The following is a 57671-nucleotide window of genomic DNA, read 5'->3' on the forward strand; positions in this document are numbered from 1 at the left end:
CATGCACCTTGATGTTCACCACTTTCAATCGCTGCCCATGGTAGGGATAAAGTAAATACAACATTAATCAAAATAATCAGCCCCATTGTTATACACAAAAGACGCAATTGCTCTTCCAATGTATAGCGGGCAGCAACGTTAAGACCGAACAAGATTAAACCTAAAAAAACAATTGCTTTTCTTAAGGTGACATCAGGTATTGGAGACCATAAAAACGAGAGAATAGCCAGAGCTACCAACGCCCATAAAAACCTTCTTTTACTAGCAAGATAAGCGATACGCTGAGAACGAATACAGGTAAGCAGAAATGTAATTCCTAAAATTACATACTGCATCAAACTCAATACAGCACTATTCTCATCACCTGAGTCTCTTAGAGCTGGATTATCAGCACTTGATATCCCACCAAAAAAATTCAGCGTTGATGTAAAGTACAATAGGCTAATAACAATAAATGCTTTGTCTAAAGTTTCAAGAATTTTTTGCATACTCAAAAAAATCAATCTTTCGATAAAACTTGCATAATTTTTTCTGCTACTTTTTGACGGTTTAACTGAGTTTTTACCTTCTGCCGGGCTTGCTCAGACATAGCAGTAAGTGTTGGAATATCATTTAGTAGATAGATGATCTTCTCTGCCAGCAACTCTGGTGTCAGCGAATCGACAACAATCCCATTAAGTCCGTTATCAACAATTTCCGGCATCCCATCATTTGTTGAAACAATGCTAGGAATACCATAGTTCATAGCCTCAATAATAAACGATGGAAACGGATCGCATAGTCCGGGAGCAACCACTAGGTCAGTTTGCAGAAACAACTGACGCATTTCTTCTAAAGAACCAATTCGTCCTGGATTGTCCACACCGTCCTGTTGAACAGCCAGCTTTTTACCGATAATGACTAGTCTGGATTCGGGTATAATGTTCTTCACATACTTGAAAGCAGCTAAAACAATTTCACCACCTTTGCGTTCAAACTCTGCACCGTTGAATAAAATTTGCTTAGTGCCAAAGGGTTTCTCACCTTCATACACAGTATGACGATTGGCAAAGGAACCGACAACGGTAATTTTTTCAGGTTGAATACCGTAGTCTACTATTAGCGATGATTTGACAACATCGCTCATGGCGAAAAGGTGGTAAGCGCGCTCATAAGCTAAACGTTCACAGTTTTTCCAGGCTTGAAAATCTTGAGAATTTGCAAATGGGGCCCAAGGCTTCCAATTACGGTGAACCAAGGACATAGTGTAGTCCAGATACATACCGTAGGGGATGTCAAATCGTTCCCAAAACGGACAATACATGCTAAATATATGCAGTACGAAATCTGGCTTGTACTCTAACTGGTAAATACTATGTTCAAGCCGTTTTGATTTTGTGATAAATGTTTGCTTGTTTTTCTGGTGTTTTCCACTTTGAACGGGGGAAATTACATAAATCAGCTTATTCAATAGCCTAGCAACCTTATTCAATAGTGGAAATCTTAAAGGCTCGTCACCAGGTAAATATTCTAACTGCTCACATTCTAATGAAAGTGTTTCAAATAAGGGACGGTAGCGTTGTAAGAATAGGCCGTCTCCCGTAGCAACCATCTTTTGTATGTTCATAAATACTTTTGTTTTTTCTATTCCTACTGTTTTGGATATTTTTGTTAGAGTTTTGACTGCAATCTTTTCATCTAAGTTAGTAGTAGATTGACCAATAATTTCATTTAATGATTAGTTTTAAAATAGTAGTAAAATGCTTTAGCATAAATTAATATCCTTCTTCGCACTGGAGTAAGTATCAAATACTTGTCTATAATGTCTCTTGTACTGTTATCCCTGAAACTGCTACGCCAGTAATTACTTAAACCGTCGGCAAGAAAATTGTCGGTAAATTTAAAAAGAAAAGGAAAGTTGCTCCTCATTGCGTAAGCCGTAGAAGAATGAATTTTTGCAACAACTGCTTGTGCATTTGTGTTGCGGGTAAGATTATTATTTTTATGAACTCGCTGGAAAGAAAGCTTTTTTGCTATCGCAAAACCTTGTGCTAAGGCAAGAGATGTAAATTGTAGATAGCAGTCGTTAATGCTAATTCCTTCTGCTTCTGGCATGGGTATAATTTGTTGTAGTAAAGACCGAGTAAAGCAAAGCCCAGAGGTGGCAGGAATTGAAAATGCAAGTTTTCCTCGGATTCTTCCTCGACACATATCTTCTCTCAAATCATAGTCATACACTAAGCCTAAAGGTTGATTATCGTAGTGGCTATCTACTAGTGTTTTAAGCTCTGCATCAATAAATTGCAGCATATGGAAACACCAATAGCTATTTTGATAGTTCTTCAAAACATTAACGACCTCAGATACTTTTTCAGGTTTGTAAGTGTCATCTGCGTCTAAGAAACAAATAATATCTCCTCGACTGGCAGCAAATCCTGCATTGAAGGCTGAGGCTTGTCCCCCATTCTTTTTGAGCACAGGAATAATTTTGTCGCCGTAACTGGCAATGACCTCTCGTGAGTGATCCGTCGAGCCATCATCGACAACAATGACTTCTATGTGAGCGTAGGTTTGCGCCAGTGTGCTGTTGATCGCATCTGCTAAAAAATGCCCATAGTTATAGTTGTTGATGAGAATATTGACTAGAGGTTGTTTATCCATCACTAAATTCCTCTTAAAATTACAAACCTCTGTATGATTTAAGTTTTGAATTGACCGAAGATCCTTTAAAATATCTCAAATCATGGAACGCTCTGGCATCAATTATGGATGATACATGAAAGCTAACTTGCATTTCTAGCACTCCTGAAGCTTTTCCAGAGGTCAATTAACTTGTGCTGCGTATCTGGTAACAACAAAACAACGACTAAACCCAGCACAACCCACCATCCCAATTGATAAGGGAACAATGCCAGTCCAAAGGCAATAGCCAACAATCCGGCAAAACGGTAATCTGGGCTATTTACATTACGCACTAAATAAGAATGAATTATGCCATAACTTGCAATTGTTGAGAGTTCTGCCCAACCAAAACCGACTAATCCTACCCTTGGAAGCCAGAGCAGGGCTGCCCCAAAAAATAAGACAATATGGATGATGTGAAAAACAGCAACTCCCCAATTACGATGGAGAACAAAGAGCGCTGAAGAATGCAGGGTAAATAGACTATTTGCCAGTAGGCTAGCCGCAATAAAGGGGTAAACTTCCATTACTGGAAGCCATTTGGGGCCAAACATCAATGGCATAAACCAGGGGCCTAACCAAGCAACAATTGTCAACAATGGGCCTAACGCTAGGATTTGTAGCTTCATTCCATCTGTAATGGCTTGAACCAGACGATTGCGATCGTCTTGGAGACGTGCTAGAGCTGCGATCGAGAGACGGAAGGTAGCAGTCTTAACGAACCCTAACATTTCTGCTATGCGGTTTGCTAACGCCACGTAACCCACAGCTTCTGCACCTAGAAAACGCCCTACAATGAGTGGATTTACGAGATAACGCAGCTGCCATACCCATACTGATGCTGAATATCCCAGGCTGTACCCAATCATTTTCTTGACCAGATTTGCTTGCCAACAAAAGCGTGGTTTATATCGAGTACACCAAAAGAAGAGAATTAGCATATGAAGTTGTTGTGCCCACCAACCGACTACAGGTCCCCAAGCACCACCTCCCTTAAAAGCTACTGCTAGTGCAAACACAAAGTAAGCAAGCTGCCCCACTAATTCCATCCAGGCTATTCGCTTGTAATCAAGTTGTTGCTCTAGTCGAGCCAAGGGTACTTGGCTCAGTAGTACCACAGGCAAGCTTAACAATAAAGCCTGAAAAATGAGTCCAAAGCCTTGCAATCGAACCCAATTTTCAATCAGTGGAATAGCCAATTTACCTAGCAATAGCCCACATAGGCTCATGATAAATAGCAGGGTAAATGCTTGATGGTAAACAATCTCGCTATCTTCCTGTTTGTGGCGTACTAAATATATGACAATTCCTAGCTGGCATATATTTTGAAAGTAGCTGAAAAGACCAAATGTGGCAGCATAGAGACCATATTGTTCTGGACCAATGGCGCGGGTAAGAAGGAGGACGCCGACTAAACTAATGACCATGCCTATCCCCTGACGAATAGCCAGATAGACACCTCCATGCAGGACTTGGGATCGTAGGTTCATAATTTTTCAATGAATGCTTGTCGTTCAATCACTCAATCCTGGTGGAGTAGCCGGATTGAGTAATTCAGGCTCATCCTGCTTGTAATAAATAAATCGGTTAAATTCAGTTTCTGAGGCAGCACAATTAACAACTATGCCGAGAATGGTTTGTGCAGATTGCTGTAATAATTCCTTGGCGGTATTGGCACTACCAAAATCAAGCACTCCCGGTCGCACAACTAACAACATTCCATCAGTCATCTTACCTAAAGTCAATGCTTCGGCCTCAACGATCAGAGGCGAGCCATCTAGAATGACGAAATCATATTGTTGAGCGGCAGAGGCAACTAATGCCTTCATCGGCTTGGAATCCAGGATTGCTAAAGGATTGGGAGGAATCACACCCGAAGTCAGCACATCCAAATTTTCCATTACTTTGTTGACAGCGTCGGCAAAGTTAATCTGTTTTACAATTACGTTGCTTAATCCAACCGCATTCGTTAAGTTCCAAATGTGATGTTGTTGGGGATGGTGTAGATCAGTATCAATCAGCAAAACGCGACGACCGAGTTGAGCTATTGTAGCTGCCAGATTTGCCGAAATAGTAGACTTACCCTCTTTTGGCACCGAACTGGTTACCACCAAGGTTTTTAGCTCTTTTTCTACATCCAGGAACTTCAAATTTGCTTGCAATAAACGATAAGCAGAACTAACAGGCGATCGCGGAAAATCTCGTACTGGTAAGGTAGGAGTTGACCAGTCAGGATTTTTACTGTGAGGTAATGTATACTTGCCAAACTGAGGAATCGATCCCAGCCAAGGATGATTAAATAGCTGCCGCGCTTCCTTAACGCTTTTTACCGATCTGTCACTAATTTCCAGCACCATCATAGTGATGAGAGCTGCTAATATTGCTAATAATCCACCTAGTACCTGCGTCAGCATTTTTTTCTTTGCCTCAGGACTCTCTGGAGCTGAAGCCATCTCAACAATGCTTGCATTACCCATATTCTGCTGTTCTACGACTTGCACTTCTTGGAATTTTTTCAGCAGAGTTTCGTAGCTTGATTGCGCTGCGTCCAAGCGTTGCTGTAAGTCTCGCTGCCCCTGTTCTAGTTTGGGCAAAAGTCTGGAACGCCGTTGGTAGAGTTCTCTGGTATTGGAAAGTACTTTGACTTGACTAGTTAAGCCTAGTCGCTCTACTTCGGTATTAACAAATTTTTGAATCAGTTCTTGTTCAATTGTACCGATCTGTAAGTTTCTATTGGATACGTTGGAACGGCCTAAAATTTCACTGGTACGTCCCTGCAAAATTGCTTGAAGCGCAGCTTCTTTTTCTTTAAGATTAACAATTATGGGCGACTGCTCTTGATAAACTGATCGCGCAACTGCTAACTGACTCTGGACTTCTTGAAATTCTTTGAGTGCCTGCTGCACGCCAAGGGATTGACTGAGGGAACTTACAGCGATCGCTGCATCACTACTTAAACCCACTTTATCCTGCAGGGACGCTAACCGAGAATTAGCATCGGCAAGCTGTGTTTGGGCTTTCGTAATTTCATTTTCTAATTCTGCGGCACTTGCTACCAAAGCTTTGGATTCTTCTTCTAGATTGGTAATGCCATTTCGTTCTTTGAAATTACGCAACTCTCTATTTGCTCGCTGCACTGTATTTTCGCTTCTGGGCAGTTGTTCAGCAATAACTCTCCGCGCCGCTGCCGCCTGTTTTCGGCTTGTCAAAATATTGTTGTTAATATAGGCTTGCATTAGTTGATTTACTACTGCTGCGGCAGTTTGAGGATTACTCTCATTAAAAGAAAGCTGTAACACATCAGCCCCGGGAATTTGTTTCACCTCTAATCGATCTTGTAAAGCGGCTGGTTTCAACAGATTGCCGTTTTGCTCCTGTAACTGGAGTTGAGTAATTACTTGTTCCAACAAAGGAGTCGATAGGAGTACTTCTGATTCGGTCTTCATTGGGCTACTTTGCAAAGTCAAAGGTGAAAATTCTCCTAAGTCAGTGCCTACACCCGTGAGCGAAGCAATTCGGTCTACTTTCAGCAGCAACTTCCCCTGTGCTCGATAGACTGGTTTTTGCAAAGAAGCAAATAACATCGACAACATCAGCACGAACGAAAAAACACTTATAGTAGGAAACCAGCGACGCTTTAAAATCAGCCAGTATTGCTGCAAGTCGATTTCCAAAGAGTCTAGTGATACCGCTCGAGCCTTAGTTTTCATGCAAAGCCTAAAGAATGTATTACAAAAAATTTTATCTAAATTCGTAACTTTTCACTGAATGTGGAATAGGTCATTTTGATTGTTTTTTCAAATACTGAATCTTCCGTTAGGTATTTTTATTAATTTGTGATTATTTTAAGAATTTGCCTAGGTAAAAACTACGTGTTTTCGTTATAATCACTATCTTTTAGCTTTCTATAATTGATAGCTCCTCTTCTTTTTGAATTCTAGATTTACTAGCTATGCCACAAATGTCTCCATATAGTTTCAGGTTGTCAGCAGTAATCCGGTTCCAATTGTAATTCATTTGCACATACCTTTGTGCATTCTTAGCCATTACTGCTAGTTGTTGTGGGTGATGAATTGCCCAGTGTAGGGAATTAATACAAGAATCTAAATTTTCAGATTCAAAAAGCATTCCCCGTTCCCCATTAATCAATTGCTGGTGGGGTGGGATATCGCTTGCTAATATCGGTATACCTTCTTGCATAGCCTCTAGCATCGACAGAGGAAGTCCCTCTAAATTAGAAGGAAGGACAAATAATCCTGCTCCTCGGACAATTTCCCAAAGACGAGTGCCTCGGAGTTCATCAGTAAATACTATATCTCGATTATTTGCAACCTTTTCTAATAGGTTTGAGGTAAAGGATTTAGTATCACTAACACCTCCAGTTAGAACAAGTTTCCATCCAGATGGTTTTAGTGCACAGAAGGCGTCGATAAGCAAGTCAGGGCGCTTTTCTGGTACAAGTCTGCCCAAAAATATAATGTAGCGCCCCTGCCAAAGACCTAACTGCGTGCCATAGGTAAAATTGGGGTCTGACTCACCGTAGCTGGCGGGAGCGTTAGGAATATACGCTGTCTCTCGACTGTAAGTTTGCAAAAAGTATGTTTGCAACGCTTCTGATACTACAACTAGTCCGTGGGCAAAACGTACTGCGGCCTTCTCTCCCATTTGAATTAAGCGAGTAGAAAAATTACCCCACTTTGCACGTTGCCAGTCTAATCCGTGACAGGTAACTATTACTTTTGTAGAGTTGTAAACTCTGGGTAAAAAAGTAAATAAAGATGGACCTAGAGCGTGGAAATGAACAATATCATATTTGTTGCCTGTGGCAGCGATCGCTCCCAATGCTGAAGTGGCAAAAGCATCTACCCCTCTAAAATCCACACTGGGTAGAGATATAACTCGAACGCCCTCATAGTTATAATTTTCAAGCCAAGAACCTTGAGTGTAGGAGGAACGAGCGAATAAATCTACAGAATGGCCTTGTGCAACTATCCTGGGATAAAGTTCCGCACAATAATGCTCAATTCCACCCTGCTTTGGAGGTAGACCTTTTGCACCGATTACAGCAATTTTCATAGTCAAAATTTACGCTCAAAAAAGGTGTACAACCTGATACTAAATACATCTTTAATGTTGTTTTATGGGTTTAGCTCAATATCATTAATTTTCTTCAATCAGTCTTTGTATTTGACTTAAGTGCTAATTCCTACAACTAACTAATAGCTAGAAAATTTCGCTTCTCCCAGCGAGTAAACATGTGGCTGTAAACATCCCTCACAACACTACGCGCAGCATACGGCTGTGCTGTACGCACACAGGACACACTTGGGTAGTTTTCTGGATGTAGTATTACTTGGTGCAAAGCATTTGCTAAACACTCTGGCGATCGCACTTCACAAACAACTCCATTGTCAGGCGCTAGTAACTTTGGAGTTTCACCACACTTAGTTGTAACTACTGGTGTTCCACTGGCAAGTGCCTCTAGAATTACTAAAGGTAGACCTTCGTAGGCACTACTAAGGATAAAAGCATTACTAATCCGATGTAACTTCGCTAATTCCTCTATCGGAATTGCTCCTAGCATCGTCACCCGACTAGATAATTCCAACTGGGCGATTTCTGTACGTACTGCTGCTGCTAATTCTCCATCACCCGCGATTAATAAGTGAATATGTGGTTCCTTTAAAGCTGCGATCGCACGTACTAACAAAATCGGATCTTTTTGGGGATGTAACCGACCAGCGAAGAGGATAAAACGTGTTTCCTCGCTCAAACCTAGCCTTTTCGCTAGTTCATGTCTTTGTGCTTCCCGTTCTGCTTGACTTAAGGGGTAGAAAATCTCGTTATCAAATGAATTTTTGATGTATTTAACACGATCTCCCATGCTGGGATAACGCTGTCTATACAATTGTGCCGAATCTGTATTACATGAGAAAACCTGGCTAAACTGGCGAACTAGCAAGCTTTCTAGAGCAAAATATGCTGCGGGAAATCTGCGCCACAAAATCGCATTTTTATCATCTGCTGCCTTAGTCTGTGAGTGAATATCGTTATGAATAAACAGGGTTTTCTCGCCTTGCCAATTCAGAGCAGCTAGGCTTGGTTCCAGCCGATGAAAGTGCATAAAGTCCGATGTGAAGTTACGCCCCAGCAGTGCGGCAGTATACTTTATCGTGGTTGGTACTAGACTTCTAAAATTATCATTTTCTAAGGTAAATAGCGGGAAAAAACTAATTTCTCTACCTGCTAATTCTGCTTCTTGCCACTTCCTGACTTTTTGAGTGCGATCGCTTCCTGTTCCTACTAGTCGCACCTCAAATTCACTAGGAGCGTATTTAATAAATGTATTGATAAGTGTTTGTATTCCTCCAATGGTAGAGTGCCAAGGATTAAACTGGTAAAAAATAGTTAAAACAGGTTTATGCATGACTTATATAATCTCAGTATACCTCGCCAAGGTTCTTGTAGCTTTTCACTACGTAAAAATTTTTGCTAATTAAGCTTGTATTTTTACGTCCAACATACTGAGCGCTTTACCAAGTAGTTAAGTATCTTTACTCCTATAGCATCCTCTGAAAGCTCAAAGAGTAATACTATCTATAGATACCGTCCTAGGCAAATATATAGTTATCCACCAAGTTATCCGCTTGGATATTATACTTGCATATATCAATAATACTTATTTTCTAAAAGTAAATATTTTTACTATAGGAATCATACATATTTGATTTCTGAAAAAACTAAGAAATAATGTTGAGGGATATATCTGTCTAAGAACGAACTCAGTAAAGTTTCCTTCTTAAACAGCAACGAGAAAACGGTCTGATTGTCAATATTGCATCAATGCATACAGTATCCTCTAGAGTGAAATAAAATTATCCACTCAGCTATCCACCTAGTTGCACCTGATTTCTAAATACTTACTTCCTACAGAGTAAATGCTTGCTAATATGCTAAAAATAGCAGATTTACGTGCGATATAGAGATGACAAAAGTAAATCTTAGGATTTATCTTTATTCTATACGCAGATCCTGCTTCAGACTCTTCTAATGAATGAAATTATATTAACTCACAATGAAACTCTTAGGCTCCAAGCCCTGCGCCAATATCAAATTTTAGACACTATTTGTGAAGCTGCCTTCGATGATCTCACCCGTTTAGCAGCACAAATTTGTGGTACTCCCATAGCTTTAATCAGCTTAATTGATGAGTCTCGTCAGTGGTTCAAATCGAAAGTCGGATTAGACACTGAATCAACCTCCCGTGATCTGGCATTCTGTGCTCAGGCAATTTTGCAGCCCTATGAAACTTTGATTATTCCAGATACACTACTCGATCCGCGTTTTGCTACCAACCCATTAGTAACTTCTGACCCCTATATTCGGTTTTATGCTGGTGCGCCGATAATAACACCGGAAGGATATGCTTTAGGAACACTCTGTGTAATAGACCATGTCCCACGACAACTGAACTTAGAACAACTCGAAGCGTTGCAAATGTTGAGTCGTCAAGTCATGGCTCAAATGGAATTAAAGCGTAATTTATACAAGCTACAATGTATAACTAGTGATGAACACAAACAGATTAAATACCTAATTTCTGCACTTTCTCACGATTTACGCACTCCTCTGCTAGCTACTCGTGGTACTCTATATGCTATGTTAGGTGGAGCTTTTGGTTCTGTAAGCGATACTTGGAGAGATGTACTAGAAGATTGCCGCCAAGCTAACGAAGACCTATTGAAGTTTGTCGAAGTTCTATTAAATGTATCTCGCTACAAAACTGAAGTTAATAAAAGATTGAAGTGCGAAATTATTAGCTGGAAAAACATTTTTCTCGAAACTATTATCCGCAGCAATGGTACTCAGAAACAAAAGTCTGCAATTAAATACAAAATTGCTTCTTCGCTGCCGATTGTATATGGTGATTCTCTTGAGATTCAACAAGTTGTGCAGATATTACTTGAAAACGCTCTAAAAGTAAATAGTCTAGACCAGGAAATTACCCTTGAGGTAGCATTTTTTGGAGTTGAGAAAGTAAAAATATCAGTTCGATACAATAGCCTGGGGATTGCTCCTTTAGATAAGGAAAGCCTTTTTAATAGCTTTATTCAAGGACGTGGCCGAAATAACATAGATAAACTAGGTCTCTACTTATGCCTTCAAATTGTGGAGGCTCATAAAGGCACTATCAATGTGGAAAGTACCGCCGATGAGGGTACTACATTTTGGTTTACCCTACCTGTCGCCTTATTAAAAACCTAGATACCTAAAGTGAGAAGAGATGTAGAAAATGAGTTTAAACAGCTTCATAGCATATATTCGCCAATATTTGATTTTGATAATTGTAGTCATCTATTGCAATTATCCGTATTAATCTGTACCTCCTAAAAGTTTAAGCAATAAAGCTACATTGTTTTTCTTGTCTTTTATCGCTAAATACAAGATTTGGCTTAAATACTGAGTGATTCAAATATATCATTTCTTTTTGTGATTTTTTATGTAAAGATGTAAACTTACTTTATATCTTGAGCTTAGTTAATCGGTATGAGCGATCGCGGTAAAACCTGGATTAAGCTGAAAATAGACTTGCCAATGAGCGGCAATGAAACTCAACGTTCGCTAGGAAAGAGGCTAGCCGTTAATCCCTTTAATTCCAATGTTATTTTTTTGGCTCGCGGTTGAATGGAACATGGGTAAACATTGGCTTTTGAGACCAGCCTATCGGTAATGAGCCTAATGTAATGGAGGCTAGCTGGCAGCAATTCGGGCTAGTATTTATTGGCACTAACGGTAGGGGTATATACTATGGGACAACGTAAAAATGTTAGCCTTAGATTTAACTTATAAATAACCTCTAATTTAAATTTCAAAGTTGGTTAATTATGAATTTTGTGTAAAACCGGATTGATTTTCCTGTATCGTGTTATTATTATCCCAAAAAAAATACCATCATAATTATTAGTACGTTATTTAATACAATTGAGTTGTTAATAGTAAAATTAAAAAAAGAAGGATATTTATATGTAATATATGAACAGTTAAGGCTTTTGAATAAAAACATTGGAAGCTTAATACTAGCAAAACTGTTGCAGTTCTTAAGTCTAAGATCTTAATTAGGATGTTAGGTAACTGTTATTAAGGTGGTGGGTAAATTAAATAGTGATAGCTATTAGCTTGATACCTTTCTTAATTCATTCATCTAGGAAAGGTAATTTTTTAACTCCTCTACATACTAGTATTTTAGTACTAGTGTTATTTTTATTTGGACAGCAAGTCTTCAACCTCTGGATAGCACGGCTAACTCATGAAGCATTTAACTGCGTAACCCATACTTTATTGGTAGAGCGAGAAGGAGAACGTCTACTTCATGCTGTAATAGATAATGAAGAAAAAGGTTTTTTAGAAAGTTCCAGTCAGAGGCGAACCAATCTTATAGATTATGGTGAGAAGAAGCCCAACTTCCACAACAGCTTCAACTATCTGTACAATCTCGTACAAGACAACCCTGCTCAAATAAAACAACTCCATAAAATTAGATATATCTATAACCAGTGGCAAAGGGAGTTGCAGGAAAAAGCGCTTTCTAGTTCTGCCAGTAATTATAGTGTGGCAAAAAGCACTTTATTCGATTCTTTGCAGAACGAGATTGAGAAACTGATTCAGCACGAAGAGATGCTTTTGAGCGATCGCCAAATTCGTGTAGAGCGCTTGCATGATATTAACACTGTGATAAACGTCTTTAGCATATTAGTTATTCTTTTAGGAGCGCTTTTAAATCTCCAGTTGTTGCATCGGCGAGTTAAGCTTCCATTAAAGAAATTGACACAAGTTAGCAAACTTTGGCAAGCGGGACAAATGGAAGTGCAACTCTCCCATTCTTCTAAAGACGAAATCGGCGAACTAGCTGGAGTTCTTAACGCGATGGCTGATGAGACTCGTCACCGTCAAGAAAGCATTGAGGTGCGTAACCAACAGCTTGAAGACATGATATCTGCACTGTCTCACGACCTACGTATTCCTTTACTTGCCACTCGTAATACTCTAGACTGTATGGGCAGAGGAGCTTTTGGTCCAGTAAATGACACTTGGAAGGAAGTGTTTGAAGAGTGCCATGAAGCTAATGAGGATCTGCTTAAACTTGTGGAACTCCTCTTAGATATCTCCCGTTATGAAGCACGCAGCGCTTGTTTAATGTGCGATCGCCTGAATTGGGAAAAGATTTTAATTAAAGTAATTGGTCAGGTAAAAGCAACATCTACACGTGAGTTAGCCTTCATTTGTAAAATTTCTCAACTGCTGCCAACAGTCTACGGTGATGAATTAGAAATTCAACGGGTTTTACAAAACTTACTTGATAACGCCGTGCGGGTAAGTAAGCCTAAAGGGGAAATTATTTTAGAGATAACGCCCTATGGAGAAGGCCAAGTGCAGATTTCGGTGCGTGATTATGGTTCAGGAATTGCACCGCAAGTTAAAGAAAGGCTGTTCCAACGCTTTATTCAAGGACGAGGGCATCGTGGAAAAAGTGGGCTTGGTCTGTATTTATGTCGTCAAATTATTGAGGCTCACGGAGGAAACATTGGTGTCGAAAGCTCTCTTGAAGAGGGAAGTACTTTTTGGTTTACTCTCCCAAGTGCCATCAATAACGTTGATTGCAACTATGAATAGAATATAAGCAGATGTAGCAAGAATGATGCCTAAGATTGACGAAGAGAAAACTGTGCGGGTTCTATTAGTTGATGATCACGCTTTAATCCGCCGAGGAATGAAAGGGCAATTTAGCCTTGAACCTGGTTTTAGTATAGTTGGAGAGGCATTGGATGGTCAACAGGCTGTTGAATTAGCTAACCAACTCCAGCCAGATGTAGTCTTAATGGATATTGATCTGCCAGTAATGGATGGGATTACAGCCACCCAGCAGATAAAAAGTAGCTGCTTGACTACTCGCGTTCTAGCCTTAAGTGCCTTTGACGAAGATATCCAGGTCATGGGGATGCTTGCAGCCGGTGCTGATGGTTACTGCCTTAAAACCATTGAATGGGAACAACTTATCGCCGTCATTCAATTGATACTTCAAGGTGGTGCTTATTTAGATCCTTTAATAGCTCAAAAAGTTGCTCGGATGCTTAGGTCAACCCCTGTAGCCCCCGATGTTCCTGTATCTAAAGTAATAGCGGAACCGATTCTCAGTAATCGTGAACGCGAGATTCTTAAACTTATTGCACAAGGTCACTCAAACCAGCAGATTGCAAACCAACTCTACCTCTCACTTGGAACCGTCAAGTCTTATGTACGTATGGTTCTCAACAAACTTAGCGTTGATGATCGTGTCCAAGCAGCAGCTTTAGCCGTACGCCAAGGGTTGATTTAAGCTTAGAGGAATTTATGTAAACAGGTAGATAATTCTGTAAAAGTGGTAGCCAGTGGTGAGATGTCATTAATGAGTTTTTCTGACCACAAAATGTAAGGCTGAAGTAGTTGATGCTGGAATTTTTCAGGTATAGGCAGGCATAGCACTAAAACATGAGGTGCAAACAAAGCTATCTCTTCAAGTGTGGGAATACAGTAATACGGAAAAACTTCTGCATTTTGTTTTAGGCAATGACTGCTGACGCGCTGCACGGTAGTAACATTGCTACCAATAACCATAATTTTATGTCTTTTCATATAATTCATATCTTAGACTGATCCGCAAATGCGAAATGCTTACTAAACAGCCGCTTTAGCGGTTATAAAAGAAGTGCGATTGCCTCATTTCTCTACGTTCTCTGCGGGATGCTACGCAAACGCGTAGCGTGTCGCAGACAGAGGCTGTGCCCGAAGCAGAACAAACATAAGTAACCTGAGTTCGGGATAAGAAGTCTTCAAAAACCTTGACTTATCGTTGTTCGGTTTAAAACTCTGTTTTCATGTATTCTCAATAAGATATATTCTTGAGAATAGTCTCATTTGTGAACCTTATTGACAAAATGATTCCACTTTAATCCCTGCTTTGATCACTTCCAGTTTTATTCAATCCTGACAGAGTAAGGTTTTTAGCTTCTGGCTTAACCCGAACTCAGGTTAAGTAAGTCAGCGTTAAAAAATCAAGCTATGTAACGAAGTATAAAATTAGCGCATAGTTTATAAATTGGTCATTCCATAGCTTTTACAAAATCAAACATACTTGGGTTTTATCCCACCTACTTAATTATTATGAAATTTAGACTATCTGTACGCTACAGCCAAGCGGATAGTTAGCTGGATAATTTTATTCTTCATTAGGATACTGTATAAAAAATAATTTAATTAGTCATCAGATAGTATTTTCTATCAGTATTTGTGTACGAAAGTATACGTAGAATCTACTAAGTCTTTACTCAACCTTACAAATAAAGTCTCAAGTCCTATTAAATGCTTTTATTATACTTACACATTCATTAAAAACAACGATGTTCAATGCTTAACCATGAAGTATTGACCGCTACTGTCACTGCAAATATCTTAAAGAACAAATTGACTGGTTACATATTTACTTACTCAACCTACTAAAAAATTTAATTCCCGCTTTTACAGGTTACTGAAATAAGGAAATGTGCAGACGATTAAGTTCATAAACTTACCTACTGAAAGTGTAATTACCGTGTCTAAAACCTCTAGTTCCGACCATTTTAATATGCCAGTTCTAGATGATACCCATAATGTTCCTAAAGCTGAACTTCCAGTTCACCCTTCTGTACTCAGTAAAGCCAAGCGGATGATTGACATCTTGGGTGCTGTTGTCGGGCTATCGATTACACTAATTGTAGTAATTCCTATTGCGATCGCTATTGAGTTAGATAGCCCAGGCCCTATCTTTTATAGTCAAGTTCGCTGTGCTTTGAATGGGCGTTACTTCCGAATTTGGAAATTTCGCTCGATGTCAGTCGGAGCTGACCAACTTAAGCATTTAGTTAAGAATGAAGCTCAAAGCGATCAGATATTCAAAAATGAAAATGACCCCCGCATTACCTGTATAGGCAGGTTTCTTCGTCGCACTAGCTTAGACGAACTCCCTCAGTTTTGGAACGTGCTGGTGGGAGAAATGAGCCTAGTCGGCACCCGCCCTCCCACTCCCAATGAAGTGATACATTACTCAAGACACCACTGGGAACGGTTAAATGTTAAACCGGGTATGACTGGTGAATGGCAGGCTTATGGTCGCTCCCGTATTAAAAACTTTGAAGATATTGTTCACATGGACTTAGACTACCAACGTAAGTGGTCTATCTTTTATGACATTATTCTAATCTTAAAAACTTTAAAAGTTGTGTTAGATAAGAGTGGTGCTTGCTAACGTACAGCCAATTAATATTAGTGAAAGCTAATCAATTCATTCAACTTCCTCACAGAGAATTAACAGTGTTTCCATCGCCTCTGCTAGAGAAATCAACTCTGTCCAAGAGGAGCCACTAACTAAATTTTGGGCATGAGCTAAGGGAACTCCAAAAAATAAATTATCCAATTTCTGGACTTCACTACGACTTTCCCTCCCCCTGCTCCCTGCCCCCTGCCCCCTGCCTCTACCAGCCGCAGCAAATTCATTTCTAGCAGCGTTACCAAACCAAACAGTAGCATTCGCGCGGGTGCTTTCTGCAAGTCGCCACACGTAACAATACCATTCACTTGATTGCAGTCCAGAACAAACAATCGCTGAGTTTGTTGCAAAATGGGTAGTAACTTTATCAGTGGGGTGGAAATGGCAATTAGTTCTTTTGGATGAAACACGCGTTGATAGTCGCCACACTTCCCAGATTTACCTTCTATTAAACTAGAGCGTTATCCATAACCGCTAATAGTATCTCCTGTCTCAACGCCGATTACATCAAAATTGTTCGCCTGCATCCAATGCAGCACCTCTGTAACTTCTGTATCAACTGGCATAGGTTTGAGGGGTTCTGCCACATATTCAATGGTGATATTGTTCTCAAACAAACTCCGCAAGTCTTGAGAACGCGATTTTAGCTGTTTCATCCCCCTTCTTTAAATAATTTTATCGTACTTGCGCGATGGGCTATGCCCCGCCGTAGGCGATCGCTCGCCGAATTTTGTGCCAGATTAGCCCTGCGACAATCAAGCCTAAACCCACTTGCCAAATCGAAGACTCTACCCAAAAAGCGAGAAAAAGGCAAGAGACAAGACCTAGCCAACCTACCCATATAGGATAAAGTCGTTCTGATGGGGCCAGACGCAAGGCAGCGAAACTGGTAATTGCGTAATAAATTAAAACACTAAAGGCACTAAACGACCAGGTAGTTTTGACATTACCCAACAGTACCAGCAGAGCGATCGCTATCCCTACAAATATTACAGCCCAGTATGGGGTTGTCTGTTGTTGGTTAAGGCGCGCTAAGAATTTTGGCGCATCTGAACGCCTCCCCATTGCCAGTAACACACGGGATAAGCCCAAAATCAGGTTCAATAGCACGCCTAGCATGGCTGTCACCGCCCCAATTCCTAAGATTAAAGCACCACCGGAACCGGCAACGTTGCGGACTGCCACTTGTAGAGGCGCTGCCGTCTGCCCTGTGCTACTGCCCAAGACATCTGCCCCCACAGCCCCAATCCCAACTATCGCCACTGCCATGTAAAGCAACATTGTCAGCAGCAGACAGACAATCATCGCCTTAGGAATCGTTTCCCTTGGGGAGCGTGCTTCCTCTCCCATTGTGGCAATGCGCCCATAACCTGTGTACGCGACAAACATCAAGGCGCTAGCATGGAGTACTCCTCCTGGGGAGGTTCTGAAAAAAGGTGTCAAATTCTCAATTCCTACCTCGGTAGCACGGGGTAGACAAGCAAGGATAAAAAAGCCTAAAGATAACAGTGTTACCGACACAATCACCGTATTGGTAACATTAGAGCGCCGGATACCACTTAAAACAACCAAAGTCATTATCCCTACAGCTAAGAGGGCTGTAGGAACTACCCAACTGGAACTAAAACCCCCAATGTTCAGCAAGTAACCAGCAAAACCTAAAGCGGCGGTTGCGGCTGAGGCAGTCTTTGCTACCAAAAACATCCAACCTGCGGTGAAGCCCAATGCGGGGGTAAGATATCTGTAACCATATTCATAAGTGCCACCACTGACAGCATGATTAGCTGCTAACTGGGCGCTGTTGAGTCCATTACAGGTGGCAACAATTGCCCCAATCGCTACTGCCAAAATTACTGCTGGGCCAGCAATCCCTGCTGCAATCCCGATAGTGACAAATACACCCGTCCCGACAATCGAACCCAGTCCCATCAAGGTTGCACCCACAACCCCTAACTCTCGTTTAAGTTGGGGTGGAGAATTTGTGGCAGACATCTTTGATCTCCCTGTTTAGATTACAAGATGTAACGTTCATCAGTGAGAATATCACGACCGAAAGGCTTGCAGATAATCATAATTTTGTTGACATTTTTTTTGTTACCGCTCTGATACCAAATTAAGCCAGCACTAATTTTATACCAACTAAATTGGTATAAAATTAGTGCTGCTCAGTTAATATTAAGTAACAAATTGTTTTGTACTGACGAAAAATAAATATTTATGTAGTTAAATGTATGGGATTAGTTGATGAATTATCTAGAAAATCCTTCAATAAAAAATATTTTTATTAAAAAAACACATCGAATTGATACTTGGTAGAATCATACCAAGAATAACCAGACTAACCAAAATTGATTTATGCCAAGAAAAGAACAAGGGTGGGTCACATTTCAAACCTCAGAGGACGAGCGGAAGATTCTGGAAGAGTTCTGCGAACAGTCTCAACGCACCAAGACTGAGATTCTGCGGGAACTCGTGCGTAGTCTCAATCAGCACGCCTGGGCACCAATATCACCGCCAATTCACGAGGATAAACAGGAAGATATTTACACTCAAAAGCCTGAGATAGAAGCTAGTATTCAAAAGAAATCATTAAAAGTTAGTTCTCGCAATATTCTTAAAGGTGTGGTTAAACGAGTTGTTTATGGAGCAGTTAATAGCGAAGTGACTCTGGAGATTATTCATAAAGTAGAATTAACCTCGATTATTACTAGGGCTTCCGCAGAAGAGTTAGAACTATCTGAAGGAAAAGAAGCTTATGCAGTCATTAAGTCTAACGATATTGTCATTGCTAGAGAATAGAATTACTTTGATAGGCGCTGGATATTAAAAAGATGAATCATCACCACCAACATTTTTGATTTTGGAGAACTGCAAGATAAATTGAGTATATAGTTGATGCTATGTTTACCAGGAGCTACGCCTAAGCAAATCCAAAGTGAGTATCAACTAGCATTAAAAATCGTTTACGGATTAATCTGGTAGCATCTTTGTTTTGCTTGCTGCTATAGAAGACTTTACAAAAAGATTTAAAATTGGATTTTGCGTAGGCGTAGCCCGTCGTAAACATCGCTTATGTAATAACTGTTTTGGTTTGAAGAAGGCAGGAGGCAGACGGCAGATCGCGCAGCGTGTCGTAGACAAGGCAGAAGGAACAATTGGCGGGGATTCAGACTCCGCCCAATTGTAAGCGCCGTGTAGACAGCGGGGTTTTAGGCCGCAAGTTCGCTTTGGTCACAGGCAGTTCTTGCTGGAAGCAGTATTCCCTTCTGCCTCCTGCCCTCTGCCCTCTGCCTTTCTTGGTAACAGATGTGTGATCCTTTGCACCACAAAATCGTTACCGCACCAGTCAGACTCGAAATAAACCACCGCTGCCAAAACCAACCGCACAGCCATTTTGGTTTGGTTGTGGAAAACTACCCACTTACAGCATCGTAGCTAATTTTCGCCGTGCTAGCCGCCCCTGAATTACTAAAGGTAGCCTTATCCAAGACAATCTTATCGCCTTGGGAATATTTGAAGTCAGCGTAGGCGTAGCCCGTCGTAGACATCGCATCTACACCAAGAACAGAACTGGCAAAGGATCACTCCGTTTTCTTTGACATCGTTCTGTTCATTCAAATTTTCTCATTTCGAGTCGTGTTAACTGTTTGAGTACGGTAAACCGTATTTGCTCGTTAGTTCCCAAAGATTAATTTAATTGTTAAGTTTAGTTACATAAATAAAAAAATCCTGCAAACATTGCTAAATCGGAAAAATTATGAGAAGCGGTAATATCCTTGAGGATAAAGACAAATTGAACGACTTTGTGCGTAGCTCATCGCCTAGTTTGGGTGAGTACGCTACTATCTCGGATGTACATCACGCAAGAATCTTAGCTTGGTTTAACTAAGTATTCCGAAAAACTTAATGGTCACTTGGCAGTGATTGGATTTATATCTCTTATAGCTTTGGAAATTTTGACTGGTATTTAATCAAGTTTCTTCAGCTAAGTCAGAAATAAAACTTAATTAAGATTGTTTAACAAGGTTATGAAAGTTACAGAGCAATTGGTGGATTTTTTAGAACAAGAATTGGGTATTTCTGGTGGAGCAATTTCTCTTGCTTTGCGACATTGTGAGCAGACACCAAACTATCTAGCCATGACCCTCTGGCAGTATGGGCTGGTAACAGTGGATCAGTTAGCCCAAATTTTTGATTGGTTAGAAACAGTATAAGCTGCTTCAACTATTCGGATAGTAAATAACGCACTTTCTGTGAAAGTCACATTCTCAACAGTTTTCATTTTAAGGATTGGTTACATTCATGGCAATTAAAGAACAGCCTAAGTCACCTCGGTTTCGGATCATTGCAAATATATTACTGGCAGTATCAGGGCTATTTTTGCTCTTAAATTTATTTTTGCCTGGTTTATTTGCTTCTGGCCCGACTGGGGTTCCTTATAGCTTATTTATTCATCAAGTACAAGAAGGGGAAGTCAACCGCGTTTCTGTTGGTCAAAACCAGATTCTTTACGAATTAAAAACAGAAAATACCGAGCCGGGCGCGGTGTTTGCAACTACACCAATCTTTGATTTAGAGTTACCCAAACTGCTAGAAGAAAAGGGAGTTGAGTTCGCTGCTACACCTCCACCCAAGAATACTTGGTTTACAACCCTCTTAAGTTGGGTGATTCCACCACTGATTTTTATTGGTATTTGGCAGTTCTTTCTCGCCCGTGGCGGTGGCGGTGGCCCCCAAGGTGCGCTTTCTATTGGTAAGAGCAAAGCTAAGGTTTACGTTGAAGGCGAATCAGCTAAAATCACCTTTGCAGACGTGGCTGGGGTAGAAGAAGCAAAAACTGAGTTAGTGGAAATTGTAGATTTCCTCAAGACTCCGGCACGGTTTACGCAAATTGGGGCTAGGATTCCCAAAGGTGTGTTGTTAGTTGGGCCTCCGGGTACTGGTAAGACACTTTTAGCGAAAGCCGTAGCAGGAGAAGCAGGAGTTCCATTCTTCAGTATCTCTGGTTCCGAGTTTGTAGAATTGTTTGTCGGTGTAGGTTCTTCTAGAGTGCGGGATTTGTTTGAGCAAGCAAAGAAACAGGCTCCTTGTATTGTATTCATTGATGAATTGGATGCAATTGGTAAGTCTCGTAGCAGTAATGGCTTCTACGGTGGTAACGATGAGCGAGAACAGACCCTCAACCAGTTACTAACGGAGATGGACGGGTTTGCAGCTGGGGATGCAACGGTGATTGTACTAGCAGCTACCAACCGCCCCGAAAGCCTTGACTCTGCATTGCTGCGTCCAGGCCGCTTTGACCGCCAGGTGTTGGTAGACCGTCCCGATTTATCTGGTCGGGAAGCAATTCTCAAGATTCACGCTCAAAAGGTAAAATTAGGAAATGATGTAGATTTAAAAGCGATCGCTACTCGTACCCCTGGTTTTGCTGGCGCAGATTTGGCAAACTTGGTGAATGAAGCGGCATTATTAGCAGCTCGTAATATGCGTGAAAGTGTTGCTCAAGAAGACTTTGCCGAAGCAATTGAGCGGGTAGTCGCCGGTTTAGAGAAGAAGAGTCGCGTCATGAACGAGACTGAGAAAAAGATTGTTGCTTACCATGAAGTTGGTCACGCAATGGTCGGGGCGCTAACCACAGGAAACGGTCGCGTAGAAAAGATTTCGATTATTCCCCGTGGGATGGCAGCTTTGGGCTACACTCTGCAATTACCAACTGAAGACCGCTTTTTGATGAATGAAGATGAACTGCGGGGTCAGATTGCTACTTTGTTAGGTGGACGTTCTGCCGAAGAGATTGTGTTTAACAGTATTACAACAGGTGCTTCCAACGATTTGCAACGAGCAACTGACTTGGCAGAACGCATGGTAACAACTTATGGTATGAGCAAAGTCTTAGGGCCACTGGCTTACCAACAAGGACAACAATCAATGTTCTTGGGTAATGGTGGGGGTAATCCTCGGCGGGCGGTGAGTGAAGACACATCGAAAGCTATTGATAGCGAAGTCAAGGAAATCGTGGAAACAGCCCACGAACAAGCCCTAGAGATTCTTAGACAGAATCGAGACTTGCTAGAAGCGATCGCTACTCAACTGTTAGAAACAGAAGTCATTGAAGGGGAAAAACTGCACAGTTTACTGGGTCAGATTAAACCCGTAGCTAAGACAACAGCTGATTCTGTCGCATCTTAGAACATTAGAATTTTAAACGCAAGGAACGCAAAGCATAACTTTGCGTTCCTTGCGTTTAACTTTGATTTTAGTGGGGTACTTAAACCGCAAATTCGCTCTGGTTGCGGCAGGAAACAAATCGCCGACAGTATTCCTCCTGCCTCAGTTTGCCCCCAATTAATTATCGCTTCCCTATTGGCAGGAAACAAATCGCCGACAGTATTCCTCCTGCCTCCTGTCTCCTGCCTACTGCCTTTCTTGTTAATACTCTGGAACAGAAGGATCGATTTCTCGACTCCAAGCGGTAATTCCGCCTTTGACATTCGTCCCAACAATCCCGGCTTCCTTGAGGATGCCAAGAGCTTTTGCCGATCGCCCGCCCATCTTACAATGAGCAATTAAGCGGTGACCGTTTAATATTTCCTTTACCTTAGCAACGCCATTTCCATTTTCAATGTCTGGTAAAGGCACTAACACTGAACCAGGAATTTTGGCAATGTCGTACTCATTGGGGTTACGGACATCTAGCAGTACAAAATCCTTCGCACCACTATCAAGTAACTCCTTCAAATCCTTAACGGTCATTTCTTGCATTTCCATCTGCTGTTTTGCCTCCTCTGCCTTAGCTTGTGGAATTCCGCAGAATTGTTCGTAGTCTATCAGTTTTTCAATCACTGGGCGAATTGGGTTAGGACGCAACTTCAACTCCCGGAATTTCATATCTAAGGCGTTGTATAGCAGCAACCGCCCACTCAACGTTTTCCCTTGTCCCAGAATGATTTTGACAGTTTCAGTTGCCTGAATTAAACCAATAATTCCTGGCAAAATTCCCAATACGCCGCCTTCTGCACAAGAGGGAACCATTCCTGGTGGTGGCGGTTCTGGGAAAAGGTCACGATAATTCGGGCCACCTTCGTAGTTAAATACAGTAGCTTGCCCTTCAAAGCGTAAAATTGAACCGTAGACGTTGGGCTTATTTAGCAATACGCAAGCGTCGTTAACTAGATATCTGGTGGGGAAGTTATCAGTACCATCCACCACGATATCGTAAGGTTGAACGATTTCCAGAGCATTTTCGGAAGTCAGGCGGGTTTCGTATAAATCAACTTGACAATAGGGGTTAATTTCGTGAATGCGGTTTTTTGCCGATTCAATCTTGGGTTTATTCACCCAGGATGTACCGTGGATTACTTGTCGTTGCAGATTGGAAGTATCGACAATATCAAAGTCGACAATCCCGATACGTCCAATACCTGCCGCCGCCAGATATAAAAGTAGTGGTGAACCTAGTCCACCTGTACCGATACACAGTACACTGGCAGCTTTCAGGCGTTTCTGTCCTTCTAACCCTACTTCCGGCAAAATTAGGTGTCGGGAGTAGCGTTCATAGTCGTCTTTGGTCAACTGGATTTCATCCAGATTGGGATTTAGCATAGCAGTTATGATCTGGGACGGAATATTAATCCTATCGAAAAAAGATATGCGTCTTTAAACTAAGCCGTTAAATTATATTTTCAATTGCCTCTGCTTGGAAATGATGATGATCATCAAGGCTCCAGCTTTGGAGTTCTCCAGCTTTGCCATTTTGGACGGAAACTATTATATACGAGTATCCTTGCCAAGCGTATAGGCGATCGCATTCTGAAGGGATAGCAGGATGATCTGGGTGGGAGTGAAAAATGCCGATAATGTTCAGTGATCTGTCGCGTGCTTCCCTTTGTGTTTTTAACATAATTTGGGGTGCGATCGCATATTGCCGTCTTTTACTTTCTGCTGTGCGTTCCCCTGAAAATTCAGCCGCCGCTTCTGTATTCCAGGCATTTTCTGTTGGTATAACTTCTACCACAATTTTGCCCTCACTAGCCAGATAGCCCATAATTATACCACAGCACTCATCTGGATAGGTGCTTTCGGCATGGATGCGGATAGTTTGCAGGTGTTCTTGGCTAAGTCGGATCATCTCTGCGTTTGTAGTTTTGCTAACCTTTAGAATTTTAGCCCACCGCAGGCATCGCACCGATAAAATAAAACAATATGAAAAATGTAAAAATCATAGTATCTATATATACATTTGTTAACCAATAATGTGAAGAGTATGCGAAGACGATTATTTAAGTATAGACATCTCAGTAAAATATTAACTATGTGATTATTATGAGTCTATTCAGATGTTCTCTATTTTCAAGCTAGACACCCACGGAGAATAGCTCACTACGTACAAGTTAGTAAAAGGCTGAATATTCAAGAAATATTACTATTGCTCAAGGATGATGTTTAAAGTAGGCCGAAAACGTCAAATTGAGGCGGATTTTTGCGCCCGAAAACAGCAATAAACTCAAGGTTGATAACTGAAGTTACTGAAAAAATTGATTTAGGTAGGTAATAATTATGGCAAATATCATTGGAACCAACGGTAATGATACTCTCGTGGGCAGCGAGTTAGCAGACACCATTAAGGGTCTTGCAGGCAACGATACCATTACATCTAGCCAAGGCAACGACACCCTGACTGGTGGCGGTGGTAAGGATCAATTTGTTTACGACAACTTTAACTCCGATGCTAGCACTGATACTATCACTGATTTCAGTGGTGTGGGTAAAAACACAAATCCAACAGCAGCAGTTATTGCCGAAGTGGACACTATCAAATTCCTTAGTCCTGGCTTAACTGCCCGAAATCTGCTCCTCACCCAGAATGGCAGCAATCTAGAAATCACCTTTCAAAGTGAAATTCCAAATGCCAAAGTCATTTTGCAAAACTTTGCCCTGGAAAACCTGGATAACCTCAGCAAATCTACTGGAGCAACTGTCAACTTAGGCAATATCCAGTTCTATGGGGAAACCAGTATCAGTGATAGCTTTGATGTAGTCAATGCCAACTCCGCCCAACACAACCCGTTCCGCAAGAACACAGTTACCTTCTTTAACGACCTAGATAATTATATCAATGGCTTTGACAACTCAGATGATGTCATCAATGGTCAGGGTGGTAATGACAAAATCGACGGCAAAAGTGGCAACGACCTGCTGCGTGGTGGCGCGGGGAATAATACTCTTGTTGGTGGCGCTGGTAACGATAACTTGTATGCTGGCTTTTCAACAGGGAATAATACTCTTGTTGGTGGCGCTGGTAACGATACCTTGGATGCTGGCTTTTCAACAGGGAATAATACTCTTGTTGGTGGCGCTGGTAACGATACCTTGGATGCTGGCTTTTCAACAGGGAATAATACTCTCAATGGTGGCGTTGGTAACGATACCTTGAATGTTAACGCTTCAAAAGACGATAACCTACTTAATGGTGGTGATGGTAATGACTATCTTTCGGCCTCTGGCGAGAACTACTACATAGACGGCGTCTATCTCTCTTTAGGCAATAACACCCTCAACGGTGGTGTTGGTAACGATATATTGAGTATTTTCTTGTCAAAAGGCGATAACCTACTCAATGGTGGCGATGGCAATGATTCTCTCAGAACCTTCTCTGATGAAGCTGATGGTGGAACCTCAGGCAATAATACCCTCAATGGAGGCGCTGGTAGCGATCGCTTGACTCTTTACAACACAACAGGTGATAACCTACTCGATGGTGGCGATGGCAATGATTATCTTTCAGTTTATGGCTATTTTGGCATTAGAGGTGGTAGCAACACACTCATTGGTGGTCTTGGTAACGATAGCTTGAGTGCTGACAGTTCAACAGGCAATAACCTACTAAATGGTGGCGATGGCAATGATTATCTTTCAGCCGGTGGCTACCCAAGTGGCGGCTCATACAATCCCGCTTCTGGTAATAATACCCTTAATGGTGGCGCTGGTGACGATAATTTGAATACGTATTTTTCAACAGGCGGTAATCTTTTAGATGGGGGTGATGGCAAAGACACGATATATGTGAGCGCTAGTGGCAACAATACCATCGATGGGGGCACAGGTGACGATTCGTTGTCCTATAACCCCATTTTTACCGATAATAATTTTACCGAGGGAATCACCTCAACTTTCGATGCCACTACTAACATTGGCTCAATTACAGCTGGCACGAATCGGGTTAGTTACAAGAATATCGAAAAATTAGACATCTCAGGTACATATTACGATGACTTGATTGTGGGGAGCAATGGCAATGATATCCTCACAGGTATTAATGGTAATGATAGCCTCTATGGAGGAGCTGGTACTGATACCTTTGCTTTCTATAGTTTCAATGAAGGCATTGATAGATTGGATGACTTCAGTGCAACTAATGAACTGATTCAGGTATCGGCTGGTAACTTTGATAGCGGGTTGTCAATAGGTTCACTTAAAGCTAGTCAGTTTACTATCGGAACATCTGCAACTACTAGCGAAGAGCAATTTATCTACAACGCTATTACAGGTGCATTGTACTTTGACCAAGATGGTAGTATCGATGCATTTACTCAGGTACAATTTGCACAACTATCTCCTGGATTGTCACTAACCGAAAACAATTTTGTGGTTGTTTAATCGTGATTAACGCTCCCTTTCTAAGTGAGAAATATTGAGAATGCAAGATGCTTGAGATAGCATCTTGCGTTCAATTTATTAATGCAATAAGAGTTAATAGAAAATATAGATGTTGGCTTACCTTCTAGCTACGGCAAGCTACGCTTTACGTGTTTACAAGTATCTACATTACTTTCAGTATGTGTACGGTTGAGTTGTAAGTTTTTCTGGCTAAGTCGGTTTATTCATGTTTGTATTTTTATATCCTGTCAATACATAGTAATTATTACTTACAACTAAAGCATCACTACACACTTTCTTTATCTTGCTAACTACGTAGACGTAGGCTGTACCCGAAGCGTAGCTATGCCACAGGCTTTACGGCTACGCTCAGTACAAGTAAGTGACCACAGTAGGCATCGCCACTGTTAATTCTATATTTTTTATTGTTCTTTCAAGCATTTCACAAGTTTTATTCCTTGGAATGCCTTGGCTCAGACAACTTTTTGCCTGTTGCTCTCTGCAAATAAATTCTTGACTATATAATGTTCACCATACGCAAATATAAGTATTTATCTATACATTAAGATTTGCTAATGTGAAGAGTATGCAAAGATGTGTTTTAACTATAGACATCTCGGTAAATCTTCATATATGGTTATCACAGTGTTATTTAGATGTTTCTTATTTTTAAGTTAGACATCCACGGGCGAAAATCCCTTTTCCTATCAATAGTTAATTTTTTCCTATTTTCAAGATAGTAGAAATTACGTATTGAAAAATTAAAGTATGGAATGTGATTTTCAGGAATTTAAGTTTAATTTGACCAACCTTTTTGATCGATGCCTGTGGCGGGCTATGCCTACGCTATTCAATCAAAAATGGTTATAAAAAGCTTAAAACGACGGTCTATTTCAGTTCATTCATACACTCATGAATTTGTATAGTGCGTGTTACAAGCTGGTCAACAGCGTGAATTTCTGATAAAAATTACTGTTCCTCAAAAGTGACATAAAAAAACTCGCCGAAAGTCTCAACTCTCGGTAAGTTATTTGTGCGCTAAAACAGCACTAACTCAGGGTATAGAAGTAAAGTTACTCCAACAATTGATTAAGCTAAGGTAAAAATTATGACAAGTATCATTGGAACTATCAGTAATGACACCCTATCGGGCAGTAACGACAAGGACACGATTAACGGTCAAGCAGGTAATGATACCATCACAGCTCAGAAGGGTAATGATACCCTGACCGGTGGCGGTGGTAAAGATACATTTGTTTATAACTTGGGCGACGGCACTGATACCATCACCGATTTCAGTGGGGTAGGTAAAAGCACAAACCCAACAGCAGCAGTGATTGCCGAAGTGGATACCATAAAATTCCAAGGTGCTGACTTGACTGCTAAAAATCTGTTGCTGAACCAAAATGGCAAAAATCTTGAAATCACCTTTGAAGGGGTGACTGATACAAAATTAATCCTCCAAAAGTTCAACTTAGAAAACTTGGATAACCTGAAAGCTTCTGGAACAACACCAGTTCTTGGTAATATCCTGTTTAATGGGCAAACTAGCATCACCCCCAGCTTTAATGTTTTAGATGCCAATATCACTGAAGCAAGCCTAGCCATCAAGAACACCGTAACCTTTATCAATGACCTCGATAACGACATTACGGGTTTATATAATTCAGATGATGTCATTAATGGTCAAGGCGGTAATGACAAAATTGACGGCTTAAGTGGCAACGATTTGCTGCGCGGTGGTACGGGCAATGATACTCTCGTTGGTAGTGCGGGGAATAACACCCTGGTTGGCGGTACTGATAGGGATTACTTAGATGTTGACTCTTCAACAGGCAATAACCTCTTGGATGGTGGCAATGGTAATGATACTCTCTCAGCTTTAGGTGACTACGATATCAAGTCTGGTAATAACATCCTCAACGGTGGCGCTGGTAACGATAGCTTGAGTGCTGACAGTTCAGCAGGCAATAACCTACTGGATGGTGGCAATGGTAACGATTATCTCTCTGCTTCTAGTAGCTACTACGATACTGATGTGTCTGGTAATAACACCCTCAAAGGTGGTGCTGGTAATGATACCTTGAGTGCTTTCTATTCAATAGGCGCTAATTTCCTGGATGGTGGCGATGACAATGATTATCTCTCTGTCAATCTTGCCGATGGTAATAACACCCTCAACGGTGGTATTGGTGACGATTCCTTGAGTGCTAACATTTCAAAAGGCAATAATCTGCTCTCTGGTGGCTATGGCAATGATTCTCTTAGTGCCTCTGACTTCGAGGGCTACAGGTTTGATAACACCTCTGGCAATGACACCCTCAACGGTGACGCTGGTGACGATTACTTGAGTGTTAACCATTCACGAGGCGCTAATTTGCTCAATGGAGGCGATGGCAACGATTATCTGTCTGCCTCTGGCTACGGTTACGGCTACGGAGGAAAGTTTTATAACACCACTGGTAATAATATCCTGAACGGTGGTGCTGGTAGTGATAACTTGAATGTTGACTATTCATCAGGCGCTAATCTGCTCAATGGAGACGATGGCAACGATACTCTCTCCGCCTCTGGCTACGAGTTCGACCAAGATGGTGAGTACGGCAAAGGAGTCTATCGCAAAACATCAGGAAATAATACCCTTAACGGTGGCGCTGGTGCCGATAACTTGATTGTTGATTATTCAACAGGCAAGAATCTGTTGGATGGTGGCGATGGCAACGATACTCTCTCTGCTTTTAGCGCATTAGGTAATAACACTCTATATGGTGGTTTGGGTAATGATATCATCACAGGTGGTTTTGGTAATGACACCCTTTATGGAAACGATGGTACTGATACCTTTGCTTTCAGTAATTTAAATGGAGGCATTGATACTATTTATGACTTTAACACCATTAATGAATTGATTCAGGTATCGGCTGCTGGTTTTGGTGGCGGGTTAGCAACACCTTCACTTGGGACAAGTCAGTTTACCCTCGGAATATCTGCAACCACTAGTACTCAACGATTTATTTATGACAATTCTACAGGTGGACTGTTCTTTGACCAAGATGGTAGTGCGGCTAAGTTTACTCAAGTAAAATTTGCACAATTATCTGTTAATCTAACACTAACCAATAACAATTTTGTGGTTGTTTAATTCTTTAAGCAAGTGTTGCGAGGTGCTGAAAATAGCATCTCGCACTCGATTGATCAATGCAGTTAGCTAAAGTTAATTCCGCGCTTTGAATTGCAGATATAGGTTAACCACCCGATCGGCAATTTGGGAGATTAGCGAATTTATCCAGATGATTGCAATGTCAAATGAATTGTGAGCGATCGCAATCCCACTAAATCAGGATAAACTTTGACTCGCAAACTTTTGGGGATTTGCCAATCATCCCAAGCTAAACCCCAAAGTTCCAACTGTTGTTACCTTAACCTACGTCATCATGGGCAAAGCGGTTAAAGAGGAAGTCTAAAGCATAGTTACGTAGTTGGTAGTATTGTGGATCTTCCATGATGCGGGCGCGATCGCGTGGACGAGAAAAGGGAATTTCCATGACTTCACCAATTTTGGCATGGGGGCCATTAGTCATCATTACTAATTTATCTGCTAAAAATAGTGCCTCGTCGATGTCGTGGGTAATCATCAGCACTGTACAACGGTTATCACCCCAAATTTTGAGCAATTCTTCCTGTAATTCTTCCTTGGTGATGGCATCCAGCGCGCCAAAAGGTTCATCTAAAATTAAAACTTTAGGACGAATTGCCAAAGCACGGGCGATAGAAACCCGTTGTCTCATACCACCGGACATTTGCATTGGTTTCTTTTCCATCGCATCAGCCAGTCCCACCATTGCTAGATGATCACGCACGATCGCTCTTTTTTCGGCTTGTGGTTTGTTAGGATAAACGGCGTTGACAGCTAAGTAGATGTTTTCAAAAGCAGTTCGCCACGGTAAGAGGGCATAGTTTTGGAAGACAACCATCCTATCTGGGCCTGGTTTGGTGATTGGTTCTCCTTCGAGTAACACTTGGCCGGAGGTGGGAAAGTTAAAACCGGATACCATATTTAATAGTGTCGATTTGCCACAGCCAGAGTGACCGATGACGCAAATAAATTCGCCTTGTTCTACGTTAAGGTTAACGCCGTCGAGTACGGTGAAGGGGCCTTTCTTTGTGGGATAAACTTTGGTAACGTCTCTAATTTCTAGAAAAGGTCTGCGGTTGGTGGTTGCAGTGGCGAATGGTTTTCCTAGTGTGTTTGTAGCTGTCAAGTTACGATTTTGCATGGTGATTTAAAAATTAAAAAGCTTGATGTACGCGATGTGTAACTGAATATTCTGACCTCTCTCCAAGCCTCTCCCCTTCTAGGGGAGAGGCTTTGAATTTTCCCCCTTCGCTACAAGAGAAGGGGGGAGGGGGTTAGGTCTTTTGTTGGTTTTTCCACATGACGTGAAAAGTCAAATCATTAACGGAGTTCGGAGGTTCATTAACGGAGTTCGGAGGTTCATTAACGGAGTTCAGAGGTTCATTAACGGAGTTCAGAGGTTCATTAACGGAGTTCAGAGGTTCATTAACGGAGTTCAGAGGTTCATTAATGGAGTTCAGAGGTTCATTAACGGAGTTCAAAGGTTCATTAACGGAGTTCAAAGGTTCATTAATGGAGTTCAGAGGTTCATTAACGGAGTTCAAAGGTTCATTAATGGAGTTCAGAGGTTCATTAACGGAGTTCAAAGACTCGCGCGTGATGTCCGACTTCTTGCACTCCCTCTTTCTCTCACCAATTTTTTATGACGCGAGTCTCCTTCTCGGTGCATCAAGAACAACTTCCGCAATTGAAAAATCACGTTTAATTTTCAAGTTGTTGAGATAAGCGATCGGATCATCGGCGTTAAAGGGAGTACCATCAAACAGTTGGATCGGTTGGCGAATATAGCTAATATCCAAACCTAATTCTCGTGCGGCGGTGCTGAAAACACGAACTCGACACACCCGTTCAACAACTTCTACCCAATTTCTGGGGAAGGGAGTATCACCCCAACGTGCCAATTGACTCATAATCCAAATTTGTTCGGTACGACTGGGGCGGTTGATCGCGGAATCGGAATAAAACTGGTGATGGGCATAGTCTCGCAACGGATGGTCTAAATCACAGGTGAGACTATTTGGATCTTCGAGTTGAATGTATTCTAAATCAGTGCTGACGTAATCTCGCCCTGCTAAAATTTGCCGAATTTCTTGGGTATTTTCGGGATTTGCACAATACACGCAGGCTTCTAACAAAGCTTTAGTCAAGGCAATATGCGTATTTGGATAATTTTCTGCCCAATCTTCCCGCACACCAAGAACTTTACCTGGGTGTCCCAACCAAACTTCTAAGTCGGTAGCGATGGTAAAGCCAACATTTTCCACAGCAGCGCGGTAGTTCCAAGGTTCACCCACGGAGTAACCATCAATGCTTCTGGCTTTTAAGTCGGCTACCATTTGCGCTGGGGGAATGGTTTTTATGTCCACATCGCTATCGGGGTCAATTCCACCAGCCGCTAGCCAGTAACGCAGCAGCAAGTTGTGCATCGATGCGGCATGTACTACCCCCATTGTGTGCCGTTGCTCACGGGTGCGAAGCAGGTACCTTTTGAAATCTGATAAGCTTTGCACGCCCTCGTCGTAAAAGCGTTTTGCCAAGGTGATGGCATTACCGTTGCGAGTCATGGTGAGGGCGGTGACAACGGGCAAAGGTTGGTTATTATGTCCTCCTAAAGTTAGCCAGATCGGCATCCCTGAAGGCATTTGCGCCGCATCCAAGTAACCACCACTTATGCCATCTTCTATACCCCGCCAACTACTTTCTCGCACGAGGTTAACTTCATCTAAACCATGTTTGAGAAAGAAGCCTTTTTCTTTAGCAACTGCTAAGGGGGCGCAAGCTGTCAGAGGTAAAAAGCCAATTTCTAGGTTAACTTTTTCTAATCCATGACGGGCAATGTCGGCAGTTTTCCGCGCCCGAATTTTCTTGATGCGCTTCTGCTGATTTAGGAAGTAAATCATCTCACTTCGCAAGCTGTAGTAGCTAGGATGTTCTACTACTTCCATCCGCTTGCGAGGTCTGGGAATATCCACTTCTAAAATGTCGCCGATTTTAGATTCGGGGCCGTTGGTTAACATCACGATTCTGTCAGATAACAGCACGGCTTCATCTACATCATGAGTAACCATCACGGCGGTAACTTGATTTTCTTCGCAAATTTGCATCAGTTGTTCTTGCAAATTGCCGCGTGTGAGTGCATCCAATGCGCCAAAGGGTTCATCTAGCAGCAGTAATTTGGGACGAATCGCTAAGGCGCGGGCGATCGCAACTCGCTGTTTTTGTCCACCTGATAACATTCCCGGCTGTTTGTCAGCATGGGGACGCAAACCCACCATATTAATATGTTTTTCGATAATTGCGTTGCGTTCGGCTGCGGGTAAACCTTTCATTACCGAGTCCACGGCGAGGGCAATATTTTCTCTTACCGTCCGCCAAGGTAATAACGAATAATTTTGGAACACCACCATCCTGTCTGGGCCGGGTTTGGTGATTTTTTGTCCTTCCAGGGTGACAAGACCTTCAGTAGGCAAATCCAAACCCGCAATCATATTTAATAGAGTGGATTTACCGCAACCAGAGTGACCAATCAAAGAAACGAATTCTCCTTTTTTTATTTGGAGATCGATTCCTTTGAGGGCGATATATTTCCCACCACCAGTTAATTCAAAAACTTTTTCAATTTGATCAACAGCTACGAACATATTTATTTGTCCTTTGTCATTTGTCCTTTGTCATTTGTCCTTTGTCATTTCTCTTTCGCCATTAGTCCTTGGTATGTGGTCATTAGTCATTTGTAAAAAACTAAGGACTAATGACCAATGACTATTTTTGTTCTGCTGGTAAAATCTTGTTTTGCAGCCAACCCATCGCTTTATCTAGGAGCAACCCAACAACGCCGATATAAACTAGAGCTAAAATTACTTCGCTGACGTTGTTATTTTGATAGGCGTCCCAGATAAAAAAGCCGATGCCGACAATACCGGACATGACAATTTCGGCGGCGATAATCGCTAACCAAGCTAAACCGATCGCAATTCTCAACCCGGTAAAGATGTAGGGTAATGCCGCAGGAATCAAAATATTAGTGAAATATTCTTTGCGGCTAAGTTGCAGAACTTTGGCGACGTTGTTGTAATCTTGAGGAATTTGGGTAACACCAACAGCAGTGTTAATTAAGATGGGCCAAATGGCGGTGATGAAAATTACGAATAATGCGGCGGGTTCGTTTTGTCGTAAAGCTGCTAAAGAAATTGGAACCCAAGCTAGAGGCGGTACAGTCCGCAGTAGTTGGAAGATGGGGTCTAAAGCTTTGGACATGGTTCTATTAACCCCAATCAAAATGCCCAAGGCAATACCAACGATCGCAGCTAGGGTATAACTAATAGCAACCCGTTGTAGACTAGCAAGAATCTGCCAAAATAGACCTTTATCAATACCACCTCGGTCATAAAAAGGCCAGAAAATCAGAACCCAAGTGTCTTGGATAACTTGTATTGGCCCTGGTAATGTGGCTCCTGGAATCCAAGCGAAGAGTTGCCAGAGAACGAGGAAGATTGTGATGGCGATCGTTGGAGGTATAAGATCAGGAAACTGCTTTTTCAGGTTGGATATAAAGCCATTACTCAATTTAGGGCTTGCAGGGCGTTTTTGGGCGAGTGTCATGATGCTGTGTTCTCCGCAAATTTTATTTTTGATTTGTCCTTTGTCAGTTACCAATGACTAATGACCAATGACTAAACACTGACCTTCTTGATTTTGAGACTCTTCAAATATTCTTCTGGCTTTTCGGGGTCAAATTTGATGCCATCAAAAAACTCTTCTACACCACGGGATGTATTTGTCGGAATATCAGCAGCAGCAATACCAGCTTCTTTTGCAGCTTCTTTCCAAATATCTTCACGGTTTACCTTATTGATAAGTTCCTTAGCCTTAGCAGCATTATTGTCTAGGTAATCTTTTGGTAAGAATCCCCAGCGAACGTTTTCAACTATGAACCATAAATCGTGACTCTTGTATGGATAAGAAACGTTACCTTTTTCGTCTTTCCAGTAGTAAGCCGCCATTGATTTATCATCAATTTTACGACCATCACCCATGTCATACTTTCCTTGGTATGGATCAGCTAGAATTTCCGGTGAAGAAAGGTTGAAATAATTTCGTCCAGCCAGAATTTGAGCCGCTTCTTTGCGATTATCAAAATTATCTAACCACTGTTGGGCTTCCATAATTCCTTTTAAAATTGCTTTGGTAGCCTTGGGATTTTTGTCAACCCAATCGCCTCTCATGGCAAGATATTCTTCAGGATGATTCTTCCAAATTTCTGCGGTTAATGCTGCTACGTAGCCAATTTTGTCTTGAACCAGACGATAAGGCCAGGGGTCGCCTGTACTAAAGGCATCCATTGTTCCTGTTTTCATATTGGCAACAGTTTGCGCCGCAGGTACTGTCAGCAGCTTGACATCCGCATCTGGATCTAACCCGCCTGCTGCTAACCAGTAGCGAATCCATAAATCTTGGTTGACGTGGGGAAAGGTAAATGCAGCAGTGAAGGGTGTTGAAGATTTTAATTGCGTGAATAGGGACTTAGCGCCGGCTAGTTGTAAACTAATACCTTTGCCTTCGTGCTTGCTGGCGATCGCAATTCCATTTCCATGTGTAATCAATTGACATAAGACATACATGGGAATTTTTTGATTGCCTTTGGTAATTAAACCTTCTGAAATTAAATGTGGCATTGGCATTTGCCATTGACCGCCATCTATACCACCACCGGCAGAACCAATTTCTACGTTGTCCCTTGCTGAACCCCAAGAGGCTTGCTTGGAAAGGTCAACATTAGCCATGCCATACTTTGTAAAAAAGCCTTTTTCTTTAGCAATAATTAGTGGAGCCGCTTCTACAATGGGAATATATCCTAACTTGACTGTAGTAGTTTCTGGTGTTTGTTCGGGACTAATATTAGCAACCGTTTGAGCAGTTGGTTGTGCTTGAGTGCTTCCACCAGTAAGGTTTTCAGGAGGATTACCCAAACAGCCTTTGAGGAATACAGCACTCGCCGATGCTCCGGCTGTGAAAATAAATTTGCGACGGGAAATTTGATTAAAAAATTCTGTCATAATATCTCCTGAAAACGTAAATTTTATTTTTTATAGCTATGATAATTTAGGCAATAAAACGTTGTGTTTATTGCTGTATTAATGATTCATCAAGCTATATTTGGCAAAGCAACCGCAGCCATTCCATCAATGACGCGGCTACCTATATAAAAAAACTCGGCTAATTACTTGACTCTGCTCTAGTGTGATTTAGAGGTGTCATTCACCTTGTTGAAATCAGTTTACAGCCTTTGAAGCCAAATTGCTCAACTTGGAGTATCGATTTATTAAAGAAATATTAAATTGGATATATAAGGAAAAATTTATCTATTTTCCTTAACTATATGAATAATTTTTAGTATATCAACTCTTGTCTATGGAGACTATTATTTTTATATTATGATTTGCTATTTTCGCTTATTTTAGAACTTAAGCTTAGTAGTATTTTCAATATATAAACTCTTATTTATGAAGACCATTATGTTGACACTATGATTTAGGGTAGCACAGCTAGCTGTACTACCCTACCAACGTATTTGTATCAAACTGAAAGTAGAAACAATATACCTGTAAAGGAGATTTTAAGTAGTGTATTCGGCGTTAATCTTCACGTAGTCATAACTCAAATCACAACCCCAAGCTTTACCCACACCATAACCATTGCCAACATTAACGGAGATTAACACCGTATCTTCTTGGAGATAAGCGCCGATCGCTGCTTTTTTCAGATAAGCACTTGCTGCTGCACGATCAAAAGTTAACGGTTGCCCGTTTTCTAACATTAAGAAATTCCCTAGCTTAATTTGCAGGTTTTCTTGCTCAAAGGGCACACCTGCACGTCCTGCGGCGGCGGCGATGCGTCCCCAATTAGGATCACGTCCAAAGATTGCAGATTTAACTAAGGATGAACCAGCGATGGTTTTGGCTATTTGTCGGGCTGAAATTTCATCATGGGCCCCTGTCACTTCCACTTCAATTAGACAGGTTGCACCTTCGCCATCACGAGCGATCGCTTTGGCTAAATGCTGACAAACTGCTGTTAACATCGCCTCTAATTTCTCTGCTTCTGCGCCCCATTCTGTAATTGCTGGGGTGCGAGATTGACCATTTGCTAAGGCGATTAAGCTGTCGTTGGTGCTGGTATCACCATCCACGGTAATGGAATTGAAACTTTTATCAGCTGCCCTTGCCAACATCTGTTGCCAAAGAGCTGGCGAAACCACAGCATCACAAGTAACAAATGCCAACATGGTTGCCATGTTGGGGTGAATCATACCGGAACCTTTAGCAATACCACCAATTCTTACCGGGCGTTGGCGCAGCCCGCCGGAGGCATCGCTTATAGTTGTCTCTAGGGCAATGGATTTGATTACCAAGTCTGTAGTGATAATCGCTCCGGCGGCGGCGTCTGAGCCTGTTCCTGATAGTGCTGCTACTACCTTGGGAATCCCGCTTCGCAAAGCATCCATCTTAATTCTTTGACCAATCACACCAGTGGAAGCCACTAACACAGATTCAGATGGAATGTTTAGTGCTTGACCTACTGCCATAGCAGATTCTAAAGTATCAAGGTAGCCTTGAGTACCTGTAGCAGCATTTGCTTGTCCAGCGTTGCAAAGAATAGCACGAGCGCTGTGTTTGGCTTGCAAGCGTTGGCGACAATATTCTACACAGGCAGCTTTAACTTGGCTAGTAGTGAACACACCAGCTGCGATCGCTTCCACTTCTGAGAATATCAAAGCTAAATCTGGCAACCCCGAAGGTTTCAACCCTGCGGTAATTCCCGCCGCCTGATACCCCCTTGGTGCTGTAATACCACCTGTGATTTTTTGCCAATCTGCCATTATTCTTCCTTACAACTATCAGGTTGGATAGGTCAATTTGTGCTTTGGATAAAGTGCGGAGTTAGGAGCCATTCAATTTTAGATTTTGGATTTTAGATTGAAGGCTAAATCTAAAATCCAAAATTCGCAGAGTTAGGAGTTATTATTCTCCCTCTGCTCCTCAGACACCAGTCCCTTGTATTGTGAATTTATTTGCTGATGGCAATAATAATGCACCAGTTGGTGATTAGCATAATTGTTTTTACCTTTCTTATGACGAAAGACAAAAGCAAAAAAGGAGAGCCAATTGGGTCGCTCTCCAAATCATTACGGTGCATCTTTTGAGTACACCATATCATTGATGAGGTCAGGGGTAATACTTATTTATGAAGATGATTTCTAAAAATATGATAAAGATTCTCTGTAAATACCACATAAACTAAATAAAAAGAGAGCCACTTAGGCAGCTCTCCCGATCATCAGGGTGCATCTACATACCACAGCATAGCATTTTAGGTATGCGGGCTGTCACCACCTTTTGTATGAAGATTTTATGAAGAACTACCGGGAAATTACTTACTTGGGAATTGGGGATTGGGCATGGAAAAGAGGCAGAGGGAAAAAATCTTCTCCCTTGCTCCCTGCTCCCTGCCCCCTGCCCCCTGCTTCCCCTACTAGGCGTTCAGTTTTTTCTCTACCAATTCGTTAGTCAGCTTAGGATCAGCACGTTTACCTGTCTTTTTCAGAACTTGTCCAACAAAGAAGCCTTTGAGGTTGGTGTTACCGTTGCGATACTTTTCTAGTTCTTTGGGGTTAGCGGCTATGACTTCATCAACGATGGGTTCTAGTACACTAGGATCGGTGATTAACTCTTGACCAGCAAAAGCTTTTTCAGGAGAAATACCATTGAGCAAATCTGGCAACTTTTCTTTAGCTTGAGCATTGCTAATTTTGCCCGTTTCGATGCGAGTGATGATATCAGCTAGATTGGTGGGAGTTAGACCGATTTCAGTAATACTGAGTTTTTGCTTATTGAGGTGGGCTGCGATATCTTGAGTAATCCAGTTGGCGGCAGCTTTTGGATTTGCTCCAGATGCGATCGCAGTTTCAAAATATTCGGCTACTGGACGATCTTCTGTCAACACTCGCGCATCGTAAGCTGAAAGCCCCAACTCACTTTCATAATGATGGCGTTTTTGGGCTGGTAATTCTGGTAGTTCGCTGCGCCATTTCTCTAATTCGGCATCTGTTACTTCAATTGGTGCTAAATCTGGTTCGGGGAAGTAGCGGTAATCGCTAGAACCTTCCTTCACCCGCATACTACTTGTGCGTTGAGCGCCTTCTTCCCACAGCCGAGTTTCTTGGATGATGTGATCGCCTGCTTCAATGGCTGCAATTTGACGCTCAATTTCATAGTCAATCGCCCGTTGGATAGCACTGAACGAATTCATGTTTTTAATTTCTACCTTGGTGCCAAATTCCTTTCGTCCCACCGGACGCACGGAAATGTTGACATCGCAGCGCAGAGATCCTTCTTGCATATTGCCGTCACTCACGCCGAGATACCGGACAATCCGGCGCAACTCTTCGGCATATTCAGCAGCTTCTAGCCCAGAACGCAAGTCAGGTTCCGAGACAATTTCTATTAACGGTACACCTGCGCGATTGTAATCTACCAGAGAATAGGAAGAACCGGAGAGGCGATCGCTACCTGCATGTACCAATTTTCCAGCATCTTCTTCCATGTGCAGACGCGTAATACCAATGCGTTTGCGGGTGGGATTACCCTCAGCATCTACCAACTCAATTTCTAACCAACCATGTTCTGCGATCGGTAGATCATATTGAGAAATTTGGTAATTTTTGGGTAAGTCAGGATAAAAATACTGTTTACGGTCGAACTTGCTATATCTCGCAATTTGACAATTCAGTGCCAAACCAGCCTTAACGGCATATTCTAAGACTTTTTGATTGAGTACAGGTAAGACCCCAGGTAAACCCATACAAACCGGGTCAATGTTAGTATTTGGGTCAGCACCAAATGCCGTAGAGCTATTAGAGAAAATTTTGGTGTTGGTACTCAGCTGACAATGGGTTTCTAGACCAATAATCGCTTCATACTCAGTTTTTACAGTTGTAGCAGTCGTCATAATATCACTATTTCGGCATAATCCTTCTTAGGGTACTATTGTAGCGGCGTATTGAGTTGCCCTGAAGACGGTTATTTGGGTGAGTAATGCTTACCCTTATAAACTTGAAAAGGAAGGTGCAAAGCTAAGATGAAGAAAATCTTGATTATTGGTTCTGGGGGTGCTGGTAAATCTACCCTAGCCCGCGAACTGGGAACCATCTTAGGCTTAGAAGTCATCCACTTAGATACTTGGTACTGGAATCCTGGTTGGATTGAGACTCCAAAAGCTAAATGGCAAAGTATTATCCAAGACTTAACCTTGCGAGAATCTTGGATTATGGATGGTAACTATAGCAATACTCTCGACATTCGTTTATCGGTTGCAGATACGGTAATTTTTTTGGATTTTCCCCGGATTTTATGTTTGTCGCGGGTGATTAAGCGTCGCTTCATGTATGCTGGAAAATCTAGACCTGATATGGCATCAGATTGTCCTGAAAGATTAAATTGGGAATTCCTCAAATATGTATGGTCATACCCAATTAATCGTCGTCCTGGAATTATCAAAAAACTTAGTCAAGTAACACCAAATCAGCAAGTTATTATTCTTCGCAACCCGACAGAAGTTAAAGACTTTTTACAAAATATTTCACACCATTCAGATTTAATCAATTGATTTTATTAAAATTATCTAAGAAATAGGTAAAGTAGATATTGGAACTATGTGCTAACCCCGTACTAATAACAAGGTTAAATTACTATAATAAAGTATGGAATTAGCAAATTAGTTTAGAGAAGAACCAAGATTATGATTGATGTCAAAACAGCAGTGAATGCTGCCTATGAATACATAAAATCCATACAATACATGATGGGTTCGTCATTAGGAGATTTGAGACTTGAAGATGTTGAATTGTCTGATGATAAAAGCTTCTGGTTGATTACTCTAGGGTTTGATATTCCTAAAAAAGCTCCTAAAAGCCAATTGAAAAACTTAATTCCTACTTCTCTTGCTTCTACCCCTGTGTTGTATGAACGAGAATATAAACTTTAGTTAACAGTTAAGACCCCTATATACACCTCTTAATTAATAACTAAATATCTTTAATAATAAATCAAACTATTAAAATAAATTAGCACTCAAGGCTTGTTAGTGCTAATTATTGGCTGAGATTTAATGCCTATGATATAGACCAAAACTATACTTCTTCTAGATACTTTAGCTACTTGCTAGACATTATACTAGAAAAAACTAAAGCTTTACTGCAAGTAATTTAAAACTGGGAGTGCTAGCATGAAATACACTTTTGATATTGTAGGAGTATCTCCACTTTTGCAGTTTTTTAATCACCAACAGCAAAATGGGCAAAAATCACCTCACCAAGGCGTGGAATACTTGGGAATGCATACATGTACGCTAGATACGTTTCTAGAATCAGTGGAATCAGTTCCAGCAAAGTGGGATTGGAATCTCGATCAAGTAGTAGATACCGTGATTCAGTTTTGGTTGAACAACTCAGATAGTATTGGTTATTGGAAAGTACGATTAAGCGATGCTGGTAAAGATAATTTACTAGTCGCAAGATTGGCGGATATAACCGCCTTACAAGCTGAATTTGAATCCCTACTAGATAAGGAGTGGTAAAGAGATAGGTAGAATTGAAAAAGAATTCAGGGACGGAGCAACTCCTGCTCCGCCTTCAGTCATAATCAACGCTTTTTTCTGTTATTCTCATTTTCAAGTGCTTTGAAAACTTTGAGATATGAGTTTTTTACTCTCTTGGTTTGAATTTCTAATAAGTCTATTAACATAACTTCATTTTTGAATATCTAAAAAAACTTTAATTTTTGCATCCTCTAAACTTACTATAAAAACATAAATACCCACAATATAGCTTTACTGAGTGCGCTATAGAAAAATTAAGAGTGTGTCTGTGTTTATTAATCTTGCGTACCGTTATTGTTCATTCTGAACCTATTTTTTTAATGGTATTTTTTAAAACGTTGTTATTTATTTTAATACTGATACAAATTTTACTTATGTGTATGCATACAAATCATGCAAACCCAATACTTGCTAAATTTTCTGCTTGATAATTTTTGCCCTGGAAACAATTGCAAATTAAGGCTTTGAGATTCATAGCACCAAAAAATTTCAATTTAATTGGTCTAAAATATAGCCTTAAGTGTTGACAGTTTATAAATAATCGAATAACAAGGTGGCAGCAGCATTAAAAAAAGCGTTAGTGCATTCCTACCTAGAAACTAATTAACGCCCTTCATTAAACTTCATACGGTTAACATAATTATGCCAGAAAATACGGAATACAAAGCTTCTAAATCAGACAATCAGGTTATTGCTTATAAAGAACGCCTCAATTCTTGGGCGATCGCTCGTCTACTTCCTAATACACAACGCGAGATCGTTGCTCGCTTCCGCAGCCGTTCTGATGCCGAAGGCTATATGCGGCACCTCTCCCAGGAAAGACCTAATGCTTCTTACATGGTTGTTTTTGATTGTCAACGCCAAGAAGCTGTGATTTAAAGTACAAGTGTAGGTAATAAACCTATCTTGAAAATAGAGAACAGGGAAAGAGATTTTCGTTCTCAATTGTGCTTACATAGCGGGTGCTTTGTCTTCACTCTGTTCATTAGCATCCTCTTTCAAAAAAGACTTTTGCGCTCTTGTGGCGAAAAGGAATGGGTTAAAGGCAAAGAAAATTCAATTCCTTTAACCCTTGCTCTTAATCCCTTTATTTCAAAAACATTTTATATGCTATCGAAAACCTGGCTAACTAGGTAAAGATGGATGGAATTAACTTTTAAATTGATCTCTTTGACTGTCGCGATCGCTTCAACATACCATTCGCTTTTACTGCCAGCCTCGCTCTACATTAACAATACCATTGGTTGTGCGTTCTCAAGCTGAAGCTGCCTATACTAAGTATCTACGAATAATAATAGATGCGTTCAAATAGTGCTATTAAAGGATTCCTCCCGGCTTTTTCAATCAAATTTGGCCTCTTGACCTGAACAATCAAATAGATGTAAACCTAAGCGTTGGGAAAGTTCTTCGCACACCTTTACCCCTCGTACACTATTACCACGCACATCCAGCAATGGTGAAAAAACTCCAATGCCCATCTTATTGGGTACAACGGCAATAATGCCGCCAGTAACACCGCTTTTCGCCGGAATCCCAATTTTATAAGCCCACTCACCTGCAAAGTTGTACATCCCACAGGTGTACATAACACTCAGAATATCTTTGATGTAACGCTTATCTACTGCCCGTTCTTTGGTGATGGGGTTAATACCTCTGTTAGCAAGGGTAGCCGCCATCACTGCTAAGTCTTGGCAATTAACTATCACAGCACACTGCTGGAAATAAAGATCCAACGCCTCTTCAATATTCCGGTCAATCATGCCAAAGTTGAGCATAAGATGCGCCATTGCGCGGTTGCGATGTCCTGTACTCCGTTCTGAGGTAAAAACTGAAATATCAACGAATACGTCGCGGCCAATATATCGCTTGAACATATCTAGCATTCGGTTGAGGCGTTCGGTTGGGCCAGAACCTTTAATTAAGCTAGTGGTGGCGATCGCTCCGGCATTTACCATTGGGTTATAAGGTCGCTTCGATTGCTCATCCAAAACAATCGCGTTGAATGCATCTCCCGTTGGTTCCACGCCAACTCTAGTCAAAATGTAATCCAGCCCATGATCTTCTAAGGCAAGTCCATAAGCAAACACTTTGGAAATTGACTGAATGGTAAAAAGGTGATCGTAGTTCCCAACTTTATAAACCTGACCATCTACTGCCACAATGCAAATGCTAAACAAGTCCGGATTTGCCTTTGCCAGTTCCGGAATATATTTAGCTACTGCACCCTCTTGCAATAACTTGTACTGAGAATGCAACTCGTTAAGAACAGCTAATAATGGGGATGGATCTATTTCTAAATTTCCTTGATGTGCTTGGTTTGTCATCAGGCTGATAGCATTTCCCAAAATACCTACTATATATAGTAGGGGTATAGCTGTACATCCCTACAGCCGCAAAGATTTTGGAAAAGATAGCTTGCTCTAAAAAATCATACTTGAACCACTACTTAGGGCGTAAAATCTCTATTGTGTTTTTTGATACACAAAAGGTTCTGTTTACAAGCGATCGCGAAGTTTTATTAATTTTTTTATGATTAATCTTGAAAAATACTAAGTTGAGTATCTTCCTTTTTTTTATACTCAGTAATACGGGTGTAAGAAGTTATATATATTACTATTTTAAGTCTAGTCATGGAGAATAAAAGTCATGATTGATCTAAGTAGAAAAAACTTTTAAAAAAGATATTAAGCTCAAACTAATTTACATAATTATTTAAGATGTAACTCATATCACGACTTATTCATAGAAAAATCTGAAGATTCCATTAAATAAGTGATTTTAAGCATTTATGCCGATGCCATTTAATTAAAGTTATATTATCTCCTTACAGGAAATGCCAGAATAGATGTAATATAGAATACACGGGTAGTTGCGAACCTTTAGAACCGATGTGAATAGGGTATTGTCATTTTGGCGTGCAATAAGCATAAAGTTGTTTGAAGAAATTTTTGACTTGTCGGAAAAAGCGTTACATAGCCAAAGTCCCTATTTGAGAAAGGTTTCGCCCATAAAATTGGAATTAAAATTTGAGAAAGCTGCTGATAATTACGCTAAAACCCTGATCCCCAAGCCAAAAGGTTCGTGTTAGTCTGTTGCAGTTATAAACAACAAAGTGAAAACGGAACGAGTTCGAGTTTTTCAGAAGGGAAGTCACTTTCACTAGTGAAAAATCCCACCAGTTATAAAACTTAAGTTCTACAGTCGCTTTAAAAAACGGACGCATGAATCAAAGACATTTGTGGATTATTGTTACCCTGTCTATGGCTGCTTTGGGCATACCCTCAGTCGGTTGCACTCAAACCACCAAAGGAAATGCACTAGCTTCTCAGAAATCACCTGCCCCTGATGTGGTGAAGGTGGGAGAGTACCAATCCAGAGCAGGGAAACAAACCTTGGATGCTGTGATTACAGAAATTCATCCTCACAATATTGAAGGACGTAAGGCGGCAACCCTTTTTATCAGAAATATACCTGTTCTCACCTTTTTAAGTTCTGTCTCAGATACGAATCTTGAAAGTAAAAAAGTTGGTGAAGTTGGGAATACCGGGGGCGTGCAATCGTACGCCCTTATTGCTAGCAATTCATCAAATGCACTGAATACTGGGAACGTAACAGATGTAAGTAACCAGATTAGTCCTGTTGACAATGACCCGGTTCAGATAGCTGGTATAGTAGCAGCTAAGATCAACCAGTTGAATCGAGAAAATGTAGATGGGAGTAAGATTACCGTAAGTTGGAAAGCAGGGGAAAAACCGACTGACAATCAAGCGCAAAACAAAAGCGTCCCAGCCCAACAAAATGGCGATCGCTATGTAATCAAAATTGATGGCGAAGAATTGGTCGAAATCAACGAAGGTACGCGACTAGCAAATAGTACCAACAATCTGGCGCAAGATGCATTGCAAGCAACCAATCGCCTACGGAGGCTACTAGGCAATGCATCTCCCTTAAAAGAAATTGCTAATTTACCTGTGCGATCGCCAATAGCAATGCCAAAGCAACCTCAACAGATTGCCGTCGGAGTAGTGCAATCCACCTTGAGAGGTATAGCTTCTTTTTATGGCTATGACTTTGCTGGTAATCGCACTGCTAGCGGTCAGAGATTCAACCCAGAAAGCATGACTGCCGCTCATCGCAGCTTACCCTTTGGTACAAAAGTCCGTGTAACCAACACCCGTAATGGTCGTTCTGTAGTACTGCGAATTAATGACCGAGGCCCATTCATTCGGGGTCGAATCATTGACGTGTCTACTGGCGCGGCTCGAGTTTTGGGAATGATGGGTAGTGGCGTAGCACCAGTACGTGTTGAAGTCTTAGGGAAATAATCATTAGGCAATAGGCATAGGCAGTAGAGAATTTACCAATGCCTAATGCCCAATGCCCAATGCCCAATTCAAGTTCCGTATCACTTAATTCCCCTAGTTCAATCATCTCTTCCCTCTCTTTCAGATATAAACTAACGGGGGAGGGATCGATAAGAACTAGGGGTATTTTTGTGCGCCTGCTGACAACAGTTGCAGCTTTACGCTGCTATTTAACTAAACGCTGCTCAGAAAACAAGCTAATTGCGGCTACTGAGGATCTAAGACTAGATGAGATCACAGGCTGGTATCAGACAGCAGTCGGTCTGGTGCCAACGATGGGAAATTTGCATCAAGGTCACTTAAGCTTAATTAAACGGGCGCGGCAAGAAAATTCTACGGTGATTGTTAGTATTTTCGTCAATCCCTTGCAATTTGGTCCCAACGAGGATTATCAACGCTACCCTCGCACTTTAGAGCAAGACCAACAACTTTGCGAACAAGCTGGGGTAGATGCAATTTTTGCGCCAACTCCGGAAGAAATGGCAGTTCCTCAGAAGAGTATACAAGAATCAAAGGTTACACAAGTTATCCCCCCATCTGCTATGATAACAGGCTTGTGTGGTCGTTCTCGGCAAGGTCATTTTCAGGGTGTCGCTACGATTGTGACCAAACTTTTCAACTTGGTACAGCCTGACCGTGCCTACTTTGGTCAAAAGGATGGTCAGCAACTGGCAATTATTAAACGCTTAGTAGCTGACTTAAATTTGCCAGTAGAAATTGTTGGTTGTCCAACAGTGCGGGAAGCGTCGGGTCTTGCCTTCAGTTCTCGTAATCAATATTTGACTGCAATGGCAAAAGAGCAAGCAGCAGTATTATATCGCGGCTTGCGACGAGCTGAAGCTGCATTCATTGCAGGCGATCGCAATAGTCACAAGTTGATAGCACTGGTACAGCAAGAAGTGGCAATAGTCAATACAGTCTCAGTGGAATATATTGAATTGGTTGAACCGACTACGTTAATGTCTTTAGAAAAAGTTCAGGAGGAAGGAATGTTGGCGATCGCAGCTCGTCTTGGGTCTACACGTTTGATTGACAATATCATATTGCGCGATCGTCAACCCATCATCGCCATTGATGGCCCAGCCGGGGCTGGAAAATCCACAGTGGCACGTCAAGTGGCAGCAAATCTGAATTTAGTGTATTTAGATACAGGCGCAATGTACCGTGCTGTAACTTGGTTAGTATTGCAAAAGGGGATTGCTATTGATGATGAGTGTGCGATCGCCCAATTAACTAACGAGTGTAAAATTGAACTGACTCCTAACCAGGATTTACAATCGTCTGTGCGCGTTTGGATTGACGGTACTGATGTTACCCAAGCAATTCGCACCATTGAGGTCACATCTCAAGTATCTGCGATTGCCGCACAAAGCGCTGTCCGTCAAGCACTGGTTAAACAACAGCAAAACTGGGGTAAAAAAGGTGGTTTAGTGGCTGAAGGTCGAGACATCGGTACTCATGTATTCCCCGATGCTGAAGTGAAAATCTTCTTAACCGCTTCTGTGGGTGAACGTGCCCGTCGCCGCCAGGAAGACTTTAGCAAACAAGGTCAACCCGAAGTGAGTTTAGAGCAGCTGAAACGGGATATTGCCGAGCGTGACTGGAAAGATAGTACACGCAAAGTTTCCCCTTTGCAAAAAGCAGCCGATGCGATCGAACTTCAAACCGATGGTCTGAATACTTCTGAAGTAACAGCACAAATTGTAAATTACTACCAGCAACGTTTATCTCAGTGGTAATCACCACTATTTGCTGTTAGTTTTTTATTTCAAAAGGGTGGTAGATAAGTTATTTATTTATTTACCATCCTTAAAACTGTACCTAGAAACAGCCCAAAAGCAAAAAATTAGATATTTTGCTTATTGACTATCTTCATTTTAAACTTAATTCTGGTATTGTAGATTGTAGATTAATTTAATTACTAAATCATCATGCTTTCGGCTTATCCTCATATCACAATTAATCCTGCTACAGGTAGAAGCGGGAAACCTTTAATTGCTAAATGCTAAGTAAAAGGCAACTTTTGCTGGAGGCAAAAGGACAATAGTTGATCTAAGTGGGAAAACCTTTTCATGCCTACCTACTTAATTATTTATTAGTTTTTAGCTAAAAGATATTAGCCATTTTTATTTATAGTTATTATTTCCATAGTGAATTGACTTATTTTACTTATTAAACGAGTACTTTGTTTTTATCTTCACTTTGGTAGTAAAATGACGATGTTAAGTTTTATGTTTCATCATTAAAGACATAAAACCCCAAAAATAAAAGATGTTAATTTCCTAAGCTTCTGCAATAGCTTAAGACTGGAAACCGGTAAAGAGAGGATTTGACACAATGGCATTTGTACAGCCCCCACTACCCTTCGACATTAATGCTTTAGAGCCACATGGCATGAAAGCTGAAACTTTCGAGTATCACTATGGTAAGCATCACAAAGCTTATGTAGACAACCTCAACAAGCTCACTGAAGGTACAGAACTTGCTGATAAGTCTCTGGAAGAGGTGATTAAAACTTCCTTCCAAGATTCCTCTAAGGCGGGGATCTTCAACAACGCTGCCCAAGTTTGGAACCACACCTTTTTTTGGAATTCCTTGAAACCAGCAGGTGGCGGCGCACCCACCGGTGATCTCGCAGCCAGAATTGATAAAGATTTTGGTAGCTTCGACAAATTCAAGGAAGAGTTCTCGAACGCAGCCGCAACTCAATTCGGCAGTGGATGGTCTTGGTTGATTGATGATGGTGGTACGCTGAAGGTGATTAAGACACCGAATGCCGAAAATCCGCTAGCTCATGGGAAGAAGGCACTCTTAACCTTGGACGTTTGGGAACACGCCTACTACATTGACTACAGAAACGCCCGTCCAGCGTTCATCAAGAATTTCCTAGAAAACTTGGTTAACTGGGACTTTGCTGCTGAAAACTTGGCCAAAGCTTAATCAGCTACCAGTGTTGGCTCTGTTGTAACAGTAGGCTTTACCAGATATGTAAAGCAAAGACAACCAGCTAATTTATAAAAAGGCATCGAGAAAACCCAATATTTTAAAGATGGGGTGAGATGACCTTAATAATAATTACCAGCAGCCACGACGTAGTCTCGTGGCTGTTTTTGATTGTCTGGATATAAGCTGTTACGCATTTAATACCAATTCAAATAATGTTTGCGACACATCAATTATTTGTAAGGGCACAACAATGTTGTGCCCCTACCCATCTGTCGCATTCTTTTTTCAAATTGGTATAACTTGAATATTTACATGAAACCTGATGATCGATGACTGTTAACCGTCAACCGTCAACAGTTAACGACCGTAAAGAGTGTTTATACTTTTTTAGCGTGCATCAGCTTATGGCAGATATGGTGGGGCACTCTAAGTGTGCCCGCAGCAACATTGACTTAATTGGTAAAAACATATTTTAAGAAAAATTATACTTAAGTAAGTAAGTGGGCATGAATAATTAAAGCTTCAATGAAATCTTCATATTAAAGGCTTCAGCCTTACTACAAGCTAATTTAATAATTTTCTCGTGTGTAACATAGATTGATTTATTCTTACCTACTTACTTAAGTATAAAAAATCTGATATTCTAACATCTCTGTGTCATTAAAGACAACAAAGTTTCAGATTTGAGAGTGGAGCGGTAATGCTTCAACTCTTGACAATTATTATTAACGTTCATATAAAGCATGGGTAAAATCCAACTTGGTGTCGCTTTCGTGGCTGCTGTGGTAGTCAGACTTACTGATCTGGCATCAAGATTGTCAAAGAGAATGAAAAGCAATGTGACGATCGCAGCACTTGTTGCGATCGCAGTGCTAGCCGGACATACTGTATCGGCACAGATAACGCCACCCTCTCAGCCACTGGCTTCGCTAAAGACCGTACCGATTCCAGGGCCAGACTATACAGGCTACGTAAAGGATAAGAGCAAAGCGATCGCTTTGGGAAAGGCTCTTTTCTGGGATATGCAGGTGGGCAGCGATGGCAAGACATCGTGTGCTACTTGTCATTTCCATGCCGGAGTGGACAACAGAATTAAAAACCAGCTTAATCCAGGGATTTTGCGCGTGGATGCAAGCGGCAATCCGAATCCTGATGATACTTTCAGTCTCGGAGGGCCAAACTACACCCTGAAGGCGACAGATTTCCCATTCCACAAACTAGCAGATGTAAACAACCGTAACTCCGCCGTTATTTCTGACATTAACGATGTCGCCTCTTCGCAAGGAGTCTTCAATACTAAATTCTTGAGTACCACTCCTGGTAATCCTCAAGACAATGTGACTCAACTCGACGATCCAATCTTCAACGTGGGAGGTATCGAAACCCGCCGAGTGGAGCCGCGCAACACACCGACCACAATTAATGCGGTGTACAATTTCCGTAACTTTTGGGATGGACGAGCTCAGAACTACTTTAATGGGGTGAATCCGTTTGGATTAAGAGACCCCAACGCCAAGCTTTACAAAGCAGTAACTTCTCTAACATCACCACAACAAGTCAGTGTGAAGCTCAAGAATTCATCTCTAGCTTCCCAGGCAGTGGGGCCACCTCTTAGCTCATTTGAAATGTCTGCTGACGGTCGCACATTTCAGGATGTCGGTATTAAAATTGTTGGGAAACGAAACCTACTGAGGGGTCTAAAGCTTCCAAGGGATCTTGGTAAAAAATTATTTTCCCCTAATTTGAAACCACTTGCACAACAGGAAGTAGCAGTTGACGACAGTACCTTAGGTATTTACAGAGCGCCTAATGGAAAAGGACTGAAGAAAAAGTATAAGCAGCTGATTGAGGATGCCTTCCAGCCACAGTGGTGGGATTCTTTATGGTCAATTCAGGTTGATAAAAATGACGGTAGCCGACAACCCGTCCTCTTGGGCGCGAGGAGTCTTGTCGATCCAAACAAGAACACATATACGCTGATGGAGTACAACTTTTCGCTTTTCTTCGGGCTAGCGATTCAACTGTACGAGTCCACACTAATATCTGACAATGCGCCTATTGACCAGTACTTTGATGGCAACAAAAACGCCTTAACTTCTCAACAATTGAGGGGTAAACAGCTTTTCGAGGGAGCGGCCAAATGCATCAACTGTCACGGTGGGGCAGAATTCACCAACGCTTCCGTGAAAAACGTGCAGAATCAACGGCTTGAAGACATGATACTAGGAGATGGACAACAAGCCGTCTATGACAACGGCTTTTACAACATTGCGGTCAGACCCACTACAGACGACTTAGGTGTGGGTGGTAAAGACTTCTTTGGTAATCCGCTCTCAGAGTCGCGAGTAGCTCAACAAGGCAAATTTCAGCAGCTTCTCGGTGTAGACCCGAATATCACGGTCAGCCCCAACCAAAGAATAGCCGCAGACGGAGCCTTCAAAACGTCCACACTTCGCAATGTGGAACTCACCGCACCGTACTTCCACAATGGAGGGACACTGACCCTCAAGGAAGTGGTTGAATTTTACAATCGGGGTGGTGACTTCCACGAGCAGAACATCAAAAATCTGGATGCGGATATTGAGAAGCTTAACCTGAGCGATCAGGATAAAGATGACCTAGTAGCCTTTATGAAGGCGCTTACTGACGAGCGAGTTCGTTATGAGAAAGCGCCCTTCGACCATCCGCAGTTGTTTATTCCTAATGGACATCCAGGAAATGAAGCCTTCGTTACCAACGATGGCACTGGTAAAGCCACAGATGCCTTGATAGAGATTCCATCTGTTGGTCGGAATGGTAGCAGGACTCCGCCTGCTAACTTCCTTGCGACTCCCTAAACGCTAGAGTTGACACTCCCCGAATTTATACGGGGAGTGTCAACATTATTTGCTAGAGTGAAAATTAAAATACTATATGGATAGTAAAGAACTAGCGCAATACATCGAAGCAACTGATAGCATCACTAAACCTTGGCTATTGGTACAACTGCGCCTCAAAAAATTGCAAGAGCGTCGAGCTACCCTTACAAACGATGTCTACACCAAAGAATTAGAAGACATTTACCAAGACATGATGAATTTGGGGGAATGGTGGCGCGGTATTGAAGATGAGGTATTTTAAAGTTATGAGTTTTCCTAACTTTTAACTCCTAACTCCTAACTCCTAACTTAAAACGCAACCTGATGGCTCAAGCTCTCGATCAAGTCGATTACGATACTCTCGATGCCGCAAAACGACGCTTCATTGATGCCGCAAAACGCACGCTTGGCTTTGCAAGCGCCTATGGCATCGTGCCTGCATCGGGTCTTGGAGCAAGTGCTAACGCTTTTAGCTTCAACCTTGCTCCGTTTCTAGAGGCGGGGGCTAGAGAACTTTCGATGACACTTGTCCCCGAAGGACTGGGCACAGCAGACGATACTCGACCTGATGACCTTTCTGAAGAAGAACTTCGGCGATTCTGGTGGAACATCGGTATCAAGATTATTTCGTGTCTTACGAACGATGCCGCAACTTCCGGTATGCAGACTATACTTCTCGGTTTATATCTGCCGTCTAGTACTCCAGAAACCATCTTCACTCCTGCCTTCCTTGATGGGTTTTTGGATGGAGTAGTTGAGGGATGTAAACGAGTTGGGTGTGTGTATCTCTCAGGGGAAACTCCTCAACTAAAAACGAAGATGATTCCAGGCCGGCTTGATATCGCAGGCTCGGTTTTTGGGGTCATGCCGGTTGGTGTTGCTCCTATTGATAGTTTGCGTCTGGATGCCGGAAATACCATTGTTCTTGTCGAAAGTTCGGGGCCCCATGAGAACGGCTTTACCCCACTGCGAAAGCTTGCCGAGTCGCTCCCTGACGGGTATAGAACAAAACTTTCAAGTGGGCAGGAGTTATGGGAAGCAATGAATGCCGCCTCGTATCTTTACACGCCGCTTGTACAGGCGGTGCTTGGTGAAGGAATTCGTCCCACTGCGATGGAGAACATCACTGGACATGGATGGCAAAAGCTGATGCGGTCGGTGAAGCCCCTGCGGTATGTCATCGAAACGATGCTCCCAGTGCCGGAGATTTTTACCTTTGTCGAGGGTCATCTTGAGGGCGGAGCCGAGACAATGCTTTCTGTGTTCAATTACGGAGCAGGATTTGCATTCTATACAGAGTCGCAGCAGGATGCAGAGAGGATCGTTATCCTCGCAAAAGAACATAAGCTCACGGCTGTGATTGCCGGAAGGGTCGAAGCATCGCTTAACCGCGAGGTTGTGGTAGAACCGCTTGGGGTGACCTTGAAAGGAGATACTTTTGGGATTGCGCGAGGAGTATAATGCAGCCCAAGCGTAGGCATAGCCCGTCGTAGACATCGCTAGTTTTCTGGGTATACACTCACTTATGCGATGCCTGCGGTGGGCTACGCCTACGCTAAACTAAATTAGATGAAATTAGTGAAATCACTGAGGTATGTAATTTTATATACGTAAAATATACTTTTATTCCAGGGGTATTAAAGAAAATTATTCTATCAAGCCCTTGAAAATAAGTCATTTAGCAAAAATTGTATAGGTGTATTTATAAAACTTTATATGCATTATTTATTACCACCTAAAATTGATGTAGTCCAAAATACGCATGACTACTGAGGTTAAGATTTGCTAACGTAGTCTTAACATATTGAAAAATTTGCTGAGAAAGCTGAGAAAGTAGCAGCCAATACTAATTTTTAGTGCTGAATCTTTCTCATCTGTAGATGTGCCGTTTTAGTGTGTTAAAAAGATATATTTTTGTTCAGAGGGGGTTATGGCTGTAAATTTGGCCCGAACTACTGCTTCCACAGAACTTTTGAAGCAAGTATTCCAGAACATTGATGCACAAAGTTGTCCAAGATTATTCAACTTTCATATGCACACTGTCTACTCGGATGGCAGGTTGCAGCCGAGTGCATTGATGGAGCAAGCGATCGCTATTGGTCTAAAAGGGTTAGCCATTACTGATCATCATAGTATTATCGGCTATCAAGCATCATTTGCTTGGTTAGAAGACTGGAAATGGAATAATCCTGGTGCAAGCACTCCTTACCTATGGAGTGGTGTAGAAATTAATGCCAACCTTTTGGATATAGAAGTTCACATTTTGGCTTACGCTTTTACACCAGAACACCCTAGTATGAAGCCTTATCTACAAAGAAGGACGACTACAGGTCAAGAATATCAAGCAAGTAACGTGATTGCTGCTATTCATGAAGCCGGGGGATTAGCAGTTCTAGCTCATCCAGCTCGTTACAAGCGATCGCATTTTGACTTAATTCCAGCTGCTTCCCAAAAGGGCATCGATGGTGTGGAAACTTTCTACGCCTACAATAACCCTAACCCTTGGAAACCCAGCGTATTAGAATCAGAACAAGTGCAAAAGTTGGCTGATGAATATTTTCTTTTCAATACCTGTGGTACTGATACCCACGGTTTGAGCCTGCTACAACGTTTGTAAAGATGAATCGATCAGTTAAGTGTGTTCAGAGATTTTCGATCCCCCCAACTCATTTAAAAAAGGGCTTAGTTCCCCCTTTTTTAGCAAGCTTAGGGAGGATCAAATCTTAAGCCAAGTGTATTGCTTCAAAGCCGATTCTTAGTTGGGATCACAATCATTGAGAAATAGGGTACTTCGGCTGGATCAACTTCATCCAAGGGGAGGATGCGTTGCTGTGTCGTTGATGCCCGTTCAATATATCTTGCCCGTGATGCTAGCCCTAATTTATGGAGGATATCTCGTACTTTGGTAAAGTGACGACCTAACTTCATAATTGCTGCTGCATCAGTCATCAGTAGATGTGTAGTTAGTTCTTCTGCTGGCAATGGAGCAGGTAATACTGTGAGAATATCAGTGTAATAGGTGAAAGGTACACCTAAGGCTACCGGACAAGCCATCAGTGAAGAAACTCCAGGGACAACTTCTGTTACATACTGATCAGATAAGCGTGTGAACAGGTACATGAACGAGCCGTAGAAAAATGGATCTCCCTCACACAGTACTACAACATCTCGACCTGCTGCTAAATGGTCGGCGATTGGTTCAACTTCCTTATCATAAATAGACTTTGCCTTTTCTGGCTCCAAAGCGCGGGGGAGGTGAAATAGCACCTCAATTTGATTACCAGGAAGATACTGCGCCACTATCGCTCTAGCAATACTTTCTTTATCTGTGGCTGATTGATAAGCTACCACAGGAGCCGCACGTAATAGGCGCAGCGCTTTCAGAGTCAATAGTTCGGGATCGCCTGGGCCGACACCAATTCCATAAAGACGACCTTTAGTTTTCATATTCATTCTTCCTCCGTTGCCAGGGCGTTAACTGCTGCGGCTGCGATCGCACTTCCACCGCGCCGACCATGTAAGGTTAAAAATGGTACATTTCTGCTATCTGCTGCCAGTGCTGCTTTCGATTCGGCTGCACCGACAAACCCCACTGGAAAGCCTAAGATAATCGCGGGTTTAGTAGCTCCTTCATCGAGCATTTCTAATAGCCGGAATAGTGCTGTGGGCGCATTACCGATTGCAATCACCGATCCTTCGAGGTGCGATCGCCATAATTCTAAAGCTGCCGCCGACCTTGTAGTACCCAGACGCTGTGCAATTCCTGGCACTTCCGGCTCGTTGAGGGTACAGATAACTTGATTATTTGCAGACAACCGCCGCCTGGTAACGCCATCAGCAACCATCCGGCAATCGCACAGAATTGTAGCTCCTGCTGCTAGTGCTGCCCTTGCGGATTGCACTGCTGTTGGTGAATATCCCAAGTCAGTGACAATATCCGTCATTCCACAGGCATGAATGAGACGCACAGCCACTTTTGCTACATCTGGCGGCAGCACATCTAGGTTTGCTTCTGATCGGATGATTGCAAAAGAATTGCGGTAAATTTCGTTGGCATCTCGGATATAGTCGGGCATTCGATTTGGGATTTTAGATTTTGGAATGAAAATCGAAAGGCTTAGATTGCCGACTTCTCTAGAAAGTTGGGAATCTTGTTATTTACAAATGATTTAGGAATAATATTAAATAACTGCTGTAATTGGGCGATCGCATATCGATTAGCAAATTCCCCAAAGGACTCATCAGAATTTAGGCGTTGAATTTTATATACATCTAGCATCCGCTCTATTAATGTCGGTAGTTCGGCAAAAGTTACATTTTGATATAGTTCACGTCCGAATTTCTCCTTACTGTCACCAACATAAACGTGATAGCCCTCCACAGTTCCATTGTCACCCTTAATGCTGACACCAAGCAGAGTAATATCACTCTTGCTATGCTGGGCGCAGGATTTTTCGCAGCCGCTAAAGTGGATATTAACTGGGCAATCCAGAGTGAGGCGAGTTTCAAGATACTCTCCTAATGCCAAGGCATGACTTTTAGTGTCCGTGGCAGAAGCGGCACAACCTTTTTTGCCAGAACACGCAACTAATGCACTCTTGATGTTGGTTGCTGAGGCATTTAATCCTAAGAAAGCAATTTCTCGCAGGACATCACCAACCCATTGCTGAGGAATATCTGTTATCAGCAGATTTTGCCAGGGGGTTAATCGAAGAGTGCCGCTACCGTATTTCGTTGCTAAATCTGCTAAATTCCGCATCTGGTTACTCTCCAATCGTCCAAGGGGTAAGACGACACCAAGATAAAATAAGCCTTTCTGACGTTGGGGATGGATGCCAATATGCTGATACTTTCCTTCTCCTTGCAAAAAAGTAGAGAATTCCTCCCCCTTTCCTAATAGGTTGGGGCTTAGGTCACTACATAAAAGAGAAAAAGGTAGACGCTGCTGAACTTCCTGGAGATAATTTTCATCACCTAAAGTATTCAATAACTCTAAGAGACGTAGCCGACGCTTACTTGTAGTATTACTATGAGCTAGATAGACCTCTGCCAAAGCTGCCAAGACGGGCAAACATTTCTCTGGTGGTAACAAAATTCCCATATCGCTGGGCGGTTGCCTCTTTGCGCCGACACTGAGATAAAGGCGGAAGTAAACATTACCGTCAACTAAGACAGCAGCAAATAGGATATCATTCAAGCGATCGCACACCCGAATTATCCCACCACCATCAAAGCAAACGCTAAATTTTGCCGACAGTTCCGAAAGCGCCGGATGTCGAGCAATATAATTATCCCAATCTTGGACAAAAGGGCGGGTGTCGATTAATTCTAGCGGGTCGATACCAGCAGTTGGGCTGGTCATAATATTACGGATCTGGTCTACAACAGGATTACGAGAACCTAGTCCCATATCCTGTAGATGTTTCAGAACCTCAACATTTATCCCCGTGCGGATTTCACGGACTTGTAGATTAGCTCGATTAGTCACATCTACATAGCCGCCACCGTGCTGTTCTGCTATATCTGCGATCGCACGGCACTGCTGACTACTAATAATTCCACCTGGTATTCTAATGCGAGATAATATACCATCGGCGGCGGGTGTAGCATAAAACAAGCCAGGACAAGTGGCAAATTCAGAAATCAAACTTGGAACTCCTTCCCCGTGCAACGCAGGGAGTAGATGGTGAGTGTGTCTTCTCTGACATCTTGAGAGTTGGCATTCTGACTTGGGTGATCCCATCACAGCTGCGGCACAGTCCCGGAATTTCACCGGAGTTTCCCAACTCCAAGCTTTAGTAATTTAGCACGAGAGCGTAGTCAGAATATTTAATGCTTCATATTTTGAATCAACTTATCCGCGCCTCAAGACGTGAGTTCAACAACTTACTTATGTAGTAACCGCCCAATTAGTTTAATAAAAAGAATTCTCCCTGGTTTTACTACACAAAACTGTCTTTTTCTGAGTCTGAGGGGGACAAATTTGAACGAAAAACATAATTTTGAGCGACTTTCCAATAGCGCGAGAACCGCTTGAGGTCAATATAGCCATCATA

Annotated in this window: 42 protein-coding genes, 3 pseudogenes and 1 riboswitch (1 of these 46 running past the window's edge); of the genes and pseudogenes, 20 read left to right on the plus strand and 25 right to left on the minus strand. The window is 41.8% G+C overall.

Going from position 1 to position 57671, the window contains the following annotated elements; translation table 11 throughout:
• From H6G26_RS17175 to H6G26_RS17205, 7 genes and pseudogenes are all read right to left on the minus strand, one after another.
• Window positions 1-488, minus strand: a pseudogene (locus H6G26_RS17175) (hypothetical protein); the annotation flags it as partial.
• Window positions 489-499: 11 nt separating this feature from the next.
• Entirely contained in the window at window positions 500-1606 is a 1107-nt protein-coding gene (locus tag H6G26_RS17180) for a glycosyltransferase family 4 protein (protein ID WP_190730401.1), read from the minus strand.
• 104 nt (window positions 1607-1710) lie between these two features.
• The gene (locus H6G26_RS17185) at window positions 1711-2640 is read right to left on the minus strand and encodes a glycosyltransferase family 2 protein (RefSeq protein ID WP_190730402.1); all 930 of its coding nucleotides are present in this window, start codon (window positions 2638-2640) and stop codon (window positions 1711-1713) included.
• Window positions 2641-2762: 122 nt separating this feature from the next.
• A complete protein-coding gene (locus H6G26_RS17190) occupies window positions 2763-4151 on the minus strand; it encodes an oligosaccharide flippase family protein (protein WP_190730403.1) in 1389 nt (462 codons plus the stop codon).
• A 24-nt stretch (window positions 4152-4175) separates the two neighbouring features.
• Window positions 4176-6371 (minus strand): polysaccharide biosynthesis tyrosine autokinase, encoded by a 2196-nt coding sequence (locus H6G26_RS17195; protein WP_190730404.1) that lies wholly within the window; start codon window positions 6369-6371, stop codon window positions 4176-4178.
• 187 nt (window positions 6372-6558) lie between these two features.
• Window positions 6559-7737: a glycosyltransferase family 4 protein gene (locus H6G26_RS17200; protein WP_190730405.1), complete on the minus strand. Its 1179-nt coding sequence runs from the start codon at window positions 7735-7737 to the stop codon at window positions 6559-6561.
• A gap of 136 nt (window positions 7738-7873) precedes the next feature.
• Entirely contained in the window at window positions 7874-9088 is a 1215-nt protein-coding gene (locus H6G26_RS17205; protein ID WP_190730406.1) for a glycosyltransferase family 4 protein, read from the minus strand.
• Window positions 9089-9711: 623 nt separating this feature from the next.
• Here H6G26_RS17205 and H6G26_RS17210 point away from each other — a divergent pair.
• The 3 genes from H6G26_RS17210 (at window position 9712) to H6G26_RS17220 (ending at window position 14035) form a co-directional block, all read left to right on the plus strand.
• Entirely contained in the window at window positions 9712-10926 is a 1215-nt protein-coding gene (locus tag H6G26_RS17210; RefSeq protein WP_190730407.1) for a GAF domain-containing sensor histidine kinase, read from the plus strand.
• A gap of 987 nt (window positions 10927-11913) precedes the next feature.
• Window positions 11914-13332: an ATP-binding protein gene (locus tag H6G26_RS17215; RefSeq protein ID WP_347242472.1), complete on the plus strand. Its 1419-nt coding sequence runs from the start codon at window positions 11914-11916 to the stop codon at window positions 13330-13332.
• Window positions 13333-13354: 22 nt separating this feature from the next.
• Window positions 13355-14035, plus strand: coding sequence for a response regulator transcription factor (locus H6G26_RS17220; RefSeq protein WP_190730408.1), 681 nt, complete (start codon window positions 13355-13357; stop codon window positions 14033-14035).
• A 2-nt stretch (window positions 14036-14037) separates the two neighbouring features.
• Here H6G26_RS17220 and H6G26_RS17225 read toward each other — a convergent pair whose 3' ends face one another.
• Complete coding sequence (locus tag H6G26_RS17225) at window positions 14038-14331, minus strand: hypothetical protein (RefSeq protein ID WP_229561654.1); 294 nt, start codon at window positions 14329-14331, stop codon at window positions 14038-14040.
• A 988-nt stretch (window positions 14332-15319) separates the two neighbouring features.
• Between H6G26_RS17225 and H6G26_RS17230 the strand changes: the two genes are divergently transcribed.
• Window positions 15320-15979: a sugar transferase gene (locus tag H6G26_RS17230; RefSeq protein ID WP_190730466.1), complete on the plus strand. Its 660-nt coding sequence runs from the start codon at window positions 15320-15322 to the stop codon at window positions 15977-15979.
• Window positions 15980-16015: 36 nt separating this feature from the next.
• Here the strand turns inward: H6G26_RS17230 and H6G26_RS17235 are convergent.
• A pseudogene (locus H6G26_RS17235) lies at window positions 16016-16656 on the minus strand (hypothetical protein).
• Between the two features lie 40 nt (window positions 16657-16696).
• On the minus strand, window positions 16697-17992 hold the full coding sequence (locus H6G26_RS17240; protein WP_190730409.1) for an APC family permease: 1296 nt from the start codon (window positions 17990-17992) through the stop codon (window positions 16697-16699).
• A gap of 363 nt (window positions 17993-18355) precedes the next feature.
• Here H6G26_RS17240 and H6G26_RS17245 point away from each other — a divergent pair, with 363 nt between their 5' ends.
• On the plus strand, window positions 18356-18799 hold the full coding sequence (locus H6G26_RS17245; protein ID WP_190730410.1) for a molybdopterin-binding protein: 444 nt from the start codon (window positions 18356-18358) through the stop codon (window positions 18797-18799).
• Between the two features lie 614 nt (window positions 18800-19413).
• Here H6G26_RS17245 and H6G26_RS43825 read toward each other — a convergent pair.
• A complete protein-coding gene (locus H6G26_RS43825; protein ID WP_277883893.1) occupies window positions 19414-19548 on the minus strand; it encodes a hypothetical protein in 135 nt (44 codons plus the stop codon).
• 480 nt (window positions 19549-20028) lie between these two features.
• Here H6G26_RS43825 and H6G26_RS17250 point away from each other — a divergent pair, with 480 nt between their 5' ends.
• The gene (locus H6G26_RS17250) at window positions 20029-20214 is read left to right on the plus strand and encodes a DUF2949 domain-containing protein (protein WP_190730411.1); all 186 of its coding nucleotides are present in this window, start codon (window positions 20029-20031) and stop codon (window positions 20212-20214) included.
• Window positions 20215-20302: 88 nt separating this feature from the next.
• A complete protein-coding gene (ftsH4, locus tag H6G26_RS17255) occupies window positions 20303-22189 on the plus strand; it encodes an ATP-dependent zinc metalloprotease FtsH4 (protein WP_190730412.1) in 1887 nt (628 codons plus the stop codon).
• Between the two features lie 240 nt (window positions 22190-22429).
• On the opposite strand, the gene moeB is transcribed toward ftsH4, so the two are convergent.
• Window positions 22430-23602, minus strand: coding sequence for a molybdopterin-synthase adenylyltransferase MoeB (gene moeB / locus H6G26_RS17260; RefSeq protein ID WP_190730413.1), 1173 nt, complete (start codon window positions 23600-23602; stop codon window positions 22430-22432).
• 67 nt (window positions 23603-23669) lie between these two features.
• A complete protein-coding gene (locus tag H6G26_RS17265; RefSeq protein ID WP_190730414.1) occupies window positions 23670-24128 on the minus strand; it encodes a M67 family metallopeptidase in 459 nt (152 codons plus the stop codon).
• Window positions 24129-24556: 428 nt separating this feature from the next.
• Between H6G26_RS17265 and H6G26_RS17270 the strand changes: the two genes are divergently transcribed.
• Both H6G26_RS17270 and H6G26_RS17275 read left to right on the plus strand, forming a co-directional pair.
• Window positions 24557-26656: a calcium-binding protein gene (locus H6G26_RS17270; protein ID WP_190730415.1), complete on the plus strand. Its 2100-nt coding sequence runs from the start codon at window positions 24557-24559 to the stop codon at window positions 26654-26656.
• 1108 nt (window positions 26657-27764) lie between these two features.
• Complete coding sequence (locus H6G26_RS17275) at window positions 27765-29798, plus strand: calcium-binding protein (RefSeq protein ID WP_190730416.1); 2034 nt, start codon at window positions 27765-27767, stop codon at window positions 29796-29798.
• Window positions 29799-29941: 143 nt separating this feature from the next.
• On the opposite strand, the pseudogene H6G26_RS17280 reads toward H6G26_RS17275, so the two are convergent.
• From H6G26_RS17280 to gatB, 7 genes and pseudogenes are all read right to left on the minus strand, one after another.
• A pseudogene (locus H6G26_RS17280) lies at window positions 29942-30079 on the minus strand (DUF58 domain-containing protein); the annotation flags it as partial.
• The gene (locus H6G26_RS17285) at window positions 30076-30933 is read right to left on the minus strand and encodes a nitrate ABC transporter ATP-binding protein (protein ID WP_190730417.1); all 858 of its coding nucleotides are present in this window, start codon (window positions 30931-30933) and stop codon (window positions 30076-30078) included. The pseudogene H6G26_RS17280 and the gene H6G26_RS17285, both read right to left, overlap by 4 nt.
• A gap of 499 nt (window positions 30934-31432) precedes the next feature.
• A complete protein-coding gene (locus H6G26_RS17290) occupies window positions 31433-33439 on the minus strand; it encodes a nitrate ABC transporter ATP-binding protein (RefSeq protein WP_190730467.1) in 2007 nt (668 codons plus the stop codon).
• A gap of 115 nt (window positions 33440-33554) precedes the next feature.
• Window positions 33555-34394 (minus strand): nitrate ABC transporter permease, encoded by an 840-nt coding sequence (gene ntrB, locus H6G26_RS17295; RefSeq protein WP_190730418.1) that lies wholly within the window; start codon window positions 34392-34394, stop codon window positions 33555-33557.
• Between the two features lie 71 nt (window positions 34395-34465).
• Window positions 34466-35848, minus strand: coding sequence for a CmpA/NrtA family ABC transporter substrate-binding protein (locus H6G26_RS17300; protein WP_190730419.1), 1383 nt, complete (start codon window positions 35846-35848; stop codon window positions 34466-34468).
• Between the two features lie 560 nt (window positions 35849-36408).
• Window positions 36409-37671: a bifunctional ornithine acetyltransferase/N-acetylglutamate synthase gene (gene argJ, locus H6G26_RS17305; RefSeq protein WP_190730420.1), complete on the minus strand. Its 1263-nt coding sequence runs from the start codon at window positions 37669-37671 to the stop codon at window positions 36409-36411.
• A gap of 653 nt (window positions 37672-38324) precedes the next feature.
• On the minus strand, window positions 38325-39800 hold the full coding sequence (gene gatB / locus H6G26_RS17310; RefSeq protein WP_190730421.1) for an Asp-tRNA(Asn)/Glu-tRNA(Gln) amidotransferase subunit GatB: 1476 nt from the start codon (window positions 39798-39800) through the stop codon (window positions 38325-38327).
• A gap of 129 nt (window positions 39801-39929) precedes the next feature.
• On the opposite strand from gatB, the gene H6G26_RS17315 reads away from it, so the two are divergent.
• The 4 genes from H6G26_RS17315 to H6G26_RS17330 all read left to right on the plus strand — a co-directional run bounded on the left by H6G26_RS17315 (window position 39930) and on the right by H6G26_RS17330 (window position 42326).
• The gene (locus tag H6G26_RS17315) at window positions 39930-40457 is read left to right on the plus strand and encodes a DNA topology modulation protein (RefSeq protein WP_190730422.1); all 528 of its coding nucleotides are present in this window, start codon (window positions 39930-39932) and stop codon (window positions 40455-40457) included.
• A 132-nt stretch (window positions 40458-40589) separates the two neighbouring features.
• A complete protein-coding gene (locus H6G26_RS17320) occupies window positions 40590-40835 on the plus strand; it encodes a hypothetical protein (protein WP_190730423.1) in 246 nt (81 codons plus the stop codon).
• Between the two features lie 240 nt (window positions 40836-41075).
• Entirely contained in the window at window positions 41076-41426 is a 351-nt protein-coding gene (locus tag H6G26_RS17325; protein ID WP_190730424.1) for a hypothetical protein, read from the plus strand.
• A gap of 663 nt (window positions 41427-42089) precedes the next feature.
• On the plus strand, window positions 42090-42326 hold the full coding sequence (locus tag H6G26_RS17330; RefSeq protein ID WP_190730425.1) for a hypothetical protein: 237 nt from the start codon (window positions 42090-42092) through the stop codon (window positions 42324-42326).
• A gap of 461 nt (window positions 42327-42787) precedes the next feature.
• Here H6G26_RS17330 and glsA read toward each other — a convergent pair whose 3' ends face one another.
• Window positions 42788-43771: a glutaminase A gene (gene glsA / locus H6G26_RS17335; RefSeq protein WP_190730426.1), complete on the minus strand. Its 984-nt coding sequence runs from the start codon at window positions 43769-43771 to the stop codon at window positions 42788-42790.
• Window positions 43772-44668: 897 nt separating this feature from the next.
• On the opposite strand from glsA, the gene H6G26_RS17340 reads away from it, so the two are divergent.
• From H6G26_RS17340 to H6G26_RS17370, 7 genes are all read left to right on the plus strand, one after another.
• A complete protein-coding gene (locus H6G26_RS17340) occupies window positions 44669-45772 on the plus strand; it encodes a septal ring lytic transglycosylase RlpA family protein (protein ID WP_190730427.1) in 1104 nt (367 codons plus the stop codon).
• A 170-nt stretch (window positions 45773-45942) separates the two neighbouring features.
• A complete protein-coding gene (locus tag H6G26_RS17345; RefSeq protein ID WP_190730428.1) occupies window positions 45943-47550 on the plus strand; it encodes a bifunctional pantoate--beta-alanine ligase/(d)CMP kinase in 1608 nt (535 codons plus the stop codon).
• 598 nt (window positions 47551-48148) lie between these two features.
• Window positions 48149-48751, plus strand: a complete 603-nt coding sequence (locus H6G26_RS17350; RefSeq protein ID WP_190730429.1) for a superoxide dismutase — start codon at window positions 48149-48151, stop codon at window positions 48749-48751.
• 749 nt (window positions 48752-49500) lie between these two features.
• Window positions 49501-51594 carry a cytochrome c peroxidase gene (locus tag H6G26_RS17355; RefSeq protein WP_190730430.1) on the plus strand — a complete coding sequence of 698 codons (2094 nt, stop codon included), beginning with the start codon at window positions 49501-49503 and terminating at the stop codon, window positions 51592-51594.
• A gap of 76 nt (window positions 51595-51670) precedes the next feature.
• A complete protein-coding gene (locus H6G26_RS17360) occupies window positions 51671-51877 on the plus strand; it encodes a hypothetical protein (RefSeq protein WP_190730431.1) in 207 nt (68 codons plus the stop codon).
• Between the two features lie 62 nt (window positions 51878-51939).
• Window positions 51940-53076, plus strand: a complete 1137-nt coding sequence (locus H6G26_RS17365; protein WP_190730432.1) for an AIR synthase related protein — start codon at window positions 51940-51942, stop codon at window positions 53074-53076.
• A gap of 469 nt (window positions 53077-53545) precedes the next feature.
• Window positions 53546-54232, plus strand: a complete 687-nt coding sequence (locus H6G26_RS17370) for a PHP domain-containing protein (RefSeq protein ID WP_190730433.1) — start codon at window positions 53546-53548, stop codon at window positions 54230-54232.
• A gap of 125 nt (window positions 54233-54357) precedes the next feature.
• On the opposite strand, the gene H6G26_RS17375 is transcribed toward H6G26_RS17370, so the two are convergent.
• From H6G26_RS17375 to H6G26_RS17390, 4 genes are all read right to left on the minus strand, one after another.
• The gene (locus tag H6G26_RS17375; RefSeq protein ID WP_190730434.1) at window positions 54358-55062 is read right to left on the minus strand and encodes a precorrin-2 C(20)-methyltransferase; all 705 of its coding nucleotides are present in this window, start codon (window positions 55060-55062) and stop codon (window positions 54358-54360) included.
• Window positions 55063-55064: 2 nt separating this feature from the next.
• Window positions 55065-55691: a precorrin-8X methylmutase gene (locus H6G26_RS17380; RefSeq protein ID WP_190730435.1), complete on the minus strand. Its 627-nt coding sequence runs from the start codon at window positions 55689-55691 to the stop codon at window positions 55065-55067.
• A 41-nt stretch (window positions 55692-55732) separates the two neighbouring features.
• On the minus strand, window positions 55733-57262 hold the full coding sequence (gene cobG, locus H6G26_RS17385; RefSeq protein WP_190730436.1) for a precorrin-3B synthase: 1530 nt from the start codon (window positions 57260-57262) through the stop codon (window positions 55733-55735).
• A 49-nt stretch (window positions 57263-57311) separates the two neighbouring features.
• Window positions 57312-57444: riboswitch (cobalamin riboswitch) on the minus strand.
• A gap of 113 nt (window positions 57445-57557) precedes the next feature.
• On the minus strand, window positions 57558-57671 hold the end of the coding sequence (locus tag H6G26_RS17390; protein WP_190730437.1) for a hypothetical protein. The gene runs 345 nt beyond the window's last position; only the last 114 of its 459 coding nucleotides appear in the window; its start codon lies beyond the right edge, outside the window; the stop codon is at window positions 57558-57560.

Source organism: Nostoc sp. FACHB-888, from assembly GCF_014696655.1.
Taxonomy (GTDB): domain Bacteria; phylum Cyanobacteriota; class Cyanobacteriia; order Cyanobacteriales; family Nostocaceae; genus Nostoc.

Bases quoted from the DNA above. Each gene is read 5' to 3' on its own strand.
- H6G26_RS17375 (WP_190730434.1), bottom strand. From the start codon at position 55,062: ATGAAAACTAAAGGTCGTCTTTATGGAATTGGTGTCGGCCCAGGCGAT.
- H6G26_RS17350 (WP_190730429.1), top strand. From the start codon at position 48,149: ATGGCATTTGTACAGCCCCCACTACCCTTCGACATTAATGCTTTAGAG.
- H6G26_RS17365 (WP_190730432.1), top strand. From the start codon at position 51,940: ATGGCTCAAGCTCTCGATCAAGTCGATTACGATACTCTCGATGCCGCA.
- ftsH4 (WP_190730412.1), top strand. From the start codon at position 20,303: ATGGCAATTAAAGAACAGCCTAAGTCACCTCGGTTTCGGATCATTGCA.
- H6G26_RS17190 (WP_190730403.1), bottom strand. From the start codon at position 4,151: ATGAACCTACGATCCCAAGTCCTGCATGGAGGTGTCTATCTGGCTATT.
- H6G26_RS17225 (WP_229561654.1), bottom strand. From the start codon at position 14,331: ATGAAAAGACATAAAATTATGGTTATTGGTAGCAATGTTACTACCGTG.
- H6G26_RS17320 (WP_190730423.1), top strand. From the start codon at position 40,590: ATGATTGATGTCAAAACAGCAGTGAATGCTGCCTATGAATACATAAAA.
- H6G26_RS17240 (WP_190730409.1), bottom strand. From the start codon at position 17,992: ATGTCTGCCACAAATTCTCCACCCCAACTTAAACGAGAGTTAGGGGTT.
- H6G26_RS17220 (WP_190730408.1), top strand. From the start codon at position 13,355: ATGATGCCTAAGATTGACGAAGAGAAAACTGTGCGGGTTCTATTAGTT.
- H6G26_RS17205 (WP_190730406.1), bottom strand. From the start codon at position 9,088: ATGCATAAACCTGTTTTAACTATTTTTTACCAGTTTAATCCTTGGCAC.
- H6G26_RS17355 (WP_190730430.1), top strand. From the start codon at position 49,501: ATGGGTAAAATCCAACTTGGTGTCGCTTTCGTGGCTGCTGTGGTAGTC.
- H6G26_RS43825 (WP_277883893.1), bottom strand. From the start codon at position 19,548: ATGTCTACGACGGGCTACGCCTACGCTGACTTCAAATATTCCCAAGGC.
- H6G26_RS17340 (WP_190730427.1), top strand. From the start codon at position 44,669: ATGAATCAAAGACATTTGTGGATTATTGTTACCCTGTCTATGGCTGCT.
- H6G26_RS17265 (WP_190730414.1), bottom strand. From the start codon at position 24,128: ATGATCCGACTTAGCCAAGAACACCTGCAAACTATCCGCATCCATGCC.
- H6G26_RS17275 (WP_190730416.1), top strand. From the start codon at position 27,765: ATGACAAGTATCATTGGAACTATCAGTAATGACACCCTATCGGGCAGT.
- H6G26_RS17230 (WP_190730466.1), top strand. From the start codon at position 15,320: ATGCCAGTTCTAGATGATACCCATAATGTTCCTAAAGCTGAACTTCCA.
- H6G26_RS17250 (WP_190730411.1), top strand. From the start codon at position 20,029: ATGAAAGTTACAGAGCAATTGGTGGATTTTTTAGAACAAGAATTGGGT.
- H6G26_RS17185 (WP_190730402.1), bottom strand. From the start codon at position 2,640: ATGGATAAACAACCTCTAGTCAATATTCTCATCAACAACTATAACTAT.
- H6G26_RS17300 (WP_190730419.1), bottom strand. From the start codon at position 35,848: ATGACAGAATTTTTTAATCAAATTTCCCGTCGCAAATTTATTTTCACA.
- argJ (WP_190730420.1), bottom strand. From the start codon at position 37,671: ATGGCAGATTGGCAAAAAATCACAGGTGGTATTACAGCACCAAGGGGG.
- H6G26_RS17195 (WP_190730404.1), bottom strand. From the start codon at position 6,371: ATGAAAACTAAGGCTCGAGCGGTATCACTAGACTCTTTGGAAATCGAC.
- H6G26_RS17315 (WP_190730422.1), top strand. From the start codon at position 39,930: ATGAAGAAAATCTTGATTATTGGTTCTGGGGGTGCTGGTAAATCTACC.
- moeB (WP_190730413.1), bottom strand. From the start codon at position 23,602: ATGCTAAATCCCAATCTGGATGAAATCCAGTTGACCAAAGACGACTAT.
- H6G26_RS17180 (WP_190730401.1), bottom strand. From the start codon at position 1,606: ATGAACATACAAAAGATGGTTGCTACGGGAGACGGCCTATTCTTACAA.
- glsA (WP_190730426.1), bottom strand. From the start codon at position 43,771: ATGACAAACCAAGCACATCAAGGAAATTTAGAAATAGATCCATCCCCA.
- H6G26_RS17200 (WP_190730405.1), bottom strand. From the start codon at position 7,737: ATGAAAATTGCTGTAATCGGTGCAAAAGGTCTACCTCCAAAGCAGGGT.
- H6G26_RS17360 (WP_190730431.1), top strand. From the start codon at position 51,671: ATGGATAGTAAAGAACTAGCGCAATACATCGAAGCAACTGATAGCATC.
- H6G26_RS17210 (WP_190730407.1), top strand. From the start codon at position 9,712: ATGAATGAAATTATATTAACTCACAATGAAACTCTTAGGCTCCAAGCC.
- ntrB (WP_190730418.1), bottom strand. From the start codon at position 34,394: ATGACACTCGCCCAAAAACGCCCTGCAAGCCCTAAATTGAGTAATGGC.
- H6G26_RS17325 (WP_190730424.1), top strand. From the start codon at position 41,076: ATGAAATACACTTTTGATATTGTAGGAGTATCTCCACTTTTGCAGTTT.
- H6G26_RS17245 (WP_190730410.1), top strand. From the start codon at position 18,356: ATGCCAAGAAAAGAACAAGGGTGGGTCACATTTCAAACCTCAGAGGAC.
- H6G26_RS17330 (WP_190730425.1), top strand. From the start codon at position 42,090: ATGCCAGAAAATACGGAATACAAAGCTTCTAAATCAGACAATCAGGTT.
- H6G26_RS17370 (WP_190730433.1), top strand. From the start codon at position 53,546: ATGGCTGTAAATTTGGCCCGAACTACTGCTTCCACAGAACTTTTGAAG.
- H6G26_RS17380 (WP_190730435.1), bottom strand. From the start codon at position 55,691: ATGCCCGACTATATCCGAGATGCCAACGAAATTTACCGCAATTCTTTT.
- H6G26_RS17270 (WP_190730415.1), top strand. From the start codon at position 24,557: ATGGCAAATATCATTGGAACCAACGGTAATGATACTCTCGTGGGCAGC.
- gatB (WP_190730421.1), bottom strand. From the start codon at position 39,800: ATGACGACTGCTACAACTGTAAAAACTGAGTATGAAGCGATTATTGGT.
- H6G26_RS17285 (WP_190730417.1), bottom strand. From the start codon at position 30,933: ATGCAAAATCGTAACTTGACAGCTACAAACACACTAGGAAAACCATTC.